This window comes from Sphingobium sp. WR1, assembly GCF_059693745.1.
The window spans coordinates 1-40,761 of the sequence record NZ_JCATID010000034.1; the positions used below are offsets into that span (position 1 = coordinate 1).

At 63.3% G+C, this 40,761-nt stretch carries 37 protein-coding genes, 1 tRNA gene and 1 pseudogene; 13 read left to right on the forward strand and 26 right to left on the reverse strand.

Annotated features, from left to right (window positions below; genetic code table 11):
- Positions 1-151: 151 nt before the first annotated feature.
- From AC58EF_RS25160 to AC58EF_RS25170, 3 genes are all read right to left on the reverse strand, one after another.
- Complete coding sequence (locus AC58EF_RS25160; protein ID WP_497279213.1) at positions 152-556, reverse strand: hypothetical protein; 405 nt, start codon at positions 554-556, stop codon at positions 152-154.
- 680 nt (positions 557-1,236) lie between these two features.
- Entirely contained in the window at positions 1,237-1,677 is a 441-nt protein-coding gene (locus AC58EF_RS25165) for a DUF5063 domain-containing protein (RefSeq protein ID WP_497279214.1), read from the reverse strand.
- 551 nt (positions 1,678-2,228) lie between these two features.
- On the reverse strand, positions 2,229-2,810 hold the full coding sequence (locus AC58EF_RS25170) for a recombinase family protein (protein ID WP_497279215.1): 582 nt from the start codon (positions 2,808-2,810) through the stop codon (positions 2,229-2,231).
- A gap of 421 nt (positions 2,811-3,231) precedes the next feature.
- Between AC58EF_RS25170 and AC58EF_RS25175 the strand changes: the two genes are divergently transcribed.
- Complete coding sequence (locus AC58EF_RS25175; protein WP_497279216.1) at positions 3,232-3,948, forward strand: hypothetical protein; 717 nt, start codon at positions 3,232-3,234, stop codon at positions 3,946-3,948.
- A 74-nt stretch (positions 3,949-4,022) separates the two neighbouring features.
- On the opposite strand, the gene AC58EF_RS25180 is transcribed toward AC58EF_RS25175, so the two are convergent.
- The 14 genes from AC58EF_RS25180 to AC58EF_RS25245 form a co-directional block, all read right to left on the reverse strand.
- The gene (locus AC58EF_RS25180; protein ID WP_497279217.1) at positions 4,023-4,388 is read right to left on the reverse strand and encodes a hypothetical protein; all 366 of its coding nucleotides are present in this window, start codon (positions 4,386-4,388) and stop codon (positions 4,023-4,025) included.
- On the reverse strand, positions 4,385-4,858 hold the full coding sequence (locus AC58EF_RS25185) for a hypothetical protein (protein WP_497279218.1): 474 nt from the start codon (positions 4,856-4,858) through the stop codon (positions 4,385-4,387). The genes AC58EF_RS25180 and AC58EF_RS25185 overlap by 4 nt, the downstream gene beginning before the upstream one ends.
- A complete protein-coding gene (locus tag AC58EF_RS25190; RefSeq protein ID WP_497279219.1) occupies positions 4,855-5,865 on the reverse strand; it encodes a putative phage head morphogenesis protein in 1,011 nt (336 codons plus the stop codon). The genes AC58EF_RS25185 and AC58EF_RS25190 overlap by 4 nt, the downstream gene beginning before the upstream one ends.
- Before the next feature lies 1 nt (position 5,866).
- Positions 5,867-6,340 carry a DnaT-like ssDNA-binding protein gene (locus AC58EF_RS25195; protein WP_497279220.1) on the reverse strand — a complete coding sequence of 158 codons (474 nt, stop codon included), beginning with the start codon at positions 6,338-6,340 and terminating at the stop codon, positions 5,867-5,869.
- Positions 6,337-6,666 carry a hypothetical protein gene (locus AC58EF_RS25200; protein ID WP_497279222.1) on the reverse strand — a complete coding sequence of 110 codons (330 nt, stop codon included), beginning with the start codon at positions 6,664-6,666 and terminating at the stop codon, positions 6,337-6,339. Before AC58EF_RS25200 ends, AC58EF_RS25195 begins: the two co-directional genes overlap by 4 nt.
- A gap of 166 nt (positions 6,667-6,832) precedes the next feature.
- Positions 6,833-7,732, reverse strand: coding sequence for a major capsid protein (locus tag AC58EF_RS25205; protein ID WP_497279223.1), 900 nt, complete (start codon positions 7,730-7,732; stop codon positions 6,833-6,835).
- Positions 7,733-7,760: 28 nt separating this feature from the next.
- Complete coding sequence (locus tag AC58EF_RS25210) at positions 7,761-8,072, reverse strand: hypothetical protein (protein WP_497279224.1); 312 nt, start codon at positions 8,070-8,072, stop codon at positions 7,761-7,763.
- An 11-nt stretch (positions 8,073-8,083) separates the two neighbouring features.
- Positions 8,084-9,265: a hypothetical protein gene (locus tag AC58EF_RS25215; protein WP_497279226.1), complete on the reverse strand. Its 1,182-nt coding sequence runs from the start codon at positions 9,263-9,265 to the stop codon at positions 8,084-8,086.
- Between the two features lie 202 nt (positions 9,266-9,467).
- Complete coding sequence (locus AC58EF_RS25220) at positions 9,468-11,198, reverse strand: terminase large subunit domain-containing protein (RefSeq protein ID WP_497279227.1); 1,731 nt, start codon at positions 11,196-11,198, stop codon at positions 9,468-9,470.
- Between the two features lie 909 nt (positions 11,199-12,107).
- Complete coding sequence (locus tag AC58EF_RS25225) at positions 12,108-13,163, reverse strand: hypothetical protein (RefSeq protein ID WP_497279229.1); 1,056 nt, start codon at positions 13,161-13,163, stop codon at positions 12,108-12,110.
- Positions 13,164-13,367: 204 nt separating this feature from the next.
- Positions 13,368-13,538, reverse strand: coding sequence for a hypothetical protein (locus tag AC58EF_RS25230; RefSeq protein WP_497279230.1), 171 nt, complete (start codon positions 13,536-13,538; stop codon positions 13,368-13,370).
- A 283-nt stretch (positions 13,539-13,821) separates the two neighbouring features.
- Positions 13,822-13,898 (reverse strand) — tRNA-Pro (locus AC58EF_RS25235).
- A gap of 259 nt (positions 13,899-14,157) precedes the next feature.
- Positions 14,158-14,370 carry a hypothetical protein gene (locus AC58EF_RS25240; RefSeq protein WP_325420833.1) on the reverse strand — a complete coding sequence of 71 codons (213 nt, stop codon included), beginning with the start codon at positions 14,368-14,370 and terminating at the stop codon, positions 14,158-14,160.
- 156 nt (positions 14,371-14,526) lie between these two features.
- Positions 14,527-15,900 (reverse strand): M20/M25/M40 family metallo-hydrolase, encoded by a 1,374-nt coding sequence (locus AC58EF_RS25245; RefSeq protein WP_497279232.1) that lies wholly within the window; start codon positions 15,898-15,900, stop codon positions 14,527-14,529.
- Positions 15,901-16,003: 103 nt separating this feature from the next.
- Between AC58EF_RS25245 and ettA the strand changes: the two genes are divergently transcribed.
- A complete protein-coding gene (gene ettA, locus AC58EF_RS25250) occupies positions 16,004-17,689 on the forward strand; it encodes an energy-dependent translational throttle protein EttA (RefSeq protein ID WP_497279234.1) in 1,686 nt (561 codons plus the stop codon).
- Between the two features lie 201 nt (positions 17,690-17,890).
- Here ettA and AC58EF_RS25255 read toward each other — a convergent pair whose 3' ends face one another.
- The gene (locus tag AC58EF_RS25255; RefSeq protein WP_497279235.1) at positions 17,891-18,040 is read right to left on the reverse strand and encodes a hypothetical protein; all 150 of its coding nucleotides are present in this window, start codon (positions 18,038-18,040) and stop codon (positions 17,891-17,893) included.
- Between the two features lie 163 nt (positions 18,041-18,203).
- Here AC58EF_RS25255 and purS point away from each other — a divergent pair, with 163 nt between their 5' ends.
- Together purS and purQ are read left to right on the forward strand one after the other, a co-directional pair.
- Positions 18,204-18,437 carry a phosphoribosylformylglycinamidine synthase subunit PurS gene (gene purS / locus AC58EF_RS25260; protein WP_497279236.1) on the forward strand — a complete coding sequence of 78 codons (234 nt, stop codon included), beginning with the start codon at positions 18,204-18,206 and terminating at the stop codon, positions 18,435-18,437.
- Between the two features lie 3 nt (positions 18,438-18,440).
- Positions 18,441-19,115 carry a phosphoribosylformylglycinamidine synthase subunit PurQ gene (purQ, locus tag AC58EF_RS25265; protein ID WP_497279237.1) on the forward strand — a complete coding sequence of 225 codons (675 nt, stop codon included), beginning with the start codon at positions 18,441-18,443 and terminating at the stop codon, positions 19,113-19,115.
- 12 nt (positions 19,116-19,127) lie between these two features.
- On the opposite strand, the gene AC58EF_RS25270 is transcribed toward purQ, so the two are convergent.
- The 3 genes from AC58EF_RS25270 to AC58EF_RS25280 form a co-directional block, all read right to left on the reverse strand.
- On the reverse strand, positions 19,128-19,811 hold the full coding sequence (locus AC58EF_RS25270) for a DUF2490 domain-containing protein (protein WP_497279238.1): 684 nt from the start codon (positions 19,809-19,811) through the stop codon (positions 19,128-19,130).
- 125 nt (positions 19,812-19,936) lie between these two features.
- The gene (locus AC58EF_RS25275; protein WP_497279239.1) at positions 19,937-21,565 is read right to left on the reverse strand and encodes an alpha-D-glucose phosphate-specific phosphoglucomutase; all 1,629 of its coding nucleotides are present in this window, start codon (positions 21,563-21,565) and stop codon (positions 19,937-19,939) included.
- Between the two features lie 78 nt (positions 21,566-21,643).
- Positions 21,644-22,315, reverse strand: a complete 672-nt coding sequence (locus tag AC58EF_RS25280) for a spermidine synthase (RefSeq protein WP_497279240.1) — start codon at positions 22,313-22,315, stop codon at positions 21,644-21,646.
- Positions 22,316-22,487: 172 nt separating this feature from the next.
- Here AC58EF_RS25280 and AC58EF_RS25285 point away from each other — a divergent pair, with 172 nt between their 5' ends.
- Positions 22,488-22,946 (forward strand): hypothetical protein, encoded by a 459-nt coding sequence (locus tag AC58EF_RS25285; RefSeq protein WP_497279242.1) that lies wholly within the window; start codon positions 22,488-22,490, stop codon positions 22,944-22,946.
- Between the two features lie 686 nt (positions 22,947-23,632).
- Here AC58EF_RS25285 and AC58EF_RS25290 read toward each other — a convergent pair.
- Entirely contained in the window at positions 23,633-25,873 is a 2,241-nt protein-coding gene (locus tag AC58EF_RS25290) for an arylsulfatase (protein ID WP_497279243.1), read from the reverse strand.
- A 143-nt stretch (positions 25,874-26,016) separates the two neighbouring features.
- Between AC58EF_RS25290 and AC58EF_RS25295 the strand changes: the two genes are divergently transcribed.
- Positions 26,017-26,742, forward strand: coding sequence for a TetR/AcrR family transcriptional regulator (locus AC58EF_RS25295; protein ID WP_497279256.1), 726 nt, complete (start codon positions 26,017-26,019; stop codon positions 26,740-26,742).
- A gap of 16 nt (positions 26,743-26,758) precedes the next feature.
- On the opposite strand, the pseudogene AC58EF_RS25300 reads toward AC58EF_RS25295, so the two are convergent.
- The 3 genes and pseudogenes from AC58EF_RS25300 to AC58EF_RS25310 all read right to left on the reverse strand — a co-directional run.
- Positions 26,759-27,076 (reverse strand): annotated as a pseudogene (locus AC58EF_RS25300) (3-hydroxyacyl-CoA dehydrogenase NAD-binding domain-containing protein); the annotation flags it as partial.
- Complete coding sequence (locus AC58EF_RS25305; RefSeq protein WP_497279244.1) at positions 27,073-27,378, reverse strand: hypothetical protein; 306 nt, start codon at positions 27,376-27,378, stop codon at positions 27,073-27,075. The pseudogene AC58EF_RS25300 and the gene AC58EF_RS25305, both read right to left, overlap by 4 nt.
- 168 nt (positions 27,379-27,546) lie before the next feature.
- Positions 27,547-27,726 (reverse strand): hypothetical protein, encoded by a 180-nt coding sequence (locus tag AC58EF_RS25310; RefSeq protein WP_497279246.1) that lies wholly within the window; start codon positions 27,724-27,726, stop codon positions 27,547-27,549.
- On the opposite strand from AC58EF_RS25310, the gene AC58EF_RS25315 reads away from it, so the two are divergent.
- From AC58EF_RS25315 to AC58EF_RS25340, 6 genes are read left to right on the forward strand one after another with little or no spacing between them, the layout of a single operon-like run.
- Positions 27,689-29,953, forward strand: a complete 2,265-nt coding sequence (locus tag AC58EF_RS25315; RefSeq protein WP_497279247.1) for a TonB-dependent siderophore receptor — start codon at positions 27,689-27,691, stop codon at positions 29,951-29,953. The genes AC58EF_RS25310 and AC58EF_RS25315 overlap by 38 nt on opposite strands.
- 48 nt (positions 29,954-30,001) lie before the next feature.
- On the forward strand, positions 30,002-30,739 hold the full coding sequence (locus tag AC58EF_RS25320) for an ABC transporter ATP-binding protein (RefSeq protein ID WP_497279248.1): 738 nt from the start codon (positions 30,002-30,004) through the stop codon (positions 30,737-30,739).
- Positions 30,736-32,175 carry an ABC transporter permease gene (locus tag AC58EF_RS25325; protein ID WP_497279249.1) on the forward strand — a complete coding sequence of 480 codons (1,440 nt, stop codon included), beginning with the start codon at positions 30,736-30,738 and terminating at the stop codon, positions 32,173-32,175. The genes AC58EF_RS25320 and AC58EF_RS25325 overlap by 4 nt, the downstream gene beginning before the upstream one ends.
- Entirely contained in the window at positions 32,172-33,455 is a 1,284-nt protein-coding gene (locus AC58EF_RS25330) for a DUF3526 domain-containing protein (RefSeq protein WP_497279250.1), read from the forward strand. Before AC58EF_RS25325 ends, AC58EF_RS25330 begins: the two co-directional genes overlap by 4 nt.
- A gap of 1 nt (position 33,456) precedes the next feature.
- Entirely contained in the window at positions 33,457-35,388 is a 1,932-nt protein-coding gene (locus tag AC58EF_RS25335) for a TonB-dependent receptor domain-containing protein (protein WP_497279251.1), read from the forward strand.
- A gap of 43 nt (positions 35,389-35,431) precedes the next feature.
- Positions 35,432-37,231, forward strand: a complete 1,800-nt coding sequence (locus tag AC58EF_RS25340) for a M14 family metallopeptidase (RefSeq protein ID WP_497279253.1) — start codon at positions 35,432-35,434, stop codon at positions 37,229-37,231.
- A gap of 106 nt (positions 37,232-37,337) precedes the next feature.
- Here the strand turns inward: AC58EF_RS25340 and AC58EF_RS25345 are convergent, their stop codons facing one another.
- Positions 37,338-38,120 (reverse strand): helix-turn-helix transcriptional regulator, encoded by a 783-nt coding sequence (locus AC58EF_RS25345; protein WP_497279254.1) that lies wholly within the window; start codon positions 38,118-38,120, stop codon positions 37,338-37,340.
- A gap of 204 nt (positions 38,121-38,324) precedes the next feature.
- Here AC58EF_RS25345 and AC58EF_RS25350 point away from each other — a divergent pair, with 204 nt between their 5' ends.
- Positions 38,325-40,505, forward strand: coding sequence for a TonB-dependent receptor (locus AC58EF_RS25350; protein ID WP_497279255.1), 2,181 nt, complete (start codon positions 38,325-38,327; stop codon positions 40,503-40,505).
- Positions 40,506-40,761: the final 256 nt, after the last annotated feature.

The window sequence follows — 40,761 nt, forward strand, 5'->3', positions numbered from 1 at the left end:
CATGATCAACCCGGCTCTAGCCGGAGATCGCCATGGCTACGCCGGCGAACCTACACCACCCCGTGGGACACGAGCTGTGAATGAGTGTCTGGCTTCAGGGATGAGGATAATCTGGCGGAGTGACCAAGAATAGTCGATTTATGGCGAGCCGCTAAAAGCCTATCGCCTTGAATAAGGCGTTTTCCTCTTCATCACTGATGCGTCGGGTGCGCAGGTTATGTATCTCATTTATCAGCAATCCGCGCCTCGTTATTTTCCCAGTAAAATCAGCTTCGATCAATTCGCTCGAAATTCCGGGATGGTAGAGCGCGCTGTAGAATTGGTCGCTTAAACGTCTATTTCCAAACATGATGGTGATGCCTCTTCGACTGCACTCAGTGCTGACAAGCGCAAAGCCGTGCTCGAATGTGCCGATAAGGATGCCTTTCCACCGCACCGAAGTGCCCCACCAGCCCGGAAACCCGCGCGGGATTTGACACATTGACTTCGGCGCTTCGACAGGTGGTGCGCACGACATCAAGGAGAGGAGCAGTAAGGCTATTGAAGGACCGCGCATCTCACACCTATGCGTGATCAACAGGCCATCTGCAAATTCCGCCCCCCATGAAGTGACTGGTTTGAGGCGCCGGAAAAGCGACCACGAATGGCAAAGAATGGTCGATTTCAGATTGGCAGGTCTGTTCCCAAGAATTCCACCTCATCCCCAGACGCAACGATGCTCTCACCTTCGAGGGTGCGAAGGCCAAGGATAGGTTCACCATCAGCGTCCGCGATGTGACGCTCAGCCTGAACTACGATTACCGGAACCGTTGATCCGGTTTCGTCCCTCCAAAATGCATACTGCGGTATGGTAATCGGATAAGCTGCGGCTGACCACTCATCGGTCCGCTGACTGAAAATCGCCTCCCCTCGATCCACATCGCCAACGCGAGCGGATCGACCGGTGATAAACCCGTCTTGCGGTAGGTCTGGCCACGGGATACCCGGCTGCGACAGAGAATGTCGCTTAACGCGCTTGAACCACTTGCCGATCATGGACACAGTTTCGCAGCATAGCTGACCGTCTGCAACCGGGGAGCGGTCAGTCCTGCTTTTAAGGCAATTTCTGGTCGCTTCGCGCCCGGCAGCTTTTCGGCCCAAGAGCGGACAGGCAGCTATCGGGCAGGCCCCGCACCGATCGGCGGGATGAGCGGCGATCAGGGGTGGGTTGTTGACTGTCGTGTTTAGGAAAGCAGGCTAAGTTAGCCGACGTTTAGGCGACGGTTCTTCCTCCCCAAAGCGGAGACGAGAATGGAGATAGCGGGCGAGGTCTCTAAGATGCTCACCCCAATGGACCTGAAATAGGAACCGGAAATGCCAATGGGCGTCATCAGGGCCAAATCGATTAAATCGCCATAACACCTCTTTCAGATCATTAGTTATGTCCATGATATCGTCAATGGCATCACCGACAAGAGCTTCGCCCGGAACCTCGTTGGGATCGGCAGAACCATAGTAACCAAGGGTCGGGAAACGCAGGCCAATATCTGTATGTTCAACACGATCTCCGGCCGCTGGTCGCTCATCACTCTCATCAGGATCACCGTGAGGCGTGTCGTGATAGCTCAGGGCAAGCTCATCCAGACGCCGCGAAAGCATTTCGATGGATGGGCTTTCGCATGTCGTGACAAGGTCCACGAAGCGTTGGGCTGCGGTTATATTCGGTGGCAACATGCAATGAATGTAGCTTGGATCGAAAAGTTCTGCGACCGAGAATGTCCAGTGTCAGGCCATCGATGCAACGCATAGACCGGCAAAAACTGGTCGTTGGGGACCGGCGCTTGGCAATTCGGCTATCGTTGCATAGAGGATAGGCGTCCAGCGTTGGGGAATTGGTAGACCCGCCGGTCACAACCGCCCTGCCTCGGCAGATTGCAAGTTCGAACCTTGCCGCTGGACAACCTATCTCTGACCGGTTTCGGGATGCGAAAACGGTTGAGCGGATGGCAACAATGGTCGCGTGCGGACCGGCCGGTAGTTCGTGTGGCGCGGTATCCATTTCCGAAGCGGTGAGGGCGCGGGGCGCGCTTGACACCAAATTGAGGTCGGCCCTTCGCCCGACCCCGATTCGCTCAAGTGATTCGTTGCAACTAACTCGCAGCAACGACATTCGCCTATGATTGCGAAAGCCTCGCGCTTGCTGCGCCTAGGCCCTGCCCTCCCCTACCATCGCCGGTGATGTGCTGGTGTCAGGCTGCTGCCTTATGTGCAGCGCAGAAGCGCATGACGCTGGCCTTACTGATCCCGAAATGCTCCATTGTCTCAGGGATGCTCTTGCCGTTTTCAGTGCGCCATGCTGCCACCTCCGCGCCGTTTGCCTTGCGGGGACGCCCTAGCGCCTTCCCTGCTGCCTTGGCTCGCTGCAATCCGGCGTTCGTGCGCTCGACCAGCAAGTCGCGCTCGAACTCCGCAACAGCAACGATAACGCTCATTGTCATTTTGCCTGCTGCGCTTGTGAGATCGACACCCCCTAGGGCTAGGCAGTGGACCCGCACCCCCATGTCGGTCAGGCGCTCGACCGTCTGGCGCACGTCCATCGCATTGCGGCCCAGCCTGTCCAGCTTGGTAACGATCAGCACGTCGCCCGCTTCCAGCTTGTGCAGCAGCACAGCGAAGGCGCTGCGTTCTATCGCCGCCGTCGATCCGCTAACCGTCTCAGTGATGATCCGTTGCGGCTCGACCGTGAAGCCGGCCGCCGCAATCTCTAGCATCTGGTTGTCGGTGGTTTGGTCAGTGGTGGAAACGCGGCAGTAGGCGAAGGTGCGCGACATTGTTGGTCCCTAGTTGGCTGCTAACCGTGCCATAAACGGCATGAATTTTATGAGACGTATCAATAGTCAAATCAAGATATTTTTGACACCTCAAAAGCTCCGCGTGTCACCATCGTTCGTTTTTGAGACGGGCGGGAACGCCGGTGATGTGCTGGGTTCTGGATTGATCCACGATTTGCGATCCACGGTCCAAATGGCGGATTGTGGCAACTGAGCTTGCGCTGCTGATAGCTGGGTAAAATGCTACCAATTGGTCACATTTCACCTCTTGCATGATATTGCGGCCAGCAGGTGGTTCGTTCTGCCACTATGGGTGGGAAGCGGAATGGCAGCTTGGCGCAGTGAGATGCCCAGAAGCTGACATAGCGTCTGATGCAGAACCTAGGTTGCGGTGCAAAGCGTTGTGGTTCATGTTTCGTGAATGACCGGCGGTTCCACATTCCAAGACTTCTTCACGCAGACGATGGGCGAGTTCGGCACCGTCCCTAAGCGTGGACTGATCTACGTCTCAATGGCGGGCGCGCTATCTGCTATCACGGACCTAGTTCAATGGAGGGCTGGCGCGAAATTTTCCGAATGGAATTATGCCCTTCTAGCCGTTGCCATATTGCCTTGGCTCGCAGCGGCATATGCTACGACAATGACAATGGTTGAGAAGCCCTCATCCGTGGCTGGCTTCGTCAAGTTCACAGTCGTTACGATCCTTACGTTTGTGCCGATATTATCTAGCTTGGCCGTTCTGGTTTATGCATCTGGCGCTGGTGCTCACGACGGCCTGACTATTTCGACCGTTATCGCGTTGTTTCTTGCAGGCTTGCTATTAGTAGCTTTCCTGCCCGCTTGGCCGATAGCGCAGGCGATTTCGACGCGGTTGGTAAGCCCGATGCGGATCGTTAAGGCAACGAAGGGCTATCGTTGGTCGCTGATATTGGTGTTGTTCGCAGCTAGTAGCGTAAACAAACTCGTGCCTAGCATGTCGTCCGCTACGAACGTCGGTGAAGCGATTGCTCTAGCGTTGTGTGGTGCCGTCGTTGCCGCTGCAACGTTGGTCCTGACCGCTAGTATCGCCGTCACGGCATGGAAGTTTGCTGCGCGGCGGGACGCCAGCCTTGCCCCAACTATGAGCGTCAGCTTTTGAAAGTGTCGCAGCATATATTAGACGGCGAAAAATGGTCGTTTTGCGCCCGTCAGCTTTCCGCATCATATTATCGGTCATTGCGGGCGCGCGTTCAATTCAATCAGGGCAGAGCCAAAATCATCGGCGGGCTTGCGATCCTTGGCGGTGATGTCGCGGGTTGCCTTTGCCATGCCCAGACGTGCGAGGACATTGTTCAACGCCGCGACGTTGCGGCGATAGGGTTCCTGATCGATTTCCTTGCCTTCCAGCATGTCGAACGTCACTTTCTCGCATAGCGCCGCGAGGGTGGCGGCTTGCATCAGCATATGACGCTCGGCTGCGGTTGGCTGGTTTGCAAGTTGGTCGGTCAGGTCTTGGAGGGTCTGGCGGAATTGCTGGACAGGCAGGCGGCGCAGGTCGAGGCGGCGGCCGTCGATCGTGGGAAGGGGAACGGGGTTCATGCGGCTTTCCTTGATGCTTCGTATGCGTTTCGCTTGTTGAGACGGGCCTGTCGCTGCTGCGGGGTTTCGCTGGCGCGTTTGAGGCGTGCGGCTTCGGCGCGGGCAGAGTTGGATTGTGGGCGTAGGGTTTTGGGCTTCGTGGGGGCCGGGATGAAGTCGTAGTAGCTCGATTGGCTTGGCTTCTCGCCCACGGGTGGCAGGGACGCGACAAATTCGGTTGCCTTGGTGCGCGCGGTGTTGGGATCGATATCACCGATGGCGCAGACGGTGCGGAAGTCAGGGGAATTGTTGGTCAGCCAATCGCGGGCATCTTGGGTTATGCGGTCGTATGCGTCCTTTTTGCCACCGGTGCTGCTGGATACGCCGATGCCGCTGGCATCCTTGATCGCTTGGGCAAAGATGGCGCGATAGAGACGTTCCTCTGGGGAATGGGCTGGCTCGCGTTCGTATGCGGTCGGGGTGTCGCTCATCTGATTTCGGCTTTGCAACGGCAGTTGATTTCAAGGGGTGGCGTCATTCGTGGGCCTAGTGGCGTTTGAAATGGCTGGTCGAGGGCAACGCCGGCGGGGTTCATGGTTGGGACTAGGGCATGGTCGTGGCGGACGGCCTCGTCTTCCATGGTGCGCCAATAGCGGCGAGCATCTGGGTCGAGGCGTCCTTGGCGCTGGGCGATGCGCCAGCCGGCGAGCTTCCCCTGCTCTTGCGCTTCGTGGGCGGCTTGATTGGCGATGACGCGAAAACGGTAGTCGCGAAGGGCGGCAGCATGATTGCGCAGTAGATCGTCGGCGTCGGTCTGGGTCAGGCGAACATTCTGCATCGCTTTGGTCAGGGTGGCGCGCTGGGCTGCGCTCAGAATGCCGCCCGTGGAGCGCAGCAGACGATCGATGTTGATGGCGCGGAATGGTGCGGCCGGGATGCGGTTGCCGTTGATGTCGGTGGTGCGCGGCGCTATGCGCACGCGTGTGGCAAGATAGGTGGCGAGCGTCTGGCGCATGACGTCGAGGGCATTGGCCTGATTGATGGTGAGGCCGATGGAATCTTGCAGTTGGCGCGCACGATCGTGGAGGCTCGCGGTCGAGTAGATGGCGCGCTCAATGGCTGCGGAGATCGCGAGGGCGGTGTCGGCTGCGGCCTTGGCGAGCGTGTTGGCGTCCTGCTGGGCACGGATGATGATCGTGTCGGCTGGGTTCGTGGTGCTGCGGTAACGGGACGCGGCCAGCGCTGCTACCGCCGCGATCATGGTGCCCAGCAGTGCGAAGGCGTTCGTGAAGGCCTCGGCGAGGCTGGTGTCGTCGGTGTCGATCCCAAGGGCAGCGGCCAGCCGGCGGCGCGCGGTGTCGCCGTTGATGTCGAGCAAGATGGCCTCGATTGCGTCGAGGTCAACCGATGCCAGGGCAGATTGTGACGCGGATTGCAGCAGGCGCGTTACGTCTGCCGCGTGGGTCGGTGCCAGCGCTTCAATGGGATCGACGGCCATGTCAGAAAGTTACCTTGGCGCTGTGGCCGCTGGACACTTCCAGATAGGGCGCGAGGATGCGGCGCACGTTGCTGGGCAGTTCGTCGGGCTGGTATGGTTGATACATCGTCATGCTGTCGCCAAGCATCCGCTGCTGCACCGCCGGGCCGGTTGCGGTGCTGGTCTGGGTCAACAGGTGCATGGCAAGCTCGACCGTGGCCGTGATGATCGCCGGAACGATGTCGGCGGCGATTTGTGGCAGGCTGGTGCGATAGGGCACGCGGGGCCACGCGAGGGGCTGAGCGTCGGATGCGGGGCGGCCCTTCCACGGCAGGCGGTCCAGCATCGCCGTTGCGGTCATCAGGGCGCGTGTGCGGCGGTCGTCGTCCGCCGCGTTCCAGCGATCATTGAACAGGGACATGGATGCGATCGCGTTCGCTTGGTCGAGATCGGCGAATGTGTTCGTGCCGATTATGAGGCCGGGCGTGTCGGTCATGCCAGAAAGACTTTCGTGATGGTGTTGACGGCGTTGTCGCGGCGCTCGGTGCGGGTGGCCTTGAGATCGGAGCCATCGGGCAGCGTGAAGATATCGCCGACCGCGACGATCGCCGGATGGTCGACAAGCCAGACGGTCGCGCCCGGTGCGGTCAGGACGGTTGCGGATGCGCCCGGCACTTGGCTGCGGCGCACGTCGGGCGCGTAGGTGATGTGGCAGGCGTAGGTGATGACTTCGCCCTTGATCGGGGTGCCCGTGGCGGTGCGCTTGAAGGGCTTGACCCATGCGTCAATCGTATCGGTCAGCAGTGGCGCGAGATCGTTCATGGGTGGTTCCTTGGGAATGGGTGCCGGCCACGTCTCGGAGAAACGAGACTGCCGGCTGTCGGTGTTGTTTTGAATGCGCGGACACTTGCCGACTTGTCCGCACCGGCGTTGCCGCCGGCCTCATGCTGCCGGGCGTGAAAGGCGATAACCCGCCCGGCTCGCTAGATTAGTTGAGCGTGATGCCCATCAGGCGGGCAGCGGCGCGCGGATGCTCGATCACCAGCGTCGAATAATGTTCGACGCGGGTGCGCAGCGCCGGCTTGTCCTGCACTTCGCCAAGGTCGCGGACGCTGATCGGTGCGGTCTGCGCGCCGAAAACGCCATCAGCGCCGAAGCGAACGGCATAGATGCTCGCGGTGTTGCTGGCAGTGCCGACCGTCTCGTCGAAGCCCAGAATGTCGTTGCCGTCTGCGCCTTCCTCGACAATGGCGAAGGGCACGCCATAATACATGTCGATTTCGCGGCCCAAGTCATCCTTGGCGATCGTCAGGCCACCCGATGCGCGGGCGATCTGGCGAATGCGGCTGCGGGTCTTCTTGTTCATGAGCAAGATGCTCGGCGAACCCGAAACCGCGTCCACGAGATCATCGAGCATGTCGAGGGTCAGGGCTGCGCCGTTATCGCCGGCCTCGATCACCTGCTTGCCGGTCAGGCGCACATTGAGGCCGTCATATTCCTTGACGTTGGCGGCGCTGTTGCCGTCGAAGAAAGTCGCCAGATGCGCGAGGCTCATGGCCTTGACCTTCAGGCTGTCATGGATAGCGCGGCTGTCGTTCGTGCCCACGTCCCACGCGGCCAGCGCCGTGTCGAGGTCGAGGTCGCCACCCATGATCTTGAGCGGTTCCGAAAGCTGGTTGATGACGCCGGTGCTTTCGTCGTAGCTCTCATTGATGCCACGGAAGGCAACGCCGGGCAGCGCCTGCTCGATGTTGTAGGTGTAGGCGCTGCCGGCGATGTTCTTGAACGGCATATACTGCATCACGGGATTGGTCGAAGCGAAGATTTCGACGACGCCCGACTGCAACGGGTTCGGGTTGAGCTTGGCCCATTCGGTCTGGGTCAACATCTTTCAGGTATCCTCTTGAATTTGTTATTTACTTGCGGGTGTAGCCAGCGGCCAAGCGGGCATGAACCGGCAAGGTCGAGACATCGGGGGCCGGCGCGTTGACAACCGGGACAGGCGTTTTCGTGCTGGGCACGGTGGGCTTATCGAAAGCGCCGCTGGCCTGCGCGGTGTTGAACCATGCGATCTGGTCGGCGGGATCGATATTGGGGATCAGGCCCTTGAGGTGCGCAGGAACGCCAGCAAGGAGGGCGGCGGCGGCGACAGCGATCTGGTCGGTGACGTTCGGCTGCTGCTGGGCTTCCTGCTCGGTCTGGGCCTGCTCGGTGGTTTCGGTGGTCATGTCGGGATTCCTTAAATCTGATTGGAAAGCTGCTGGGCTTCATCCCGGCGTCGCATCAGTTCGGCGAAGGCGCTCTGGCGGTCGGGATAGCCATCGGGGTTCGCGGACATCAGGACATCGACGGGCGACCAGATGCCAAGCTCGGTCTTGATCTGGGCATTATCCAGCGCCTCGGCCTCGCTAAGCTGGTCCTGCTGCTCGGCGAAATCGACACCTATGGTTGCGTCACCGGGGATCGTGCCGGGCGCGTGTGTGTTGACGACGGCTTTCAGCGTCTCGAACAGGCGGGCCTCCATCGTGCGGGCCTGTGCAATCTGGTCCTGCCGCACTTCCTTGAGGTCTAGCCGGCCGGCGTGCTTGGCGCTGCCGCTCTCTGCAACCTTGCTCAGGTCGAACAGGTCGGAACCAACGCCATAGGTCGCGGCGGTTTCGCGCAACACAAATTCGATCGCCGACAGGATGGTCGAGATCGGGGCATTGGGGCTGGCGAAACCGAACTGGCCATTGGCAGGCAGGGCGACAACGCGGTCAGGGCCGAAGTTAAGAACCTCATTCGCGGGGATGCCCGATGCCCACGCCTGACCGTGCGCCTGCATTTCGACAGCGCGCCATAGGTTCGACAGGCCGACGTTGATGGCGTCCTGCGCCTCAAATAGATCAGCGCCGCCCGGCAGGAAGAATTCGTTATCGGGAAGACGGTCGAACCAAGGAACGAACGGGATAACGCCGTAAGGGTTCGTGCCGGAAGGGTTGCCCGGCATGGCGATCGTGCTGCCCCGGTGGTCGAGCATGGCGAAGCCGCTGGCGGTCCAATCGGCATATCGCGTATCTTCGCGACTTTCGCCGGGATAGGTGACGATCATGCGCGTGGGCTTGTTCGGGTCGGCAGCGATCACGTCGAGATTGTTGGGCGTGATGACGCGCAGGACCGGGCGGGCGGTGTCTTCGTCCCAATCGACCTGCAAGGCGACCGTCTTGCAGATTTCCAGATAGCGCGAGGCCTTCTTGAGAACCGCGTCGGCGTTCATCGCCTTATACAGTTCATCACCGGCAGTCTGGTCCATACCCGTGAAGTTGCGACGGGGTGCGATGCGATAAGTCGAAGCGCGCTTATCCGCGATAGCGCGAACAATGTTGACGGTGAAGATACGGAATTGTTCGGGATTGGCGAAGCGACGCGCGATCAGGTCCATGGTATCTTGGCAGCTATCATCCCAGTAGTAGCGAAGACGCTTACTCGTGACTTCCTTGCGCAGGGCATGGCGAGATACGATCTTGATTGCGTCTCTATTGGACGCGCCAAACCCAAACAAAGGCATTCCTCTCTTACGACTTGGCATCATTATAACAGAATTTTGTAGTGACCGTTAGGGAAAAATGCAACCTATCGGTTGCCTATCGCGGCAGACTGTGTGCGCCGGTGTTAGTCACCTTCTCCAGAATGAACGCCGGCAGTTCCAAGCGCTCGGAGCCGGGATGCTTGATGGCAAGATACCTCTCATGAAGCGTCTGCACCTCTCGCATCGATCGGCAAGCCACGGCGCACGGTGGGATGCTGCCGCCGCCGTTCAATGCGCACTGGATCACCGCCGGACCGCGACCGCCGCAATGGATGCCCTCGACTTCGTAAGCGTTCATGCTGACGGTGCGCATTGAGTAGACCGCCCAGACTAACGCATGAAGATAATCGTCATGACCGCCGCGAGGGTGGCTGAATTTCGGGATCGATGCTTGGCCGCCGCCGGTGTCCGATCGGCCATCCTCAATCACCTCGAAGACGCGCATTTCCTCGATCAGCGGTTTGAATTTCGGGTGAATGTGTAGGCGGCCCTCGGCTGCTGCCTGCCACAACAGCATGAATGCGCTGTATTTCGCCTGCCGCGTTGGGTGGATCGTCTCAGTGCCGGCGGCATAGGGTTGGGTTGCTGCCCAATCGGCAACGTCCTGTCCGCCATAGCTTTCGATCCCGACATGCTTCACGTCGTAGGCGCGGTGGTAGCTCTCAAAGCGCCGCTTGATCGCGCTCAGGCGGCTCAGAAAGACGTCGTCGGAGTCCAGGACGAAAATATGCTCATCGCCGTCAATCATGATCTTGGCGACGGCTGCGGTTGCCGTCTTGTCGCCGTGGGCACTGCCGCCGAATGCACGGTCAAGGCCGATGCCGACGACACTGGCCGCGCCGTTGGTGAGCGCCGCGAGGTCGAGCGGGTAGCTCTCGGCGATGCACTGGTCGAGAACGTCGCTCGGGAATAGCGCGCCGGCCGCGTCGCCCCATCTGTTCAAGTGCAGCAATGCGAACTTGCCAGGCAACATCGTCCGCCGGAGGCTGCGGAGCTTGGTGGCGCTGATCCACGGCGGCATCTTCGCGATGGACTCGTCAATGTCGGCATACTGGATATGCGCGAACATGATTGACGGGTCGGGGTCGGTCGGGTGGTTCGCAAGCTGGTATAACTCATAGAGCTTGCTGGAGCGCGGCGAAACCGTGCTATCGATGAACAGCATCGATCCCGCGCTATCCAGCAGCGAGCCGATAAGGGCCTCGTAAACCGGATCGCCGCCATCCTTGGCCGCGTGGATTTCGCTGATCTGGGCGGCGGTCAATTTGACGCCCCACAACCCCGCCGGGTTGGAGCTATAGCCCTTGATGAGCGAGCCGGTGGTCGGGAAGCTGATCTGGTCAGCGCCGATGACAATATGGCCAGCAGTCACCAGTTGGCGCAGGACGGGCGTATGCTCGAACGCGCCTTTAATCAGCTTGAGCGCAGTGGATGCGACCTGCTTCTCAGAATTTGCCACGACGGCGATATTTTCGTTAATCCGCGTGATGAATCGCCAGACGATCAGCATCGCCGTCAGTGCGGTTTTGCCATGGCGTCGCGGGTAGCTGAAGCAGGCAACAGCGATGTCGGGATTGTCGAGGGCATCGCGGACGTGCTGGCGGATGGTATCGTCCAACATGAACGGGACGTGCTGGCCGCCATCGCCGGGCACGCGCGGCTGGGCTTCCTCGACAAACTTGAAGAACCCCGCCGATCCGTTGCGCCAGCCGGCGATCATCTGGGCAAGGCTGGTTACGTTGGCTTTGTTGGTGCGGTTGGTCTGGGCTGGGCTTGCAGCAGGCATAATTAGGGCATCGTCCGGTGAGGTGGATAACGATTTGCCCGGATGGAATTATATATCGATCACTACATAAATGCAAGGAGCGATGCTCAGGCCGGCGGCAAGTCGGGCTTGAGGGTGATGATATGGCCCGTGGGGATCGATGATGGGCGAGAGTCCAAGGTCGTTTCTGACGGGGACGGCGAGGACGGGACCATAGAGCGGGGCTGGCCGCGTAGCGGCCGGTTATCGCCGGTGACGGGCCGGAATTGCATCGAAGCTAGAATAGCAGAATGCCTTGGCTTCGCTGAACGCCGGGATGGTGGTGTCCCTGAATTTGTCAGGTCATTCATACTCAGAAGATACAAGCGGCCGACGCCTGCGGAGGTCGCCGCACTGGCGACGCGCAGCGGCGACAGTGCCATGGTCAGGCAGGCTCATTGTTCTCTGGGCTCTGCCTCTCAGTCGATCGCCGTCGCTGCGCTCTGGCGATCAGGCATCGCTCATCGGCTGCGCCTCTTCGCTCGCTGCATATCTCCGGGATGGGTGGGTCAACTGTCTCCGGCGTTAAAGCCTAGCGACGCGCAGCGGAGCGAAGGCTTATGATCGGGCCTGCCCGATCATAAGCTAGGCAGGCAAGCCTATTGAGGTCTGATGTCATGGGTCGGGCGCGTAGCGACCGACCGGCAGGGCGCTCGCTTCGCTCGTCCCTGCTTCGCCTGCGGCGATAAAGTTTTGGGGAAACCGCTAAAACGTGGTCATGATTATATCTAAATTCTGGGACACATTTTTGGGCGGGGGTTTTGCAGTCAAGAAATGGCGGTTTTCCGACATTTTCTGGAAAGAAAAGGTGGGGCAAAACCCCCGCCCAAGCGTGAAAGAGTGCGATTTTCTTGGGCGGGGGTTATGTCCCTGTTTTGGTGTGGGCGGGGGTCAGCAGTCATCCGGCCAGATGCCGGCGGCGATCAGTTTGCCGATGCGCTTGCGGGTGTCGGTGACACGTCGGCGAAGGGACTCTAGCGAAAGGCTTGACTGATTGAGCGCGATCAGCCGCGTTGCAATCGCCGCGCTCGTCATCTTCTCGCCCGCACTGGTCAAGGCATCCATGGCTGCCCAGACATTGGCCGTCATGTCGATCGCGGCAAAGTCGAGATTGCGGAGCCATAGCGGCGAGGTCGGTGTCGCTGCGTCGGTCAACAGGTTCGCGCGGGCGATGCGGCGGCGCTCTCGGTCGATCGCGACCGCACTGGCAACGCCGGACACGATGGCGACGGCGTTGGCGCGCGCCTGCGGATCGATGTAGAGATTATCGGCCAGCCTCATTGCTCGCGCCGCTGACGGCGCGCGCTTCAATTCATTCCTCTTCTGGCGGGCGACGGTGCGCCGGCCTTTCTTGTCGGCCGCGCGATTGGCTTTGCGCACCTCAAGCCGATTGTCGGACAGGTTCAGGCTCTCGACAGCCTGCGCGAAGGCCTTGAACGCCGGATGGGCGCGGCGATCTGCATTCGCCCGCTTGATCGCGGCATTGTGCTGGGCGAAGTCGCCAAGGGCCAGATATCGGGCTTGGGTGGCGCGCAGGTCAACGCCGGTCTGCGTCGTCTCGGCGTCAACCTTGGCCTTGAGGCGCTGGACAGTCGGGCTATGGGCGAGGCGCTGGCGCACGATCAAGCCGCATAGATCGTGCGAGGGACAGCCGCCGCAACCGTAGGGCTGCTGATCGGCCTGGTGCTGGCTGGCGTCGCGCGGCTTGCTGATGAGCTGGTCGTCATGCGCGCCGGCCACTCGCTCGACAGGATCGCCGAAGCAATCGGAGCGCGCATAGTAGCGGTGAAAGGTCAGACGGCCGGTGGTGGCGTCAACCTCGACATGGGCTGGGGAGATCGCATTCTTGCGGTTGCGCGACCAGCGCCTGCCCGTCTCTGGATTGACCGGGCCGGCGATCAGGGGCTTGATATTTTGGGCAGAAGCGCTTAGAATCGGGGCAGTCATTGAGGTTTGCCTATTTGGTTAGATTTCATTGGTTTGGTTACTCCGTAGCTTGGCCTTGCAGGGCCGGTTGCAAAAAGAAATTCAAGAGGTCGCTGGCGGGGCAAGCTGGCGGCCTCTTTTCGTTTCAGCGGGTAAGATATCCGATTTATCGTCAAATTTCAATCGCCTGACATCGCCGCGACCTTGCGGCGAGACTCCAGGTCGCTAGTCGGCGCTATGCACAAGCCTCAGCATCGGCTGATTTGGCTCATCAAACGACAAAGCGGCCGATTCAATCTCCGCATAGATCGCATCGGCAATTCGGTCATGGCCGGCGGACAGCAAAATGAGTGCCGCCGCCTCAAGGTGCGGCATGTCGGAACGATTGATTTGCAATGGGCTTCTCCGCGCCGGGATGGCGCGGCAGGACACATATGGCGAACCGTTTGTGTCTCGCAACATCGCGCCAGACGTGTGCCGCCTGACACAATGCGAGAATGTGACCGCTGATCTACTCGGCGATCAGGCGCGTTCGTTCGGCGGCGAAATGGCCGGGCGAGCGTCATCAGAATCGCCAACTTACCGCCAAATGACTGTGTATTTGGCTGTGACGTTCGACTGTGAAGTTTGACCTTTTGGATCCCCCTTAAGCCCTTGTAAAATGGGCATAATTAGGGTGTGGTCGGGGAGACAGGATTCGAACCTGCGACATCCTGCTCCCAAAGCAGGCGCGCTACCAGACTGCGCTACTCCCCGAATGCGGCGGCCTTAGCGGGGAAAAGCGCGCGTCGTCAATCGGCGATCAATGGAAGAAGAGCCACAAAAGCAGAATAATCGGGATCGGAACGCCCAGCAGCCATAGCAATATGCCCTTGCCCATATTTTCTCTCCTGTTCGGCGGAAGAGAAAACCCTGGAGGGGCGGGGGATGTTCCCGGCTGTCCCACGCGGAGGACAAGCAAACGAAAAGGGCGAGCCCTTTCAGGCCCGCCCTTCGAATCTCGCTAAGGCGAAGATTACTTCGCGTTCGCGGCGTTCTCAGCAACGTTCGCGGCGTTCGCGGCGTTGTCGGCAGCGTTCGCGGCGTTGTCCGCAGCGTTGACGGCGTTTTCGACGACGTTCTCGACGACGGCGTTCGAAGCGTTCGCGGTCTCGTTGGCCGGCTTCTCACCGCAAGCGGCGAGGGCCATCAGGCTGGCCGAAGCGAAAACAACAGCGATCTTCTTCATTGTGTACGGCTCCCATAGCATTATGCCGCGTCTGGCACGTTACGATGTGACCCTACGCGAGCGACCCGCATTAACGTGTGCGCTGCACAAATCAATGCTTTTCTGCGTCGGTGAAGCGGCAGAATCACGCGACGGGCGGTTGTCTACTATAAAAGTTCAGTTAGTGCTCATTGTTTCTGAAGCATTGGCGACGATGTTTAGCGTCACCGCCCAGGCGGCGACATTCTGCCGTAATTGCGCGGGATCGACCTTGTCGAGCGTATCGTCGGGCGTGTGGTGCAGGTCGAAATAGCGGGTGCCGTCCTGTTGCAAATCAATGACAGGGACGCCGGCCTTAACGAGCGGCGCGATGTCGGCGCCGCCGCCCGCTTCCTGTGCGCCGGCCCCCACGCCGAGCGGCGCGAGCGCCTCCGCAATGCGCTTCGACAGTGCCTCATGACCCTTGGGCAATTTGAAATCCACGCGCCAGATCCGGTCGGCGCCGAAATCCGATTCGATCGCCAGCGCGTGCTTTTCCGACCCGTGAGCCTTGTAATAGGCGCGCGCGCCGTCGCCGCCGACTTCCTCAGCGCCCGCCATCAGCACGCGAATGGTGCGGCGGGGCTGGCCGGCCTTGGCGACCTGAAGCGCGGAGGCGGCCGCGATGGCGCAGCCGGTCGCATCGTCGATCGCGCCGGTGCCCTGGTCCCAGCTATCAAGGTGACAGGCGGCGACGACCACGCCCGCCGTCGGGTCGCTGCCGGGGATTTCGGCGATGACATTGCCCGAAGGCTGGTCCTTCAGCATTTTCGAGGTGAGGGTGAGGTGCAGTTTCACCGGCTGGCCGCGCTTGACGATGCGGGCGAGCTGCTCGGCGTCCGGCACCGAAAGCGCCGCCGCCGGGATCGGCGTTACGCCGTCCGCCCACATCTGCACGCCGGTATGGGGCACGCGATGATGGTCGGTGCCGATCGAGCGGATGAGGATCGCGATCGCGCCCTTCCTCGACGCGATGCTGGGGCCTTGCCGCCGCGCCGCGCCGAAATAGCCATAAGAGGAGCCGTCCTGCGTCGCCTTCATGCCATGGTCGACAAAGGCGATCTTGCCTTTCAGACTGGCTTCGGGTGCGGCCTCCAGATCGGCGATGCTCGGGAAATAGACGATTTCGCCCTCTATCCCCTTGTCGCCGGTCGATCCGCTGTTGCCCAGCGCCGCCAGCACCAGATTCTGCGGGAAGGGCGAGAGAATGCGCGCTTCCTCCTTCCCGCGCACCCAGACCGGCATGGTGTAGGGTTCGGCGCGGACGTTGGAAAAACCGAGTGCCTTGAGCTTCGCCACCGCCCAGTCGCGGGCGCGCGCTTCCTGCGGCGTGCCGGCGGGGCGCGGGCCGACCTCCGTCGTCAGCCCTTCGGTGAAGTCCCAGGCGACATCGTCCTTGAGCGCCGCGTCCCGAATCGCGCCGCTGTCGGCGGGCGCCGCGTGGGAGAGGGCGGGGGTGAGGATGCTGCCAAGGAGCAGGGCGGCGAGCTGGCCCGATCGGATTTTCTGCATGGATGGAGGCTTACCCAGCCATCCCCCATTTGCCAATGGCTTCCGCCTCCGCTAACTCCGGCCCGATTTCTCAACGACTGACTTTTCGGAGCTGCGCGAACCCATGTCCGCCTCATCGCAATATGCCTATGTCATGAAGAGCATGACCAAGAGCTTCCCCGGCGCGGCGAAGCCGGTGCTCAACCAGATCAACCTGCAATTCTACCGCGGCGCCAAGATCGGCATCGTCGGCCCCAACGGCGCGGGCAAATCGACCCTGATGAAGATCATGGCGGGCATCGACACCGATTATAGCGGCGAAGCCTGGCCGGGCGAAAATATCACGGTCGGCTATCTGCCGCAGGAGCCGCAGCTCGACCCCAGCAAGACGGTGCTGGAAAACGTCAAGGACGGCGCGCGCGAGATTGCGGACAAGATGGACCGTTTCAACGAGATCAGCATGATCATGGCCGATCCGCCGGAAGACGTCGATTTCGACGCGCTGATGGAGGAAATGGGCACGTTGCAGGAGCAGATCGACGCGGTCGACGGCTGGACGCTCGACAACCAGCTCGAAATCGCGATGGAAGCGCTGCGCTGCCCGCCGTCGGACTGGTCGGTCGAAAATCTGTCGGGCGGTGAAAAGCGCCGCATTGCGCTGACCCGCCTGCTGATTCAGAAGCCGGACATCCTGCTGCTCGACGAACCGACCAACCATCTCGACGCCGAAAGCGTCACCTGGCTGGAAAACCACCTGAAGGAATATGCCGGCGCGGTGCTGATGATCACCCACGACCGCTACTTCCTCGACAATGTGGTGGGCTGGATTCTGGAACTCGATCGCGGCAAATATTTCCCCTATGAGGGCAACTACTCCACCTATCTGGAGAAGAAGGCCAAGCGTCTGGAGCAGGAAGACCGCGAAGCCACCGGCCGTCAGAAGGCGATCAACGACGAGCTGGAATGGATCCGGCAAGGCCCCAAGGGCCGCCAGACCAAATCGAAGGCGCGTATCGCCAAGTTCGAACAGCTGGTCGCCAGCCAGGAAAATCGTGCGCCCGGCAAGGCGCAGATCGTCATCCAGGTGCCCGAGCGTCTGGGCGGCAAGGTGATCGAGGCCAAGGGCATTTCCAAGGCCTATGGCGACAAGCTGCTGTTCGAGGACCTGTCCTTCATGCTGCCGCCCGGGGGTATCGTCGGCGTGATCGGGCCGAACGGCGCGGGCAAGTCGACGCTGTTCAAGCTCATCACCGGCCAGGAGCAGCCCGATTCGGGCGAGATCGACATCGGTTCGACCGTGCGCCTCGGCTATGTCGACCAGAGCCGCGATCATCTCGACGCATCGAAGAATGTCTGGGAGGAAGTTTCGGACGGCCTGGATTATGTGAAGGTCAACGGCCATGACATGTCGACGCGCGCCTATGTCGGCGCCTTCAACTTCAAGGGCCAGGACCAGCAGAAGAATGTCGGCAAGCTGTCGGGCGGTGAGCGCAACCGCGTCCATATCGCCAAGATGCTGAAGCGCGGCGGCAATGTGCTGCTGCTCGACGAACCGACCAACGACCTCGACGTCGAAACGCTGGCGGCGCTGGAAGAGGCGATCGAGAATTTCGCGGGCTGCGCCGTGGTCATCAGCCACGACCGCTTCTTCCTCGACCGTCTCGCCACCCATATTCTGGCGTTCGAAGGCGACAGCCATGTCGAATGGTTCGAAGGCAATTTCGAGGCCTATGAAGAAGATAAGCGCCGCCGTCTGGGCGACGCGGCCGACCGTCCGACGCGCCTGGCTTATAAGAAGCTCACCCGTTGATCGAACGCGGCCCGTCGCAGGCGCGGTAACAGGGTTGCAATCTTTGCAACCACGCGCTGCGATTTCGCACTTGCGATGGTGGCGCTAACATTACATAGGGAGCGAGCCTTTCAGGCATCCTCTCCTAAAAACTTTCCAGGCCGGTCCTTTTGGATCGGCTTTTTTTTTGGCCACGGAATCATCGGAAACATGATCTACCCGTCACCGGCTGGCGCGATATCCGATGAGCAGACCGAAGCAGAAGGTGGCAAGCAGGGCGAGCTGAACCTTGCCATGCGGGTCTTCATAGCCCACGATCTGCTGTCCCCAGGCGAACAGCGCGACGAACATTGCCAATGCCAGCCCGGACATACCGCCCCCCGCGCTCCCCAACCCCGTCGGTCACAATAGCGCAATGGTCGCTAAGAAAGTCATAATGGCTTGCCTCCCCGGCCCGTCGCGCCTAGGGGGTGCCGCAACGCCATTTCCCGCGCATCGGGCGCGGCATCCGTCGATTCCAAGGAGTCCGCACCTCATGAAAGCCCGCATCTTCGTCACCCTCAAGGGCGGTGTCCTCGATCCGCAGGGTCGGGCGATCCATCACGCGCTCGACGGCCTGGGCTTTGGCGGCATCAACGACGTGCGCGCCGGCAAGCTGATCGAACTGGACCTGGCCGACGGCACCAGCGACGAGGATATCGACGCCATGTGCCGCAAGCTGCTGGCCAATACGGTGATCGAAAACTACCGCATCGAAAAGGTCGCCTGAGCCATGAAGAGCGCCGTCATCGTCTTTCCGGGCAGCAATTGCGACCGCGACCTGGCGGTGGCGTTCGAGGCTGTGACCGGCACGAAGCCCGCCATGATCTGGCATCGCGACACCGAACTGCCCGACGATCTCGACCTGATCGGCGTGCCGGGCGGCTTTTCCTATGGCGACTATCTGCGTTCCGGCGCGATGGCTGCGCGCTCGCCGGTGATGCAGGCGGTGGCGACCGCGGCGGAGCGTGGCGCCTATGTGCTGGGCGTCTGCAACGGGTTCCAAGTGCTGACCGAAAGCGGCCTGCTGCCCGGCGCGCTGCTGCGCAACGCCGGCGGCCATTTCGTCTGCCGCGACGTCGCCCTGACGGTCGAGAATGCCCAGAGCGCTTTCACTAGCCGCTATGACGCGGGCGAGGCGATCAGTTTCCCGGTCGCGCATCATGACGGCAATTATTTCGCCGACGACGCCACGCTCGACCGGCTGGAGGGCGAGGGCCGGGTCGCGCTGCGCTATGCGGAGAGCGTCAACGGATCGGCCCGCAACATCGCTGGTATCCTGAACGAAGCGGGCAATGTGCTGGGCATGATGCCCCACCCCGAACGCGTGATCGAGGCGGCCCATGGCTCGACCGACGGCAAGCGCCTGTTCCAGGGTCTGGTCGAAGGGTTGCTCGCGCGGGCCTGATCGTCTGTATGGTCAATGCCGGAAAAACAGCGTCACCGACGCGACATGGTTGACGCGCGTGTTGCCGGCACGCTGGTTGACGATCTGGTTCAGATAGCCGACCTCCAGCGTCGACGCGCCGGGCAGGCCGATTTCGGCCCCCACAAAACTGCGTAACTGGTCGAAGCCGCTGCGGGCGCCCCAGTCGGTGTCGTTCAAGGCCGCAAAGCCTTCGGCATAGGCCAGCGCGTTCACGGCGTCGCTGTCGGCCTTCAACGGTTTTTCGTAGCGGATCATCTCGCGCAGGCGCCAGCCCATGTCGTCGCCGTCCGAGCGCCAGCGCTGTTCCAGCCGCGTGCGCGAGGAAAGTTCGCCGCCCCACGGCTTGCCCAGCGTCCAGCTCAATTGCTGGAAGCTGCGTTCCTCATTGACGTCCTTGCCGCCCTCGATCGGCACCACGATATGGGCGAACCCCTGATAGAGGGTGAGCGAGGGCGAGAATTTCCAGCCGAGCGCGCCGCGGAACAGCGATTGGTCGACGCGCGAGACGCCGTCGCCGATGCGCGGCTGAACCTCCGCGAAATAGACGAGTTCGTCCCTGATCGACCCCATGGCGGTCAGGTTGAGCCAGAATTGCTCATCCTCGCTGGTCGCGGCGTGCGTGGGGGCGGAGAGCAGGGCGAGGCAAGCGGACAGACAGACAGCGAAGCGACGCATGGAATTTCCTGAGATGAAAAGGACAGGTGCCGACGATGCGGCTTCCCGTCCTTCCTAGGGCGCGTGCATTTCTATCCTGTTTCCCGACGGTTAGTTTGTGTCGGGGGCGGCGGGCGCGGGTTGCGTCAGGTGATGACGCTGGGTTTGTCCATCCCGGTGAAGCCGCTGATATCCGCCACGTCCTGCGCGGCCGCGATCAGGGGGGCAAGAGCGGTCGCGGTTTCCAGGCCGAGGTCGCCGTCCGGGCCGACATAGCGTTCGATATAGACGCGCAGCGTCGCGCCTTCCGTGCCGGTGCCCGACAGGCGGAAAACCACGCGCGATCCGTCATCGAACAGGATGCGGACGCCCTGGTTGCGGCTTACCGACTGGTCGGTCGGGTCGGTATAGGCGAAATCGTCAGCGCTTTTCACCGTGCCGCCGCTGTTGGACGTGCCGGGCAGGCTGTCGAGCTTGCCGCGCAGCGCGGCCATCAGCGCGTCGGCCTTGTCCTTGGCGATGGCTTCATAATCGTGGCGCGCATAATAATTGCGGCCATAGGTCGCCCAATGGTCTGCCATGATCTCCGCAACGCTCTGCTTGCGGACGGCGAGGATGTTGAGCCACAGCAGCACGGCCCAGATGCCGTCCTTCTCGCGCACATGGTCGGAACCGGTGCCGGCGCTTTCCTCGCCGCAGATGGTGGCCATGCCGGCGTCGAGCAGGTTGCCGAAGAATTTCCAGCCGGTGGGCGTCTCATAGAGCGGCAGGCCCAGCCTTTCCGCGACCCGGTCGGCCGCGCCGCTGGTCGGCATGGAGCGGGCAATGCCCCTGAGGCCTGCCGCATAGCCGGGCGCGAGATGGGCGTTGGCCGCCAGCACCGCGAGCGAATCCGACGGCGTGACATAGCTATGGCGGCCGATGATGAGGTTGCGGTCGCCGTCGCCGTCCGACGCCGCGCCGAAATCGGGCGCGTCGGGTGCCATCAGGCGGTCATAAAGTTCCTTGGCGTGGACTAGGTTCGGATCGGGATGATGATGGCCGAAATCGGGAAGCGGGGTGCCGTTCATCACCGTGCCGGCGGGCGCGCCCAGGCGCTTTTCGAAAATCTCCACCGCATAGGGGCCGGTGACGGCGCTCATGCTGTCGAAGGCGAGAGTGAAGCCGCTCGCGATCATCGCGCGGATCGCGGCAAAATCGAACAGGCTTTCCATCAGGTCGGCATAGGCCGCGACCGGATCGACCACTTCCACGATCATGTCGCCAAGCTGGCTGGTACCGATGGCGTCGATGTCGACATCGGCGGCGTCGAGAATCCGGTAGCTGTCGATCGTCAGCGAGCGGGCATTGATCGCGTCCGTCACCTTCTCCGGCGCGGGGCCGCCATTGCCGATATTATATTTGATGCCGAAATCCTCGTCCGGGCCGCCGGGATTGTGGCTGGCCGAGAGGACAAGGCCGCCGAACGCGCCGGACGCGCGGATCAGGTGCGAGGCGGCGGGGGTGGAAAGAATGCCGCCCGCGCCCACCAGCACCCGGCCGAAGCCGTTGGCCGCCGCCATTTTCAGCACCGTCTGGATGACTTCGCGGTTGAGATAACGGCCGTCCCCGCCCACCACCAGCGTCTCGCCCGCGAACCCCTCCAGGCTGTCGAACACCGACTGGACGAAATTTTCCGCATAATGGGGCTGGGCGAAGACCCGCACCTTCTTCCGCAGGCCGGACGTGCCGGGCTTCTGGTCGGTGAAGGGGGTGGTGGTTACGGTCTGGATCACTCCGGCATCCTTTTGAAAGAGCGTGTCGGTGGAAATCTCATATGGCTCGGGAAAAGCCATTGTCGCAGGACTGCATGTTCAGCGCTTTTGTGCAAACCAGATGACATGGCGCGGGCCCTTGCCATTGTCGCGCGCGCGCACGGCGACTTCCTCCACCAAAAAGCCGGCGCTGCGCAGGCGGCGGGTGAAGGCGTCGTCGGAGCCGGCGGACCAGATGGCGAGGATGCCGCCGGGCTTCAATGCGGCGCGGGCGGCGTCCAGGCCCTGCCGGTTATAGAGCCGGTCGTTGGCGGCGGCGGTGAGGCCGTCCGGGCCATTGTCGACGTCGAGCAGGATCGCGTCATAGCTGCCATGGCCTGCCGCGATCACGTTGACGACATCGTCCATCATCAGCGTGACACGCGGATCGTCCAGGCATCCGGCGGCGAGGTCCGTCATCGGGCCGCGCGCCCATTCGATGATTTCCGGCACCAGTTCGGCGACGGTGATCCGCGCCGAAGCGTCAAGCGCGCCGAGCGCCGCGCGCAGAGTGAAGCCCATGCCGTATCCGCCGATCAGCAGATGCGGCGCCTTGCGCCCCTTCAGCCGCTCGATCGTCATGAGCGCGAGCTGCTTTTCCGAGCCGCTCATGCGGCTGCTCATCAATTCATTGCGGTCGAGGACGATCATATAATCGCCGCCACGCCGGTAGAGTTTCAGTTCCTGCCCACCCGGCACGGCGGCGGACCCCAGATATTCGCGCGGCGTCATAATGCCCCTTCATACAGAAACGATCGGCGATGGGACGCATGGCAGCTTGGCTTCCGTCGCGCAAATGCTACAGGCGGTCGCGCGCATCGGTCGACCCTTGGCCGATCCGCCCGGCGGATGCTATCGGCCCGCCATCGTCAGACCCGAATCCGCACAGGCAGATTTCTTTTTCATGCGTTATTTTCTCGACACCGAATTCAATGGCTTTGGCGGTACGCTGATCAGCGTGGCGCTGGTGCCGGAGGATGGGGACCAGGAACTTTATTTCTCGCTGCCCCTGCCGGACGAGATTGAGCCATGGGTGGCGACCCATGTCATTCCCTATCTGCGCCATGTGCCGCCGGGCATCGATCATGAGTTGGGTCGCGAGGAAGGGGCGGACATGGTTGCCGCCTATCTGGCCGGCGATCCCGATCCGATCATTATCGCCGACTGGCCGGAGGATCTGGCGCATTTCTGCGCCTTGCTGGTGACGGGACCGGGGCGGATGGCAGGGGTCGACTTCGGATTGCGGCTGGAACTCATCAACGCGGCGGGGTTCAGCGCGGCGGCGAACAGCCGCATACCGCATAATGCCCTGCATGACGCGCGGGCGCTGCGCGATTTCTACATGGTCGATCGGGTCGGCTAAGGCCCGCTAATCCGAGGGACACCTGGCCTCAGGATCGGGAACGGAGGAAAGGCATCGTGAAGGGCGATGCTGTTGCGACTGAGAAAATGTGGTCGGCCTTTGCGTCATCCTATAGAACTTTGTGCGAAGCACCGAACAGCCATCTACGGGTGAGACTGGAGGAAATCCGTCGTGATGAGCATGATTGGCTACGTGTAGGCGCTTGCAAACGTAGCGTCCCCTGCTCGCAAACAACGCAGATTTCTGCTCAGATTGAATGACAGCGGGCGAACCGCGCTGCCCACGCTAAATGACAATATGCTCGCCATCATCCGCGCTTGCTTGCAAACAGGACCGGCCTGCTCACGATATCTGCCAGCGAAGTTCGTGACTGGCATCATATCGGCACCCCTGCCTCGCGGAGCCGCTCGGTCAGTTCGCGGTGTGTTCGGCGTGCAGCGTTCCGGCAAGGAAGGCGCGGACATCGGATGTCGGCGCCTTGATCGGACGGGGTATCAGCGCCCGTTTCGGTGGACGGCGCGGACGTCTCCGCCGCGGAAACGGTTGCCGAGGCACGATCCTGCGCCCAGCCAGGTGTTGCGCAGAGAACAAGCATTGCCGTCGATAGCAGTTTCGTGCGCAGCTTGGCCATGTCCCAGCCCTCGTTTTTTACGTCCGGTGCTTTTTTCAGAAGAAAAAACCGACCTTTACTTATCAATATCCAGGCTGACGCTGGTGAGGGCACCCGTGAACGGCGCCGGGAAAGGATAGTCGGCCACGGGCGAGCCATAATCGGCACCGACGTCCATCGTCTCGTTGGGCGAGAACATCGTCGGCAGGGTACGATCGATATGTCCGCTGCCGATGGCCTTGCCGTCCGCCAGCAGCGTCACCGTGCCGCCCGCGCCGCGCGCCTTTGCAGCCACGCCGTCATAGACGAAGCGCATCTCCAGCACCTGCGTGCCATCCGGGATGGGTCGCGTCGCCACGACGTCGTAGCGTCGGACACCGTTCAGATTGTAGTGGAAATGGGCGATCCCACCATCGAGCCGGAACGCCCATCCGCCGGGCGCTCCCCCCTGCGTGATGATGACGCCCGTATCCACCGCGGTGAAGGTGCCACGGGCAGCCAGCCGCCAGGACGCGTTGCGCACCACCGGGGCGATCTGCTCGGGCAGCCCCGCCATGCCCGGATAATAGACGAAATGCGTGCCCCTGTTGGGCGGCGTGGTCGTCGGGCGACCGGACTGGCGCCAGTCCAGCGGCAGGATGTTGTTGCGTGCCGCCTGCGCCCACCAGAGCGCCTCGAGTTCTTTGGCCTTTTCAGGATTTGTTGCTGCAAGATCACGCGATTGGGAGTAGTCCTGATCCAGATTGTAGAGTTCCCAACGCGTCTTGAGAGGATCGAGCGCGAGCCGCGCGTCACCTTTGATCGAAGGATCGGTAAGGCGCGCGCCGGCGAACCAGCCATCGCTGTAGATGCCGCGATTGCCCCACGTCTCGAACACCTGGGTGTGCCGCACCTCCGGGGCCGCGGCGCTGTCGATGGTGGTCGTGGCATCGACACCGTCGAACGGCATCTGCGTGACGCCGTGCACGCTATCCGGCGCTGCGATACCGGCCGCACTGAGCAGGGTGGGCGCGATGTCGACCACATCAAGGAACTGCGCGCGGATCGCGCCCGGATCCTTGATCCGCGCCGGCCATGACACGATCAGCGGATTGCGGATGCCGCCGAGATGGGAGGCGACGTGCTTATAATACTGAAACGGCGTATTGAGCGCCCAGGCCCATGGATAGGGCATGGACGTCTCGTACCTGGCAGAACCCAGATCGGGCAGGTCGCTGGTCTTGACGGCCGTTTCGTTGGCCAGCCCGTTGCCCTGCGCGATCTCGCTGGTGTTGCCGCCGACGCCGCCATCCGGTGCCGCGCCATTGTCGCCGATGATGTACAGGACCAACGTATTCTGCCCGTCAGGCAGTGCGCGCGCCGCATCGATCACGCGCCCGATCTCGTGATCGGTCTGCGCAGTGAAGCCGGCGAACACCTCCATCTGGCGAGCGTTGATCCGTTGCTGCTCGGGCGGTAGACTGTTCCACGCCGGCACGACAGGGGGCCGGGGTGTGAGCGCCGCATCCTTCGGGATGACGCCCAGCTTCTTCTGGCGAGCAAACGTCTTCTCGCGATAGGCGTCCCAGCCGTCATCGAACTGGCCCTTGAACGGCGCGATCCACCGGGCGGGCACCTGGATAGGCGCGTGCGTCGCACCCGGGGCCAGATACAGAAAAAATGGCTTGTCGGGTGAGGTCGCCTTGACCGAGCGCATCCACTCGATCGCATGGTCGGCAAGATCCTGGTTCATGGTGTAGTTCGGATCGCGCGAAGGCGGCATCAGGCGCGTACCATCGAACAGGGTCGGATGATACTGATCCGACCCCCATCCGTTGAAGCCGTAGAAGCGATCGAACCCCATCCCGGTCGGCCAGTGACCGAACGGCCCGGCGGGGCCAGCCTCGCGCGGGGGCGTGTTGTGGTTCTTGCCGAACATACCGGTCGCGTAGCCGCGGTCCCGCAGCAGGGTGGCCACCGTAGCCGCATTGTCCGGCAGCACGCCGGTATAGCCCGGATGGCCCGTCGCCATCTCGCCGACATTGCCGAAGCCGACATGGTGCGCGTTGCGCCCGGTAAGCAGCGCCGCCCGGGTCGGCGAACAGATGCCGGCGGTGTGGAAACGGGTGTAGCGCAGCCCCTCACGTGCCAGCTTGTCAGCCGCCGGCGTCGGCACCGCGCCTCCAAACGTACCGAATTGACCGTAACCGGCGTCATCGACGAGGATGACCAGGATGTTCGGCGCAGCGGCCGGCGCGCGGATCTGCTCGACCGGCGGCGGCGGTGGAGGCGTTCGGAAGGTCAGTGGCGTCTCCTGCCCCCTCGAGGTCGCAGCCATCATCGCCAGTGCCAGGGCGCAACTCCGAACCAAAAGGCGCGTTCTTGAATGCCGCATCGCAATCCTCCCCTCGGGGGGGCTTAGCTTGAAAACAGTTGAATGCAATATTAAAACATCATAATTAAATTATAACTGCCTATGTGATGGCAGCTGAACATCACGGCTTCGACACGCCTTGCGGAACATCGATTTTGGCTTACGGACAACCGGCTATGTCCGACACACGCGTTCCCGGCACCAAGGCCGCAGCATCGATGCGACAGGTCCAATCGACGACTGCGATCATCAAGGCGGCGCAGCATCTGTTCGCCGTTCGCGGCATCAATGGCGTGTCGCTGCGCGAGGTGGCGGCGGCCGCCGGACATCGCAACATCAACGCTGTCCAGTATCATTTCGGCTGCAAGGCCGAGTTGGTTCAGGCGATATACCGCTACAACCTTCCCGTACTGGACCAGCGCCGAGGTGAGCTGCTCGGCAAGGTGCGCGCGCAAAGCAAGCTCGACTCGCTCCCTGACCTGGTCCACGCTTTCTTTTGGCCAGTGATCGATCAGGTCGATGACGATGGTCGGCACAGCTACGCCACATTCCATGGTCAGGCGCTGCACACGCCAGAGTGGCAGACGTCCTGGATGCAGATGATCGATCAGGCGCCGGTCAGCGTTCTGATGCTGGACATGATCGCCGCGGCGGCCGAACCGGTCGAGCGCGATCTGTTTCACGAACGCATGGTGTGCGCCAGTCTGGTCGTGGCGCGCGCGCTGACGCGGTACGACGCGACGGCGACCGATCCTGCCTCCACCGTCGATCGTGCCACCTTACTGACAGACGGATTGCGGATGGCGACCAGATTGTTGGGAACGCACCCATGACGTCGTCGGCACACTCGAGAACAAGCCAAGCATCGGCGACCGCGGCTTCGATGTCGTCGACATAAAGAACGGTGCCGGCGCCTGCTTTGGCCTGCGCATCCACCAGCTTCGGCAGCTCTGCGTCAATGAAGCCTTTTGCGATCGCGAGTTGTTCGGGCTTCGGATCATACAGCCGCACGTCGCCGCCGCTGGCGAACATCAGCGCTATGCGCGAGCCAAGAGTTCCGCCGCCGATCACGACGGTCGGACACGATCTGGGATCAAACTGAGTCATGCTGGTTCTCCTTCGGTTAGGCAAATGATCGGAAATGCGCCGGGTACCGCGGCGCGTCATGCCGATGAGATTTCGGCGCAGGCGTTGCCGGTGAGATTGCCCTCGATCATGATGATCGCGGGGCTCTCAAAGCCGTCGAGGCAGGCGCAGCAAACGGTGCCGGCAAGGTCGGTCACGAACATGGGGTCACGGGCGACGTCGGCCGCGATGCCGATGCCTTCGATAGGATGCGTGAAGACGATTTCGGACCGTGATCGTGGTTCGTCACCGACGATGCAATCGGGGACGCGGCCTCCCGTGAGGATCACTTGGCTATCGGAACCTTCTGATTTATCGAATGAAAATTTGGTGGGCGCCGACATCGCGATCGAATCTCCAGAAAGATCGACGTCCTAGATTGGCCAGCGCAGTAACTTTCTCTTTCAACAATCCGCTGCGTTTTTTCCAAAAGCCGCACATCAACGACGCATGTGTGGAGGGGGCAGAGCTCCTGCTCCGGACCTGCGCGGATATTCGTGCCGAGGACGCTCTTAGCTCTTGTCGAAGCTCAGCCGCCCCGTGTCATAGGCAACCACCTGAAGCAGGCCGCGCGTGATGGCGAGATTCTTGAAGAAGTGGATGAACTGATTCTGGTCGCCCAGCGCGTTGTGAAAGAAGATCGCTGCGGCGACGGTGAACAGCGCCAGTGCGCGGCGTTCGTCGGGCGCCACAGAGCGCAGTTTTCGCCCCATTCGTATGCCGCACGTGAAAACGGGCTTGACGAGATACGGTATATCATTAACTCGCGCGGCAGGCATCAAGGGGGCGAAAGAGAAGATGGGAAATTTTGCGGCGCGGGCGTCTCTGGGGATCGCAATGATACTCCTGCCGAGCGTGGCCGCGGGGCGGGAGGTGAGCACGCCTCAGGACGGCGACATTCTCGTCACCGGTCAGCGGCAGGCCTACCGCGGGCTCGTGCCTGTGGCCGATATCCCCCAGTCCATCACGCTCCTGAACGAGGCGCGATTGGAGGAGGCGCAGATCACGCGGCTCGCCGATGCGCTGGATCTCTCTTCCTCGGTCGCCCGGCAGAACAATTTCGGCGGGCTCTGGGAAAGCTTCGCGATCCGCGGGCTGGTCGGCGACGAGAACAACCCGAGCGGCTACCTCGTCAACGGCTTCAATGCCGGGCGAGGCTTCGCGGGGCCGCGCGACGTATCCGGCATCGAGCGGATCGAGATTCTCAAAGGCCCCAATGCCGCACTGTTCGGCCGAGGCGAGCCGGGCGGCAGCATCAATCTCGTGACCAAGCGGCCTACGGAACGCTTTGCCGGGAAGATAGAGGGCACCTACGGCAGCTTCGACTTCCGCCGGCTTGAGGCTGACGTGAACGTGCCCGCAAGCAATTTCGCGGCGGTTCGGCTGGTCGGCTTCTACGAGGCGGCGGACAGTTTTCGGGATACCATCAAGTCCGAGCGCTACGGCGTGTTCCCCTCCATTTCGTTGCGGTTCGGACCGGACACCAGCCTGGTCTACGAGCTGGAGGCGACCCGGCAGGAGATCCCGCTCGATCGCGGCGTCTTCGCGCTGGGCGATAATCTGAGGGTGATCCCGACCAGCCGTTTCCTCGGCGAGCCTGGCCTGGGACCGAACAGGGCGACGGCGCTCGGGCACCAGTTCTCGCTCCAGCACGATTTCTCCGCGGACTGGAGCTTGCTGGTGGGCGTCGGCTTGCGCGACACCGAGCTCAAGGGAACCTCGGCGGATGCTGAACTCGCGGCCTCGCGCCAGCGCCTGTTCGTGGACGGCCGCAGCCTGACGCGCGAGGTGCGCTATCGCGATTATGACGGCGCTCACCGCGTCTATCGCGTCGAGCTGAGCGGTCGCTTCCAGGGCCCGCTGGGTCTGCACCGCGTGATCGTCGGCGCCGACCGCGATGAATTCGACACCGACCTGCTGGTCCTTGGCTATCGCGCGCCGTTGCTCTCGACTTCGCCCACCGCCCAGCAGGGTTTCGAGATCGACATATTCGACCCCGTCTACGGCCGCTTTCCGACGCCACCCTTGTCCCGCATCAACGACCGGACGATCGCGCAGCGATCCTGGGGCGCCTATGTGCAGGACCAGATCCGGATCAGCGATCGCCTCGAGATACGGGTCGGCGCGCGGTACGACGAATTCACGCAATCGATCAGCAATCGGTTGAACGGGACCGTCGCTCGGCAGGCGGAATCACGGATCAGCCCCCAGGCGGGCGTGGTCTGGCAAGTCTCGGAACCGATCAGCCTTTATGCGGCCTATGGCGAGGGGTTTCGTCCCAACACGGGTGCGAGCGTGTCCGGCGAAACGTTCGATCCGGAAACCTCTCGGTCGATCGAGGTTGGGGCCAAGCTGAGCATGGGCGGCCTTACGGGGACGGCGTCGCTCTTCCGGCTGAACAAGGGCAACATCCTGACGAGCGACATCGCCAATCCGGGCTTCTCGATCGCGGTCGGCGAGGCGCGGAGCCAGGGCTTCGAATTCGAGCTGGCGGGACGGCTGCCGGGCGCGATCGAAGGGCTGCTCTCCTACACCTATCTCGACGCAGAGGTCGTGTCGGGCACGCGGAACGCGAACGGCGTCGCGATCAGCCCCGGCGACCGGCTGCTCAACGTGCCGAAGCATACGCTCAGCGCCCAGGCCTCGCGCCGCTTCAACGTCGCTGAGCGCGAATTGAACGTCGGGGCAGCGGTCCTGCATGTCAGCTCGCGCCTCGGCGAGGTGGGAACGGCGTTTGAGCTTCCTGCCTACACCACCGTGCGTCTGTTCGGCTCCTATGCGCTGACCGACAATGTCGAAGCATCGGTGGTCGTCAACAACCTCTTCGACGAGACCTATTTCGTCAATTCCTATGCCCGGCTGTGGGTGATGCCAGGGGCTCCCCGCATTGCGCTCGCGACCTTGAAGCTGCGGCTCTGACGGAAGCGCGGGAGACCAGCCCACATGAAACCTGATTTGGAGATCACGATGCCCCAAGATCAAGCCTCCGTCCTGCTGCAGGATGTGTCTTTCGCTTATGGCGCGCAGGAAGTCCTGCGCGGTCTCACGCTTTCCGTTCCGGCGGGCAGCATCACCGCGTTGCTCGGCGGGAACGGGGCCGGCAAGTCGACCACGCTTGCAGCACTGCTCGGCTTCGTGCGCGCCCAATCGGGCACGATTTCGGTGCGCGGCGTCGATCCGGGGAGCGACCCGGATGCGGCGCGCCGCCGCATCGCCTATTTGCCCGAGAATGTCGCGCTCTACGAGCATCTGAGCGCCACGGAAAATGCCGAGTATCTGCTCGCGCTTTCGGGCGAGCGGCATGCGCGGAGCGGCATCACCGAGGCGTTCGCGGCGGCCGGTCTGCAGGAGGGAGCGTGGGATCAGCGGCTCGGCGGCTTCTCGAAGGGCATGCGGCAGAAGGTGGCGATCGCGGTTGCATTGCTGCGCCGGGTGCCGGTGCTGCTGCTCGATGAGCCGACCTCCGGCCTCGATCCGCGGGCGACGGCGGACTTCAACGCGCTGGTCGCGCAGGTGCGTGATCGCGGCACCGCGGTGCTGATGGTGACGCACGACCTGCTCTCCGCCGCCGACGTGGCCGACCGGATCGCCTTTCTCGAAAACGGGCGCGTTACCGACGAGGTCGCAGCCAGCGGCCCCGAACGGTTCGACGTGCGTGCGTTTCATGCCCGTTTCCAGGTCGGCGGGGAGCCGCTCGCAGCATGAGCGCGACCCGCCTCATCGCGCGCGACGAGCTTCGGCTGATGACGCGCAACCGCGTCGCCCTGATCGCGTTCGTCCTGCTTGTGCTGCTGACGCTTGTTGCGGTCGCGAGCAGCTGGTCGCACCAGCGCGGCATCGCCGAGCTGCGCGCCCGGCACGCGCACGTAGCGGACGCTGCTTTCGACGCACAGCCGGACCGGCACCCGCATCGTGTGGTCCACTACGGCACCTTCATCTTTCGTCCGCTGGGGCCACTCGCGGCGTTCGACCCCGGCGTCGATGCGTTCACCGGAAACAGCATGTTCCTGGAGGGCCACCGGCAAAATACGGCCAATTTCGGTGACGTTCGGCAGAGTTCGCTGCTCGTGCGGTTCGGCCAACTGACCCCGGCCTTTGTGCTGCAGGTCGTAGCACCGCTGCTGCTGATCTTCCTCGGTTATGGCGCGCTCGCGCGGGAGACCGAGCGCGGCACGCTGCGCCTCCTGATGCTGCAGGGGGTTGGCCGCGGGCAGCTGGTGCGCGGCAAGCTTCTGGCGCTGGGCACGGTGGCGCTGCTGGCCGGCTTGCCGGCGATGATCGGCTTCGTCCTCATCGCCGGCCAGCCCGGCGCGCTCGCCCTGCCGATGCTGACCATCGCGCTCGGCTATTTCGCCTATCTGGCACTGTGGGTGGTCGTCATCCTGCTCGTGTCGGCGCTGGTCCGCCGCAGCCGCGACGCACTGCTCGCGCTGGTGGCGTTGTGGGCAGTCGTGGTGGTGCTTCTGCCACGTGTCGCGCCCGATGTCGCCAACGCGGCCGTTCCGCTCCAGAACCGGCTGCAGACCGACATCGCGATTGCCCGCGACCTGAGGCAGATGGGCGACAGCCACAATCCCGACGATCCGCACTTCGCGCAGTTCAAGCAGTCGGTGCTCGACCGCTATGGCGTCACGCGGGTCGAGGACTTGCCCGTCAACTACAAGGGCATCCTGGGCCTCGAAGGCGAGCGGATGACCTCCGAGCTGTTCAACCGCTATGCCGGCGAGAGCTACACGGCCCAGGAGCGGCAGAACGCATTGATCGAAACGGCGGGCCTGCTCAGCCCCGCCATCGCGATCCGTTCGCTGTCGATGGCGGCGGCGGGGACCGACTTCGCCGGGCACCGGCGGTTCCTCGAACAGGCCGAGGCCTATCGCTACGATCTGGTTCAGCGGCTCAACAAGCTGCAGGCCGACAATGTCAGCTATGCGGACGATACGGCGGAGGATGCCGGTGCGGACCGCCGCAAGCGCGTCGCGGCGCGCAATTGGACCGCGATGCCGGACTTCGCGTTCAAAGCGCCCCGGGGAGCCGATCTCGCGCGAGGCGCCTTGCCGGGCCTCGCGATCATTCTCGCCTGGCTGGCTGTAGCGGCCCTGCTGCTCATGATCGCCACCCGCCGCCTGGGAGCCCGCCGATGAGCCTCATTGCCCACGAACTCCGCCTGCTGCTCCGTCAGCGCCTGACCGTGATCGCGCTGGCGCTCCTCGGATTGCTCACTATTGCCGCATTGGCGGCCGGCATGACCGAGGTCGCTCGCCAGCGCGCTGCGATCGCCGCCATTCCTGCGGCCCAGGCCGAGGACATCAACGCGATTGCCGCTTGGATCGACAAGTCCAAGGATGCCGGCAGCGCCGCCTATTACAGCTTCCATCCGACCTGGGACGCGCCTGCGCCGCTCGCCTTCGCGGCGCTCGGGATGCGCGACGTGTCGCCCTATATCCTGCGTGTGCGCGCGCTCGGGCTGGAGGCGCAGATCTACGACGGCGACACCTTCAATCCCGAGCTGGCGTTGCCGGGACGGTTCGACTTCGCCTTCGTGCTGGTGTTTCTGGCGCCGCTGTTCGTCATCGCGCTGTTCCATGATCTCGTCTCGGGCGAACGCGAGGCAGGCCGGCAGCGTGCGCTCGACGCGCTGCCGAGGGGAGGGCGCGCGCTCTGGCGGCGCAGGACATTGCTTCGCTTCGCGCTGCTCTGGCTGGTGCTCGGCGTTCCCTTCCTGCTTGCCGCCTGGCTGGAGGGAGTCGCGATGGGCACGATGGCGATCGTGCTGGTGCTGATCGCCGCCTACGCCTTGTTTTGGATCGTGCTCGCCGCGCTGGTCGGGCGCCTGCACTGGAGCTCGGTCGCCAACGCGGCGACGCTCGCGGCGGCGTGGCTGGTGCTGGTGCTGATCGTCCCCACGCTCGCCAATGTCGCGATCAATCAGGCGATTCCGGTGAACCAGGGCGCGGAGATCGCGCTCGCGCAACGCGAGGCGGTGAACCGGGCCTGGGACATTCCGCGCAACGACACGATGCGGCGCTTTTACGCCAATCATCCCGAGTGGGCGGATTCGGCCCCGCTCGGCCATGCGTTCCATTACAAATGGTATCTCGCTTTCCATCAGAATGGCGACGAGAGCGTGGCAGAGCAGGTCCACACCTATCGCCAAGGGCTCGAGGCGCGTGATGCCGCCGGCCGGGCGTTTGGCTGGGTGCTGCCGTCGGTTGGCGTGCAGGCGCTGCTCACGCGGCTCGCCGGCACCGATCTGTCGGCTCAGCTTGCCTATCAGGATTGTGTCCGCGCGTTCCACAAGCGCATCCGGACCTTCTACTACGGCTATCTCTTCCGCGACCGCCCGTTCGGGAAGGCGGATTTCGCCCGTGCGCCGAAGTTCGCGGACACCCCCTGCGCCGGAGCGCGGAACGGAGGGACCTGACGTGCGGCTGAGCTGCGCAGCCTTCGCCTCCTGCGGCGCGATCGCGATCGCCTCACCCGCCGAGGCCCAGCGCGCGAACGACAATGCAGTGACGGAGGCCGAGGACGCGTTCGGCTCGTCGGTTGGTAACGAGAGCATCGGTCTCTACTCGCCAAGCCAGGTGCGCGGCTTCTCGCCGGTGACCGCCGGCAATGTGCGGATCGAAGGCGTCTATATCGACCGGCAGGGCGTGATCTCGCAGCGGCTCGTGGAAGGCTCGACCATCCGCGTCGGCCTGAGCGCGCAGAGTTACCCGTTTCCGGCGCCGACTGGCATCGTCGACTATCGCCTGCGCCCCGTCGGCGACAAGCGACTGGTGAGCGTTCTGGCGGGAAGCCTCGCCTATGGCGCGCCGTCCATCGAGGTCGATGCGCAATTGCCGATCGATGGTCGGCGGCTGGGCGTCGCGCTGAGCGCGTCCTACGCGCACGAGGAATATTATGACGGCTCGGACGCGCACTATAGCCGCTTCGCCGTTATCTCGCGCTGGCGACCGAGCGACGGTGTCGAAGTCATCCCCTTCTGGTCGATGTCGATCGGCAGAGACGAGCAGGTCGCGCCGACCATCATCGCGGCCGGCGCGTTCGAGCCGCCGCCAGCGCCACGGCGCCGCTATTTCGGCCAGCAATGGGCGTTCCGGAACAGTCGCAGCATCAACGCCGGCACGATCCTCAAGGCGCGGATCGGCGAGAGCTGGGCGGTGTCGGGAGGCATCTTCCGCTCCTCGGCTGAAAACCTGCAGAACTTCGCCGAGCTGTTCGTCGGCACCACCCGCGACGGCATCACGACCGAACAGGTCATCGCGGATCCTGGACAGCGTTACGCTTCGACCAGCGGCGAGCTTCGGGTCAGCCGGAGTTTCAGGGACGGACCCCGGCTCCACACGCTGCACACATCGGTGCGCGCGCGTCAGCTCGACAGCCGCTATGGCGGCGGCGCGCCCGCGCTCGATCTCGGACCGCGGCGGCTCGGCGATCCGGTGCCGGTACCCGAGCCCGCGTCGTTCCTGTTTGGGGAGCAGACGCAGGACCGGGTGCGGCAGGCGACCTTCGGCGTCGCTTACGAGGGACGCTGGCGCAACGTCGGCGAGCTCAGCCTCGGCGTGCAGCGAACCGTTTATCGCAAGACCGTCGATCTGCCCGGCGCAGCGCCGAATGCCGAACGGCGCGACCGGCCGTGGCTGTTCAATGTCGCCGCAGCAGTCTTTCTCTCCGAGGGGTTGGCGATCTATGCCGGCTACACGCGCGGTCTCGAGGAGAGTGGGATTGCGCCGATCAACGCCGCGAACCGCAATGAGGCGTTGCCGGCGATCCGGACGAGCCAGGCCGACGCGGGCATTCGCTGGACGCTCAACAAGCGGATGAAGCTGGTCGCTGGGGTGTTCGACGTGCGCAAGCCGTACTTCAACACCGACGAAGCGAACGTCTTCACCATTCTTGGCGACGTCCGTCACCGCGGCGCGGAAATCAGCCTGGCGGGAAACCCGATCGACAGCGTCAGCCTGATCGCCGGCGCGGTGCTCATGCGGCCGCGCGTGACCGGGCAAGGGGTCGAGCTGGGCCGCGTCGGCGAGATCCCGCTCAATCAGCCGGCGCGCGTGCTGCGCGCCAACGCCGAATGGCGACCCGGCTTCCTGCCAGGCTTTTCCATCGACGGCGCGATCGCCAACTTCGGGCGCCGCGCCGCCTCGCGTGACAACCTCGTGTTCGTGCCGAGCTACACGCTGATCGATTTCGGCGTACGCTACCGATTCAGGATCGGCGACGCGCCGGCGACGCTGCGCTTCCAGGTCGCGAACGTGACGAACACCTTCGCGTGGAACGTCGTCGGCAGCAACAGCTACGGGCTGACCGACAAACGGCGCGCGCTGCTTTTCCTGGCGGCCGACTTATAGGCCAGACGAGCGGTCCGCGTTTCCAGCCTCTGAGGGAGATATCATGCGCTTGTTGCATTTGACGGCTGCGGCCGCGTCCGTTCTTGTTCCATCGATCGCCGTGGCGCAATCTTCCGTGCCGCTTGCCGAACTGCCCGCAGCGGTGCTGCCGCCCGCATTGCCCTGGTCCGGCGCGAGCGAGCGCCTGATCGTCGCCGAAAGCGATCCGTGGATCACCCCTGCCGAGCGCGCGAGCTTCGCCACGACCCCGGCCTATGCCGAAACGCGGGCGTGGCTTGAGCGGCTGGACGCGGCTTCGCCGCTCATATCCCTCGAGACCTTCGGGCATACCGGGGAGGGAGGCGAGCTGCTGATGGTCCGCGCGAGGAAAGGACGCTCGGACAAGCCGGTCGTTCTGGTGCAGGCCGGTATCCATGCGGGTGAAATCGACGGCAAGGACGCTGGCTTGATGCTGCTGCGCGACATCGCGCTGCGCGGCAAGGACTCGCTCCTCGACCAGGTCGATCTGGTGTTCGTGCCGATCTACAACATCGACGGCCACGAGCGGATGAGCCGCTGGAACTTCCCTGCTCTCCGCGGACCCCAGGAGAAGGGCTATGTCGGCAATGCACGCAATATTAACCTGAATCGCGACTATGCCAAGGCGGACGCGCCCGAAACGCGCGCGATGATCGCGCTGCTGCAGCGGCTCGATCCGATCCTCTACATCGACTGCCACGTCAGCGACGGCTTCGACATGCAGTACGACACCACCTTCACTTATGCCGGCTGGGGACGCTATGCCTATCATCGTGCCACTGCCGACTGGCTGATGAGCCGCTTCGGCCCGGAGGTTACCGACGCGCTCGAACGCGAAGGGCACTTGCCCGCCATCTATCCCAGTCCGATCGACACGCGCGTACCGGAGAAGGGCATCCGCCAGGCGCCCGAAGGGCCGCGCTACTCCACCGGCTATGGCGACTTCATCGGCGTGCCGACCGTGCTGGTCGAGAACCATATGCTCAAGCCCTATCGCCAGCGCGTGCTGGGAACCTATGTGCTCCTGGAGGCTGCCTTGAAGCTGGCGGCGCAAGACCGCGACCGGATCGTCGCGGCGAAGGTGCGGGACAGGGCCAGCCGGCCCGCCACGATGCTGACCCGCTGGAAGCCGGCGGCGCAGCCGATCGGCTGGGTCGATAATTTCAGGGGCGTCGCGTTCGACAGCTATCGCTCACCGGCGACCGGCCGGCTGGAACAACGCTGGACGGGCAGGCCGGTGACGTTCCGTATGCCGATCATCGGCCAGGAGCCGGTGGAGACCGTGACGCTGCCCCAAGCCTGGTGGGTGCCGCAGGAACAGAAGGAAGTCATCGACCGCCTGCGTCTCCACGGCATTCGCTTCGAGATTCTGGAGGCGCCGCGCACGCTGACCCTCGACCGCGTGCGATTGCGCGATCCTGCCGTGCAGCGCGCGCAGGACGGCCGATCGCCACTCAAAGCTTCGTTCGAGCACGGGAGCGTCTCGGAGACGCTGCCCGCCGGCACGATCCGCGTGCCTTCGGACCAACCGCTCGGCCTTTTGGCGGCCGCGCTGCTGGAACCGGAAGCGCCGGATTCCTTTCTTGCCTGGGGCTTCTTTCCGGAGATGCTTTCGCCCGCGCCCGGCGCCGAGGATTTCGTCCGCGCGCCGCTGGCAGAAGCGTTTCTCGCGCAGGACGCCTCGGTCAGATCCGCATTCGAGGCAAAGCTGATCGCCGAGCCTGCGTTCGCGGCGGATGCCGCAGCGCGTCTAGCATGGCTCACCGAGCGTCTGCCCGATCGCAGCCCGTACTACCTCACATACCCGATCCGCCGCGAACCTTAGGTTTGAGAGCATACTGGTCGTGCTGCCCGATTAGAGAGCGGGAGATAAAAACGCATGTGCCGCGCTTGTTCGCTGTCCGTCTGATATCAGGATCGACTACACTCTTTTAGTCGATGATAGTCTTCCCGACAGGTCGCAGCGCGTACCATCGGCGCGGCGTGATGCCCATCCGTCGCTGGAAGGCGGCGGCGAACTTGCTGGCATTGGCATAGCCGACTGCGAGCGCCGTCCGGGTCACCGGTTCACCGGCCTCAAGCAGCAGCGCCGCGCGCTCCATGCGCCGCGCCGTGAGATAAGCGAACGGTGTGGAACCGGTCGCCTGCCGGAACGCACGCGTGAAGCCGCTCGCCTCGTAATGGGCGACGGTCGCCATCTCTGAGACGGTGAGGTCGTCGGCGAGTCGCTCCTCGATGAACTCGAATACCTTGTCGAGCCTTGCCCGATCGAGCTTGTGCGGTCGGCCCGGCACCGGCGCTCCCGAAAGCGCTGCGATCCTTCCGAGCACAAGCTCAACGCCATGCTCGAAGAACAGGGTCGAGCATCCGTGAAATTCCGCACCGTGGCGCAGCGCCACCAGCACCGATGCGATCGCCTCGTCGTTGTGAAGCATACCTGCGAGCGCGAACAGTTGGTCGGAATCGGGTCTTGCACGCGCTCTCGTCCAGCGGTCGAGATCGATCGCAAGGCCAACCATGTTGAGCGGAGCGCAGCGGCCCTCCCCGGAGAGGTTGGGAGGCACGATGGTGAGCAGGCCCGGACGCCACTCGGCCTCGATCCGCCCCGCGTCGGTGCGCTGAGAATAGGCGCCGCCGCCCGCCGTCGCGAGCCCGATGCGCAAATAGCTCGTCGCATAAACCGGCCCCTCATAGGCGGCAAAATCCGACTGCATCACGAACAGCGAGCCGCTCGGATTGGCGGCATGGAATCCCCGCTCGGGATCGACGGACCGCGCGAAATCAGACGCATTGCGGAAGCTGGCGGGTCGCAGAGGAAGGTTCCCTTCGATCGGAGCCGAACCGTCCCGGATCGGAGCGGTTATCGGCCATGTGACATTATATCCCGCGGTCGACGGAGCAAGCAAAAAGGGGCATCGGTGAAGAGCATCTACTGGGGACCGGCGCTTGCCGGCATGCTGGCGGCCGGGACGGTTCCGGCGGTTGCGCAAGAGCGGGAGGCGGCGCGCGGCCAGGAAGGCGAGATCGTCGTCACCGGCCAGAAGCGCCAGGGCACGCTGCAGGACAGCGACACGGCGGTGACCGTGCTCGACGCCAAGGCGATCGACGAGGCGCGGCTGCGGGATTTCAGCCAGCTCGACGACCTCGTTCCCAATGTCCAGTTCAATCAGGGCGGCCAGCTCGGCAACGTGTTTATCACGATCCGCGGCGTCGAATCCAACCCGTTCATCGTCAACCGCGCCGCGGTCTACATCGACGGCATCCCGTTCCGCGAGCTGACCAACGCGGTGCTGAGCCAGGTCGACTCGATCGAGGTGCTGCGCGGGCCGCAGGGCACGCTCTACGGCGCCAACAGCGAATCCGGGCTGATCGTGATCCGCACGCGCAATCCGGCGGACCGGCCCGAGCGCGAGCTGCGCGCGACCGGCAGCCTCTATAGCGGCGCGGGCGGCTATGCGCTCGAAGGCTATATCAGCGAGCCGCTGGTCGACGATCGGCTGTCGGCATCGCTCGCGGTCAAGTACAGCGACGAGGCGACGTGGATGCGCAACCGCACGCCGGGCGTGACCGAGCCCGGCCAGATCGGCGAGCTGTTTGTCCACTCCAAGCTGCGCTGGACGCCGAGCGCGGACACGACCATCAACGCCACCGCCTATGTCCTCGACATCAACGCGCCCGGGCTGTTCGACAACGACTTCTTCCCCCTCGACGTCGAGCTCTACGATCGCACCTATGGCGCGCTCAACGGCGGGCAGCGCTTGGGGAGGAGCCGCTATTTCCATGACGCGCCCAAGCGCACCGACGAGACCGAATATGTGCTGGGCCTGAGCGCGACTCAGCAGTTGGGCACCGGCACGATCGACGCGGCGCTCTCCTATCGCCGCGACAAGTCGGATTCGCGCGGGCTCGACTTCGATTTCACCGCGCTGCCGATCGCGGCCGGGCGCGACGCCAATGACGAACGCGTCTGGAATGCGGAGCTGCGCTATTCGAGCGACCAGGCGCGGCCGCTGAGCGTTATCGGTGGCCTCGCCTGGTTCCGCGACACCAAGGACAATCAGAAATCGACCTTTGTCGGGCCCGGGACAATGGACTCCTATATCGCGGCGCCGGTGCAGACACGCACGATCGAGAGCGTCTCGGCGTTCGGGTCGGCGCGGTGGAAGCTGCCCTTCCTGTCCAAGGTGACGCTGAGCGCGGGCCTGCGCTACGACCGCACCAGCCAGGACGCCACCCAGCGGGCGGGCCAGCTCGATCTCGGCGGCGGGTCGATCCTCTACTACACCAACGCGCGGCTCAAGGCCTCGGACGAGGCGGTGCTGCCGCGTTTCTCAGCAACCTGGGAGCCCTCGGACGACGCGACCTTCTACGCGACCGTCGCCAAGGGGAACATCCCAGGCGGGTTCAACCTGGCGGCGACGCAGGAGGGCATCTCCGATCCGGACGTGCTTCGCTATCGTTCGGAATCGATGTGGAGCTACGAGATCGGCTTTCGGCTGCGCTCGACCGACGGGAAGCTGCGCGGCAGCGGCGCAATCTTTCAGATCGACTCCGACAATTGGCAGGAAATCCGCGTCCTGACCGACGCGAACGGCCGCCCGGTCTCGTCCGACTTCATCGGCTCGTCCGCCTCGGTGCGCAGCCGCGGCGTCGAGATCGAAGCGAGCTGGCACCCAACCGAAGCGCTCAGCCTGTCGGGGAGCTTCGGCTATGCGGATTCGGTCTATCGCTATCTCTTCAACGGCACCGAGAACCTGGCCGGGAATCGCGTGAAGCTGGTGCCCGAATATGATGCCAACCTCACCGCCCGCTACGCCCATTCGAGCGGGCTCTTCGCGCGTGCCGCGGTGAACTTCACCGGCGCGATGGCGCTCGACGAGCGCAGCTATCGCACCCAGGGGGCGACGACGACGATCGACGTGCAGCTCGGCTACGATAAGGACGGCTGGACCGCGCGGTTGTTCGCCGACAATCTCACCGACGAACGGCGGATGGGCGGCCTCGGGTTCGAGAACCTGACGTTCGGGAGGGACGGCAACGTCTATGGCTCGCTCGAGGCGCCGCGGATCGTGGGGCTGGAGATCGAGCGGCGCTTCTAGCAGGCCGAACAGGCTAGTCTCCCTCGTGCGGGAACGATCATACCTTTGTTTCATCGTCTTGCGACAACTTGTGGGATCCGCCCATGCGCAGTGAACGGCTATGGCGATCTCTCGCCGAGGTTCCCCGCGACCCTTCCGACCTGGTCGCCCGTGAAATACTTCGGAACCTACTACGGGGAGAAATGAGTCCAGGAGGCAGACTCGGCATCGATCACCGATGCCGTGCTGCTTGCCCGGGCTACCGATCCCGGGTCGC

Excerpts from the sequence above, each read along its gene's own strand:
- purQ (WP_497279237.1), top strand. The coding sequence starts at position 18,441 with ATGAAGAGCGCCGTCATCGTCTTTCCGGGCAGCAATTGCGACCGCGAC.
- AC58EF_RS25340 (WP_497279253.1), top strand. The coding sequence starts at position 35,432 with ATGCGCTTGTTGCATTTGACGGCTGCGGCCGCGTCCGTTCTTGTTCCA.
- AC58EF_RS25240 (WP_325420833.1), bottom strand. The coding sequence starts at position 14,370 with ATGAAGAAGATCGCTGTTGTTTTCGCTTCGGCCAGCCTGATGGCCCTC.
- AC58EF_RS25170 (WP_497279215.1), bottom strand. The coding sequence starts at position 2,810 with ATGTCGCGCACCTTCGCCTACTGCCGCGTTTCCACCACTGACCAAACC.
- AC58EF_RS25175 (WP_497279216.1), top strand. The coding sequence starts at position 3,232 with ATGACCGGCGGTTCCACATTCCAAGACTTCTTCACGCAGACGATGGGC.
- AC58EF_RS25180 (WP_497279217.1), bottom strand. The coding sequence starts at position 4,388 with ATGAACCCCGTTCCCCTTCCCACGATCGACGGCCGCCGCCTCGACCTG.
- ettA (WP_497279234.1), top strand. The coding sequence starts at position 16,004 with ATGTCCGCCTCATCGCAATATGCCTATGTCATGAAGAGCATGACCAAG.
- AC58EF_RS25285 (WP_497279242.1), top strand. The coding sequence starts at position 22,488 with ATGCGTTATTTTCTCGACACCGAATTCAATGGCTTTGGCGGTACGCTG.
- AC58EF_RS25305 (WP_497279244.1), bottom strand. The coding sequence starts at position 27,378 with ATGTCGGCGCCCACCAAATTTTCATTCGATAAATCAGAAGGTTCCGAT.
- AC58EF_RS25205 (WP_497279223.1), bottom strand. The coding sequence starts at position 7,732 with ATGTTGACCCAGACCGAATGGGCCAAGCTCAACCCGAACCCGTTGCAG.
- AC58EF_RS25185 (WP_497279218.1), bottom strand. The coding sequence starts at position 4,858 with ATGAGCGACACCCCGACCGCATACGAACGCGAGCCAGCCCATTCCCCA.
- AC58EF_RS25290 (WP_497279243.1), bottom strand. The coding sequence starts at position 25,873 with ATGGCTGCGACCTCGAGGGGGCAGGAGACGCCACTGACCTTCCGAACG.
- AC58EF_RS25325 (WP_497279249.1), top strand. The coding sequence starts at position 30,736 with ATGAGCGCGACCCGCCTCATCGCGCGCGACGAGCTTCGGCTGATGACG.
- AC58EF_RS25225 (WP_497279229.1), bottom strand. The coding sequence starts at position 13,163 with ATGACTGCCCCGATTCTAAGCGCTTCTGCCCAAAATATCAAGCCCCTG.
- AC58EF_RS25245 (WP_497279232.1), bottom strand. The coding sequence starts at position 15,900 with ATGCAGAAAATCCGATCGGGCCAGCTCGCCGCCCTGCTCCTTGGCAGC.
- AC58EF_RS25195 (WP_497279220.1), bottom strand. The coding sequence starts at position 6,340 with ATGACCGACACGCCCGGCCTCATAATCGGCACGAACACATTCGCCGAT.
- AC58EF_RS25190 (WP_497279219.1), bottom strand. The coding sequence starts at position 5,865 with ATGGCCGTCGATCCCATTGAAGCGCTGGCACCGACCCACGCGGCAGAC.
- AC58EF_RS25220 (WP_497279227.1), bottom strand. The coding sequence starts at position 11,198 with ATGCCTGCTGCAAGCCCAGCCCAGACCAACCGCACCAACAAAGCCAAC.
- AC58EF_RS25215 (WP_497279226.1), bottom strand. The coding sequence starts at position 9,265 with ATGGACCTGATCGCGCGTCGCTTCGCCAATCCCGAACAATTCCGTATC.
- purS (WP_497279236.1), top strand. The coding sequence starts at position 18,204 with ATGAAAGCCCGCATCTTCGTCACCCTCAAGGGCGGTGTCCTCGATCCG.
- AC58EF_RS25280 (WP_497279240.1), bottom strand. The coding sequence starts at position 22,315 with ATGACGCCGCGCGAATATCTGGGGTCCGCCGCCGTGCCGGGTGGGCAG.
- AC58EF_RS25320 (WP_497279248.1), top strand. The coding sequence starts at position 30,002 with ATGCCCCAAGATCAAGCCTCCGTCCTGCTGCAGGATGTGTCTTTCGCT.
- AC58EF_RS25270 (WP_497279238.1), bottom strand. The coding sequence starts at position 19,811 with ATGCGTCGCTTCGCTGTCTGTCTGTCCGCTTGCCTCGCCCTGCTCTCC.
- AC58EF_RS25330 (WP_497279250.1), top strand. The coding sequence starts at position 32,172 with ATGAGCCTCATTGCCCACGAACTCCGCCTGCTGCTCCGTCAGCGCCTG.
- AC58EF_RS25160 (WP_497279213.1), bottom strand. The coding sequence starts at position 556 with ATGCGCGGTCCTTCAATAGCCTTACTGCTCCTCTCCTTGATGTCGTGC.
- AC58EF_RS25210 (WP_497279224.1), bottom strand. The coding sequence starts at position 8,072 with ATGACCACCGAAACCACCGAGCAGGCCCAGACCGAGCAGGAAGCCCAG.
- AC58EF_RS25200 (WP_497279222.1), bottom strand. The coding sequence starts at position 6,666 with ATGAACGATCTCGCGCCACTGCTGACCGATACGATTGACGCATGGGTC.
- AC58EF_RS25345 (WP_497279254.1), bottom strand. The coding sequence starts at position 38,120 with ATGCAGTCGGATTTTGCCGCCTATGAGGGGCCGGTTTATGCGACGAGC.
- AC58EF_RS25255 (WP_497279235.1), bottom strand. The coding sequence starts at position 18,040 with ATGTCCGGGCTGGCATTGGCAATGTTCGTCGCGCTGTTCGCCTGGGGA.
- AC58EF_RS25295 (WP_497279256.1), top strand. The coding sequence starts at position 26,017 with ATGGCAGCTGAACATCACGGCTTCGACACGCCTTGCGGAACATCGATT.